Source organism: Gordonia sp. IEGM753 (genome assembly GCF_050321825.1).
Taxonomy (GTDB): Bacteria; Pseudomonadota; Gammaproteobacteria; order Pseudomonadales; family Pseudomonadaceae; genus Aquipseudomonas.
In genome coordinates, this window is the sequence record NZ_JBNQGB010000001.1 from 1,679,085 (window position 1) to 1,736,448 (window position 57,364).

General features: G+C 58.1%; 50 protein-coding genes (2 of these 50 only partly in view). 33 read left to right on the plus strand and 17 right to left on the minus strand.

The features are described 5' to 3' along the window. A protein-coding gene (locus ACQR3R_RS07685; RefSeq protein ID WP_428271396.1) for a DUF3772 domain-containing protein crosses the window boundary here: on the plus strand, positions 1-2,256 show its 3' portion. The gene continues 117 nt to the left of window position 1, outside the view; 2,256 of the gene's 2,373 nt are visible here — the last part of the coding sequence; the start codon falls outside the window, past its left edge; the stop codon is at positions 2,254-2,256. Positions 2,257-2,264: 8 nt separating this feature from the next. Here the strand turns inward: ACQR3R_RS07685 and ACQR3R_RS07690 are convergent, their stop codons facing one another. From ACQR3R_RS07690 to ACQR3R_RS07715, 6 genes are all read right to left on the minus strand, one after another. After that, positions 2,265-3,875, minus strand: a complete 1,611-nt coding sequence (locus tag ACQR3R_RS07690) for a gamma-glutamyltransferase (RefSeq protein WP_428271397.1) — start codon at positions 3,873-3,875, stop codon at positions 2,265-2,267. Positions 3,876-3,907: 32 nt separating this feature from the next. Beyond that, on the minus strand, positions 3,908-4,687 hold the full coding sequence (locus ACQR3R_RS07695) for an ATP-binding cassette domain-containing protein (protein ID WP_428271398.1): 780 nt from the start codon (positions 4,685-4,687) through the stop codon (positions 3,908-3,910). A gap of 2 nt (positions 4,688-4,689) precedes the next feature. After that, positions 4,690-5,457 (minus strand): ABC transporter permease subunit, encoded by a 768-nt coding sequence (locus tag ACQR3R_RS07700; RefSeq protein WP_428271399.1) that lies wholly within the window; start codon positions 5,455-5,457, stop codon positions 4,690-4,692. Positions 5,458-5,468: 11 nt separating this feature from the next. Then, positions 5,469-6,275, minus strand: coding sequence for a transporter substrate-binding domain-containing protein (locus tag ACQR3R_RS07705; protein ID WP_428271400.1), 807 nt, complete (start codon positions 6,273-6,275; stop codon positions 5,469-5,471). Positions 6,276-6,312: 37 nt separating this feature from the next. Beyond that, positions 6,313-6,981, minus strand: coding sequence for an FCD domain-containing protein (locus ACQR3R_RS07710; RefSeq protein ID WP_428271401.1), 669 nt, complete (start codon positions 6,979-6,981; stop codon positions 6,313-6,315). Positions 6,982-7,278: 297 nt separating this feature from the next. Then, entirely contained in the window at positions 7,279-8,175 is an 897-nt protein-coding gene (locus ACQR3R_RS07715) for a helix-turn-helix domain-containing protein (RefSeq protein WP_428271402.1), read from the minus strand. 162 nt (positions 8,176-8,337) lie between these two features. Between ACQR3R_RS07715 and ACQR3R_RS07720 the strand changes: the two genes are divergently transcribed. The 10 genes from ACQR3R_RS07720 to ACQR3R_RS07765 all read left to right on the plus strand — a co-directional run bounded on the left by ACQR3R_RS07720 (position 8,338) and on the right by ACQR3R_RS07765 (position 20,354). Continuing rightward, on the plus strand, positions 8,338-9,696 hold the full coding sequence (locus ACQR3R_RS07720; protein WP_428271403.1) for a glutamine synthetase family protein: 1,359 nt from the start codon (positions 8,338-8,340) through the stop codon (positions 9,694-9,696). 452 nt (positions 9,697-10,148) lie between these two features. Then, positions 10,149-11,237, plus strand: coding sequence for an extracellular solute-binding protein (locus ACQR3R_RS07725; protein ID WP_428271404.1), 1,089 nt, complete (start codon positions 10,149-10,151; stop codon positions 11,235-11,237). Further along, positions 11,234-12,526 carry an FAD-dependent oxidoreductase gene (locus tag ACQR3R_RS07730; RefSeq protein WP_428271405.1) on the plus strand — a complete coding sequence of 431 codons (1,293 nt, stop codon included), beginning with the start codon at positions 11,234-11,236 and terminating at the stop codon, positions 12,524-12,526. Before ACQR3R_RS07725 ends, ACQR3R_RS07730 begins: the two co-directional genes overlap by 4 nt. A 136-nt stretch (positions 12,527-12,662) precedes the next feature. Next, on the plus strand, positions 12,663-13,259 hold the full coding sequence (locus ACQR3R_RS07735; RefSeq protein WP_428271406.1) for a paraquat-inducible protein A: 597 nt from the start codon (positions 12,663-12,665) through the stop codon (positions 13,257-13,259). Beyond that, entirely contained in the window at positions 13,256-13,915 is a 660-nt protein-coding gene (locus ACQR3R_RS07740; RefSeq protein WP_428271407.1) for a paraquat-inducible protein A, read from the plus strand. The genes ACQR3R_RS07735 and ACQR3R_RS07740 overlap by 4 nt, the downstream gene beginning before the upstream one ends. Then, positions 13,896-15,551: an MlaD family protein gene (locus ACQR3R_RS07745; RefSeq protein ID WP_428271408.1), complete on the plus strand. Its 1,656-nt coding sequence runs from the start codon at positions 13,896-13,898 to the stop codon at positions 15,549-15,551. The genes ACQR3R_RS07740 and ACQR3R_RS07745 overlap by 20 nt, the downstream gene beginning before the upstream one ends. Positions 15,552-15,567: 16 nt before the next feature. Next, positions 15,568-16,122, plus strand: coding sequence for an ABC-type transport auxiliary lipoprotein family protein (locus ACQR3R_RS07750; protein WP_428271409.1), 555 nt, complete (start codon positions 15,568-15,570; stop codon positions 16,120-16,122). Positions 16,123-16,353: 231 nt separating this feature from the next. Further along, complete coding sequence (locus tag ACQR3R_RS07755; protein ID WP_428271410.1) at positions 16,354-16,992, plus strand: lipopolysaccharide core heptose(II)-phosphate phosphatase PmrG; 639 nt, start codon at positions 16,354-16,356, stop codon at positions 16,990-16,992. 77 nt (positions 16,993-17,069) lie between these two features. Beyond that, a complete protein-coding gene (gene arnT, locus ACQR3R_RS07760; protein WP_428271411.1) occupies positions 17,070-18,788 on the plus strand; it encodes a lipid IV(A) 4-amino-4-deoxy-L-arabinosyltransferase in 1,719 nt (572 codons plus the stop codon). A 39-nt stretch (positions 18,789-18,827) separates the two neighbouring features. Then, positions 18,828-20,354: a glycosyltransferase family 39 protein gene (locus ACQR3R_RS07765; protein WP_428271412.1), complete on the plus strand. Its 1,527-nt coding sequence runs from the start codon at positions 18,828-18,830 to the stop codon at positions 20,352-20,354. Positions 20,355-20,365: 11 nt separating this feature from the next. On the opposite strand, the gene ACQR3R_RS07770 is transcribed toward ACQR3R_RS07765, so the two are convergent. From ACQR3R_RS07770 to ACQR3R_RS07780, 3 genes are read right to left on the minus strand one after another with little or no spacing between them, the layout of a single operon-like run. Further along, positions 20,366-21,880, minus strand: a complete 1,515-nt coding sequence (locus ACQR3R_RS07770) for a glucosyltransferase domain-containing protein (protein WP_428271413.1) — start codon at positions 21,878-21,880, stop codon at positions 20,366-20,368. A 44-nt stretch (positions 21,881-21,924) separates the two neighbouring features. Beyond that, entirely contained in the window at positions 21,925-22,875 is a 951-nt protein-coding gene (locus tag ACQR3R_RS07775) for a glycosyltransferase (RefSeq protein WP_428271414.1), read from the minus strand. Next, positions 22,872-23,246, minus strand: a complete 375-nt coding sequence (locus tag ACQR3R_RS07780) for a GtrA family protein (protein WP_428271415.1) — start codon at positions 23,244-23,246, stop codon at positions 22,872-22,874. The genes ACQR3R_RS07775 and ACQR3R_RS07780 overlap by 4 nt, the downstream gene beginning before the upstream one ends. Before the next feature lie 345 nt (positions 23,247-23,591). On the opposite strand from ACQR3R_RS07780, the gene ACQR3R_RS07785 reads away from it, so the two are divergent. Genes ACQR3R_RS07785 through ACQR3R_RS07795 form a run of 3 tightly spaced genes read left to right on the plus strand, consistent with a single transcriptional unit; the run spans position 23,592 to position 27,286 of the window. Beyond that, positions 23,592-24,608 carry an extracellular solute-binding protein gene (locus tag ACQR3R_RS07785; RefSeq protein WP_428271416.1) on the plus strand — a complete coding sequence of 339 codons (1,017 nt, stop codon included), beginning with the start codon at positions 23,592-23,594 and terminating at the stop codon, positions 24,606-24,608. 3 nt (positions 24,609-24,611) lie between these two features. Continuing rightward, positions 24,612-26,210: an ABC transporter permease subunit gene (locus ACQR3R_RS07790; RefSeq protein WP_428271417.1), complete on the plus strand. Its 1,599-nt coding sequence runs from the start codon at positions 24,612-24,614 to the stop codon at positions 26,208-26,210. After that, a complete protein-coding gene (locus ACQR3R_RS07795; RefSeq protein WP_428271418.1) occupies positions 26,207-27,286 on the plus strand; it encodes an ATP-binding cassette domain-containing protein in 1,080 nt (359 codons plus the stop codon). The genes ACQR3R_RS07790 and ACQR3R_RS07795 overlap by 4 nt, the downstream gene beginning before the upstream one ends. Here ACQR3R_RS07795 and ACQR3R_RS07800 read toward each other — a convergent pair whose 3' ends face one another. Further along, positions 27,287-28,225, minus strand: coding sequence for a tyrosine-type recombinase/integrase (locus ACQR3R_RS07800; protein WP_428271419.1), 939 nt, complete (start codon positions 28,223-28,225; stop codon positions 27,287-27,289). 390 nt (positions 28,226-28,615) lie between these two features. On the opposite strand from ACQR3R_RS07800, the gene arnB reads away from it, so the two are divergent. The 12 genes from arnB (at position 28,616) to ACQR3R_RS07860 (ending at position 42,292) form a co-directional block, all read left to right on the plus strand. Next, positions 28,616-29,764 (plus strand): UDP-4-amino-4-deoxy-L-arabinose aminotransferase, encoded by a 1,149-nt coding sequence (gene arnB, locus ACQR3R_RS07805; RefSeq protein ID WP_428271420.1) that lies wholly within the window; start codon positions 28,616-28,618, stop codon positions 29,762-29,764. After that, the gene (gene arnC, locus ACQR3R_RS07810; RefSeq protein WP_428271421.1) at positions 29,761-30,780 is read left to right on the plus strand and encodes an undecaprenyl-phosphate 4-deoxy-4-formamido-L-arabinose transferase; all 1,020 of its coding nucleotides are present in this window, start codon (positions 29,761-29,763) and stop codon (positions 30,778-30,780) included. The genes arnB and arnC overlap by 4 nt, the downstream gene beginning before the upstream one ends. Beyond that, on the plus strand, positions 30,777-32,768 hold the full coding sequence (arnA, locus tag ACQR3R_RS07815) for a bifunctional UDP-4-amino-4-deoxy-L-arabinose formyltransferase/UDP-glucuronic acid oxidase ArnA (protein WP_428271422.1): 1,992 nt from the start codon (positions 30,777-30,779) through the stop codon (positions 32,766-32,768). Before arnC ends, arnA begins: the two co-directional genes overlap by 4 nt. After that, positions 32,768-33,652 carry a 4-deoxy-4-formamido-L-arabinose-phosphoundecaprenol deformylase gene (gene arnD / locus ACQR3R_RS07820; RefSeq protein ID WP_428271423.1) on the plus strand — a complete coding sequence of 295 codons (885 nt, stop codon included), beginning with the start codon at positions 32,768-32,770 and terminating at the stop codon, positions 33,650-33,652. The genes arnA and arnD overlap by 1 nt, the downstream gene beginning before the upstream one ends. Next, positions 33,649-35,298, plus strand: a complete 1,650-nt coding sequence (arnT, locus tag ACQR3R_RS07825; RefSeq protein WP_428271424.1) for a lipid IV(A) 4-amino-4-deoxy-L-arabinosyltransferase — start codon at positions 33,649-33,651, stop codon at positions 35,296-35,298. Before arnD ends, arnT (ACQR3R_RS07825) begins: the two co-directional genes overlap by 4 nt. Next, a complete protein-coding gene (gene arnE / locus ACQR3R_RS07830) occupies positions 35,295-35,639 on the plus strand; it encodes a 4-amino-4-deoxy-L-arabinose-phosphoundecaprenol flippase subunit ArnE (RefSeq protein WP_428271425.1) in 345 nt (114 codons plus the stop codon). The genes arnT (ACQR3R_RS07825) and arnE overlap by 4 nt, the downstream gene beginning before the upstream one ends. Continuing rightward, entirely contained in the window at positions 35,636-36,067 is a 432-nt protein-coding gene (gene arnF / locus ACQR3R_RS07835; protein WP_428271426.1) for a 4-amino-4-deoxy-L-arabinose-phosphoundecaprenol flippase subunit ArnF, read from the plus strand. The genes arnE and arnF overlap by 4 nt, the downstream gene beginning before the upstream one ends. Next, positions 36,064-37,449, plus strand: a complete 1,386-nt coding sequence (locus ACQR3R_RS07840; RefSeq protein ID WP_428271427.1) for a nucleotide sugar dehydrogenase — start codon at positions 36,064-36,066, stop codon at positions 37,447-37,449. The genes arnF and ACQR3R_RS07840 overlap by 4 nt, the downstream gene beginning before the upstream one ends. Further along, entirely contained in the window at positions 37,446-39,038 is a 1,593-nt protein-coding gene (locus ACQR3R_RS07845) for a glycosyltransferase family 39 protein (RefSeq protein WP_428271428.1), read from the plus strand. Before ACQR3R_RS07840 ends, ACQR3R_RS07845 begins: the two co-directional genes overlap by 4 nt. A 160-nt stretch (positions 39,039-39,198) precedes the next feature. Beyond that, complete coding sequence (locus ACQR3R_RS07850) at positions 39,199-39,897, plus strand: HPP family protein (protein ID WP_428271429.1); 699 nt, start codon at positions 39,199-39,201, stop codon at positions 39,895-39,897. A gap of 133 nt (positions 39,898-40,030) precedes the next feature. Beyond that, positions 40,031-41,137 carry a 3-hydroxyisobutyryl-CoA hydrolase gene (locus ACQR3R_RS07855; protein ID WP_428271430.1) on the plus strand — a complete coding sequence of 369 codons (1,107 nt, stop codon included), beginning with the start codon at positions 40,031-40,033 and terminating at the stop codon, positions 41,135-41,137. A gap of 3 nt (positions 41,138-41,140) precedes the next feature. Then, the gene (locus tag ACQR3R_RS07860) at positions 41,141-42,292 is read left to right on the plus strand and encodes an acyl-CoA dehydrogenase family protein (RefSeq protein WP_428271431.1); all 1,152 of its coding nucleotides are present in this window, start codon (positions 41,141-41,143) and stop codon (positions 42,290-42,292) included. Positions 42,293-42,387: 95 nt separating this feature from the next. Here the strand turns inward: ACQR3R_RS07860 and ACQR3R_RS07865 are convergent, their stop codons facing one another. From ACQR3R_RS07865 to ACQR3R_RS07885, 5 genes are all read right to left on the minus strand, one after another. Further along, on the minus strand, positions 42,388-43,164 hold the full coding sequence (locus tag ACQR3R_RS07865) for an enoyl-CoA hydratase (protein WP_428271432.1): 777 nt from the start codon (positions 43,162-43,164) through the stop codon (positions 42,388-42,390). 13 nt (positions 43,165-43,177) lie between these two features. Further along, the gene (locus ACQR3R_RS07870) at positions 43,178-44,305 is read right to left on the minus strand and encodes an acyl-CoA dehydrogenase (protein ID WP_428271433.1); all 1,128 of its coding nucleotides are present in this window, start codon (positions 44,303-44,305) and stop codon (positions 43,178-43,180) included. Between the two features lie 139 nt (positions 44,306-44,444). Further along, on the minus strand, positions 44,445-45,638 hold the full coding sequence (locus tag ACQR3R_RS07875) for an acetyl-CoA C-acyltransferase (RefSeq protein ID WP_428271434.1): 1,194 nt from the start codon (positions 45,636-45,638) through the stop codon (positions 44,445-44,447). A 12-nt stretch (positions 45,639-45,650) separates the two neighbouring features. Further along, the gene (locus ACQR3R_RS07880) at positions 45,651-46,412 is read right to left on the minus strand and encodes an SDR family NAD(P)-dependent oxidoreductase (protein ID WP_428271435.1); all 762 of its coding nucleotides are present in this window, start codon (positions 46,410-46,412) and stop codon (positions 45,651-45,653) included. 16 nt (positions 46,413-46,428) lie between these two features. Next, on the minus strand, positions 46,429-48,093 hold the full coding sequence (locus ACQR3R_RS07885) for an AMP-binding protein (protein ID WP_428271436.1): 1,665 nt from the start codon (positions 48,091-48,093) through the stop codon (positions 46,429-46,431). Positions 48,094-48,334: 241 nt separating this feature from the next. Between ACQR3R_RS07885 and ACQR3R_RS07890 the strand changes: the two genes are divergently transcribed. Continuing rightward, positions 48,335-48,463, plus strand: a complete 129-nt coding sequence (locus ACQR3R_RS07890) for a hypothetical protein (protein WP_428271437.1) — start codon at positions 48,335-48,337, stop codon at positions 48,461-48,463. A 356-nt stretch (positions 48,464-48,819) separates the two neighbouring features. On the opposite strand, the gene ACQR3R_RS07895 is transcribed toward ACQR3R_RS07890, so the two are convergent. Then, positions 48,820-49,836: an AraC family transcriptional regulator ligand-binding domain-containing protein gene (locus ACQR3R_RS07895; protein WP_428271438.1), complete on the minus strand. Its 1,017-nt coding sequence runs from the start codon at positions 49,834-49,836 to the stop codon at positions 48,820-48,822. 153 nt (positions 49,837-49,989) lie between these two features. Here ACQR3R_RS07895 and ACQR3R_RS07900 point away from each other — a divergent pair, with 153 nt between their 5' ends. The 6 genes from ACQR3R_RS07900 to efeO (ACQR3R_RS07925) all read left to right on the plus strand — a co-directional run bounded on the left by ACQR3R_RS07900 (position 49,990) and on the right by efeO (ACQR3R_RS07925) (position 56,590). Next, positions 49,990-51,246 carry a J domain-containing protein gene (locus ACQR3R_RS07900; RefSeq protein WP_428271439.1) on the plus strand — a complete coding sequence of 419 codons (1,257 nt, stop codon included), beginning with the start codon at positions 49,990-49,992 and terminating at the stop codon, positions 51,244-51,246. Beyond that, positions 51,243-52,247 carry a DUF3829 domain-containing protein gene (locus ACQR3R_RS07905; protein WP_428271440.1) on the plus strand — a complete coding sequence of 335 codons (1,005 nt, stop codon included), beginning with the start codon at positions 51,243-51,245 and terminating at the stop codon, positions 52,245-52,247. Before ACQR3R_RS07900 ends, ACQR3R_RS07905 begins: the two co-directional genes overlap by 4 nt. 124 nt (positions 52,248-52,371) lie before the next feature. Then, the gene (efeU, locus tag ACQR3R_RS07910; RefSeq protein ID WP_428271442.1) at positions 52,372-53,211 is read left to right on the plus strand and encodes an iron uptake transporter permease EfeU; all 840 of its coding nucleotides are present in this window, start codon (positions 52,372-52,374) and stop codon (positions 53,209-53,211) included. 8 nt (positions 53,212-53,219) lie between these two features. Then, positions 53,220-54,419 (plus strand): iron uptake system protein EfeO, encoded by a 1,200-nt coding sequence (gene efeO, locus ACQR3R_RS07915; protein ID WP_428271443.1) that lies wholly within the window; start codon positions 53,220-53,222, stop codon positions 54,417-54,419. Between the two features lie 19 nt (positions 54,420-54,438). Then, the gene (gene efeB / locus ACQR3R_RS07920) at positions 54,439-55,737 is read left to right on the plus strand and encodes an iron uptake transporter deferrochelatase/peroxidase subunit (protein WP_428271444.1); all 1,299 of its coding nucleotides are present in this window, start codon (positions 54,439-54,441) and stop codon (positions 55,735-55,737) included. A 28-nt stretch (positions 55,738-55,765) separates the two neighbouring features. Then, on the plus strand, positions 55,766-56,590 hold the full coding sequence (gene efeO, locus ACQR3R_RS07925) for an iron uptake system protein EfeO (protein ID WP_428271446.1): 825 nt from the start codon (positions 55,766-55,768) through the stop codon (positions 56,588-56,590). A gap of 274 nt (positions 56,591-56,864) precedes the next feature. Here the strand turns inward: efeO (ACQR3R_RS07925) and pssA are convergent, their stop codons facing one another. Beyond that, positions 56,865-57,364 carry the 3' portion of a CDP-diacylglycerol--serine O-phosphatidyltransferase gene (gene pssA / locus ACQR3R_RS07930; protein WP_428271447.1) on the minus strand. 844 nt of this gene lie beyond the right edge of the window, so 500 of the gene's 1,344 nt are visible here — the last part of the coding sequence; its start codon lies off the right edge, out of view; it ends in the stop codon at positions 56,865-56,867.

Consider the following 57,364-nt stretch of genomic DNA (forward strand, 5'->3'; position numbering starts at 1 on the left):
AAAAGCGATTTACAGGGTTTGCAACTGCGCCTCGACCGGATCAAGCAACAGGTCTCGCAAGCCAATAACCTGACCCTGATGGTCAACCTGCAAGACGTGGTGCAGAGCTTCATTGACGATGTGGCGGCCATGCAGTCGGCCCTGCTGCCGTTACAGAAACAATTACAAGCGCAGCTGGATGTGTTGGGGCCGCAATCGCAGAGCGATCTCACCGCGCAAACTTCCGACATCACGACGCACAGGGCTTTTGTCACCGAGCAAAAAACCAGCGTCGATACCAGCCTCGATACGCTGGCGGCGCTCAGGGAAAGCGCTGCCAGCCTGATCATTCAGATCGCCAGTATTCGACGCAGTCTTCTTGAAAGTGAAGTCACATTACGCAGTGGCAGTGTTTTGAGCCCGTGGTTCTGGTCGCCGTTGTTCAACGGTTTACCGGAGGACCGGGAAAAACTGGTCAGCTTCATCAACCAGGCAAAAGACGCATTGGTCAACGCCTGGCAGCCCGGCGAGCGCTTGGTTGCCGGAATGCTCATTGTGCTGGCCCTGGTTATCTGGACGCTGGGACGCAGAGTCACAGATCGTGCGCTGACCTGGCTGTGCATTCACCGTATGCCCGAGGGGCGATTACGTCGAAGCGCCCTCGCCCTCGCCTCCGTTGTCGCGACCTTGGTCACTACCGCGATTGCGATGCAGCTGCTTTTTTTCGCGCTGACGCGACAACTGCCCCTGACGCCGATGCTGCAAGATTTCGCCGATGAGTTCGAAAAACTGGTCTACACCTGCGTGATGATTACCGCATTAAGTCGCGCACTGCTGTCGATGCGGCAGCCATCGTGGCGGCTGCCGGCGATTTCCAATCCGGTGGCTCAGGCGTTGCAGCCTTTTCCCAGGATATTGGCGGGCACGCTTCTGGCGCTGGTGAGCCTCGCGCAAATTACCAATGTGATGGGCATGAGCACCCAAACCATCCTCTTTGGTCGCGGCGTGGTGGCGCTGGTAGTCACGCTGATTATCGGGGTGTTGTTTCGACGCATCAGCAAAGTCAGGCAAGCCATGGTGGCCGCAGGCGAAGCCCCGGAAGCAAGAACCACCCTCGTCGGCCTGATTTACTCGGCAGCTACGGTGGCGATTGTTGTCTCGCTGCTGGCGCTGTTGATTGGCTATATATCGCTCGCACGGTTCATTACTTACGAACTGGTGTGGGGCTTCATTATTCTGTGTGGTTTTTATCTGTTGATTCAGTTGTTGAAAGACAGTTGCGAGTACCTGTTTTCACCCAAGAGCCCTAGCGGCAAAGCCTTCAAGCAATTACTGGGGATCGGCGATGTACGCCTGGAGCAGGTGTCGATTGTGCTGTCCGGCTTCGGGCGCGCCGCCTTATTGCTGCTGGCGGTCATTTCATTGTTTGTCGGCGGCGTCGGCACCACGCTGGGTCAACTGATGACTCAAACGGTGGCCATTCTCGGCGGCGACGGCCTGCGCAAAATGAACATCGTGCCCGGCCACGTGCTTAACGCGGTGCTCGCACTGGTGATTGGCATCTACCTGATCCGATCGTTGCGCCGGTGGCTGGACAACGAGTTCCTGCCCAAGACCGACATGGACCCTGGCATGTGTGCATCGCTCAGCACACTGTTCAGCAACATTGGCTACGCGTTGGTGATTTTGCTCACGCTGTCATCGCTGGGCGTGCAGTGGACCAACCTGGCGTGGATCGTCAGCGCGTTGTCGGTGGGGATCGGTTTCGGTTTGCAGGAGATCGTGAAGAACTTTGTCTCGGGGTTGATCCTCCTGACCGAGCGGCCGGTGAAGGTCGGCGACCTGATCAGTATCAGCGGCGTCGAAGGTGACATTCGCCGGATCAATGTCCGGGCCACCGAAATCCAGCTCAGCGACCGCTCTATCGTCATCGTTCCCAATTCACAACTGATCTCGCAAAACCTGCGCAATGTGACGATGGGTGGCAGTGCTCAAGGGGTGGCGACACTCGAGTTGACGTTCCCTTTGGACATTGACCCCGAACAAGTCAAAAACCTGCTCTACGACACCTACTGCGAAAACCAGACAATCCTCGACAAACCGGGCCCGGTGGTGCGGTTCAGCAAACTGAGCCCGGAAGGCATCACGCTGGCAGTGACAGGCTATGTCAGCAGCCCGAGAATCGTCACCACCACCAAAAGCGATCTGTTATTTGAGATTCTCAAGCGTTTGGGTGCAGCGGGCATTGCCCTGGCCAAACCTGCACCCGTTGTGTGACCGGGCGCTTAGCACACCGCAATGTGCGAGTCGGTTCGCGGCTCGGTGCCACCGCATAGCACGCCGGTTTGCGGGTCGCGCAGGATGATCTGCCCGCGCCCGTAACTGGTCAGGTCGCACACCACGTTCACCTCATGCCCACGGCGCGCCAATGCAGCGGCCATGTCCCGCGAGGCACCCTGCTCGATCCCAACTTTCAGCCCGCCCAGCCATTGCCAGCGTGGCGCATCCAGCGCTGCTTGCGGGTTGAGGCCGAAATCCACCAGGTTCATCACCATCTGCACATGCCCTTGCGGTTGCATGTAGCCGCCCATCACGCCAAACGGTCCCATCGCCACGCCATCCTTGCTGAGAAACCCCGGAATGATGGTGTGAAAGGTTTTCTTGCCGGGTGCCAGGCAATTGGCATGTTCGGGGTCCAGGCTGAACTCTTCCCCACGGTTTTGCAGGGCGATACCGCTGTCGGGCAATACCACGCCCGAGCCAAAGCCGTGGTAGTTGCTCTGGATGAACGACACCATGTTGCCTTCGGCGTCCGCGGTGGCCAGGTACACCGTGCCACTGGCGTGAGGGTCACCCGGTTTCGGAGCCACGGCGCGTTCGCCGATCTGCTCCCGGCGATGCGCGGCATATCGGTCACTGAGCAAGTCCTCGACCGCAACGCGCATGTGTTCAGGATCGGTGATGTAGTGCAAGCCGTCGCTGTAGGCGAGTTTCATTGCCTCAAGCTGCCGGTGCCAGGTTTGCTGGCTGTCGCGATGATCGAAATCGAAGCCTTCCAGAATCTTCAAGGTCATCAATGCAACGAGGCCCTGGCCGCTGGGTGGAATCTCCCAGACGTCCACGCCACGGTAATTGACGCTGATCGGGTCTACCCATTGCGCGCGGTAATCGGCCAGATCGCTGGCGCGCAGGTAACCGCCGGTGGCTTGGGAATGCGCGTCCAGGCGCTGCGCCAACGCGCCGCGATACAGGCTTTCGCAGCCGGTTTCAGCCAGTTCGGTCAAGGTTCGTGCTTGTGCCGGGTTGCGGAACATCTCTCCGGCACGCGGCGCCCGGCCATCAATCAGAAAGGTGTCGAACCAGGTGTCGAGCACCGTGTCGCGGTCCGGGGTGAAGTCCTCCAGTGCGGTTTGCCATTGCAGCGCAACCACCGGAGACACCGGAAAACCGTCTCGCGCCAGTTCAATCGCAGGCTGCAACAACTCGGCGAACGGCAGTTTACCGAAGCGCTTGGAAAGCTCGGCCCATGCCGATGGGCAGCCCGGAATGGTGACCGGCGTCCAGCCATGCAGTGGCATTTTTTCATGGCCGGCAGCCTTCACCGCCTCGATGCGCAGCGCTTGCGGCGAATGACCATTGGCATTCAGGCCATGCAATTTGTTTTGGGTCCAGACCAGCGCAAACGCATCGCCACCGATGCCGCAACCGGTCGGCTCGACAACTGTCAGCGCCGCCGCCGTGGCAATGGCGGCATCAATGGCGTTGCCACCGCGACGCATGATTGCAATCCCGGCTTCAGCGGCCAATGGCTGGGAGGCGGCGACCATGCCGCGTTTGGCAAAAACACTCTGACGCTGCGAAGCGTATGGGTACTCATGGGCAGAAAATTTGAACATGGGCAGGACTCACACAATAGAATTTTTAAGGCTCACAGCACTCGGCTGAGGAAGGCGCGGGTACGGGCATGTGTCGGCTGGCTGAAGATCTGCTCAGGCGGGCCTTGTTCGATCAGCTCACCTTGATCGAGCACCACTACGCGGTCTGCCACTTCACGGGCGAAGCCCATTTCATGGGTCACCACGACCATGGTCATGCCCTCCTCCGCCAGCTCTTTCATGACTTGCAGCACTTCGCCGACCGTTTCCGGGTCGAGCGCACTGGTGGGTTCGTCGAACAGCATCGCTTGCGGTTTCATCGCCAATGCCCGGGCGATGGCCACACGTTGCTGCTGCCCACCGGACAACATCGACGGGTAGTGATCAGCCTTTTCGGCCAGGCCTACCCGCTTGAGCAACGCCCGTGCCTGTTCCAATGCCGCTGCGCGAGAAACACCGAGCACCTGTATCGGCGCTTCAATGATGTTTTCCAGCGCGGTCATGTGCGGGAACAGATTGAAGCGCTGAAACACCATGCCGATGTCCCGGCGCTGACGGGCGATGTTGCGTTCCGAATCCTTCACCAGGCTGCCATCGGCTTTGGTGCGGTAGCCCATCGGTTTGCCGCTGACGCGTATCTGCCCGGACTGAATGTCTTCCAGCAGATTGATGCAGCGGATGAAGGTGGTTTTGCCGGAGCCGGAGGCGCCGATGAGCACCACCACTTCGCCGCGTCGAACCTGCAGGGAAATGCCTTTCAGAATTTCCAGGTCACCGAACGACTTGTGAATATCCAGCGCCTCGATGACCAGTTCTTCACTCAGGTGAGTCATGTTCAACGCCCTCTCAACAGTTTCATCGTGTTGCGTCCAAACATCCGGCTAGCGGCCGGTGCCGGGCGATCAGACTGACCGAACCGGGCCTCCAGCCAACGCTGGAAGAAGCCCCAGAGCGTGGTCAGCACCAGGAAGTAGATCGCCACCACCAGGTACAACTCGAACACACGGAACGTCGCCGAGGTCACCATTTGCGTACTCAGCAGCAGTTCCTGCACGCCAATGACGCTGACCAGCGTGGTGTTTTTCAACATCACGTTGAACTCGTTACCCAGCGGCGGCACGATCACCCGGAACGCCTGCGGCAACACGATGCGGCGCATCAATTTGCCGAAGGTCATGCCCAGCGAACGTCCGGCCTCGTATTGGCCCTTGTCCACCGCGCCGATCCCGGCACGGATGATCTCGGCCATGTACGCGCCCTCGTTGAGCCCCAACGCGATGATGGCTGCCTGAATATTGCCCGGCACGATGAACCAGCCAAGGTCCAGGTCTTCAAAGCGAAAAATCCCACCGGCGGCCAGTGCGGTGTACAGAAAAACGATCTGCACCAGCAACGGCGTGCCACGCATCAGCCACACGTAAAAACGCACCGGATACTGCAACAGCGGGTTGGAGGACAGCTTCATCAACGCTGCGATCAAGCCCAGCACACACCCCAGCAACATGGCTGAAACACTGATCAGGCACGTCAGCCAGAGCCCGGTCAGGTAAACATCGGTTGGCTGTAACAAGTACTGCCAGAACACATCCCAATTGAAGTTCATCACGCACGTCCTCAGTCCAGTTTGTCGCTGTCGACATGCCATTTACCCAGCAGCGCGGCGTAACTGCCGTCGGCGCGCATGCCTTGCAGCACTTCGGTCAGGGCGGCAGTCAATTGCGGATCGCTTTTACGCACGCCGAAACCGGTGAGGATGCGATTGAACGCAGGCACGGCGGACTGGAACAGGTCCGGCGCGAGTTTTTGGTAGTGGCCGGCCGATTCGACCGTGGTGCCGAACGCATCGACCTGGTTGATACGCAATGCCTGGAAGGCATCGGCATCGACGTTGTAGATCACCAGTTTCATCGGCGCCTTGCCGGCCGCTTCAAGCTTTTCGTTTTCTTTGCCGAGCAGCACGCGAATGGTTGAACCGTTGCTGACGGCGACTTTCAGCCCGGACAAGTCTTCGAGCGTGCTCACCGATTTCGGGTTGCCCTTGGGCACCACGATCGACTGGCTGGAGTACATGAAGTTAACGATGTCGATGACTTCGCGGCGTTCGGGTTTATCAAACAGTTGATCGACGATCATGTCGCACTGCTGCGCCAGCAGTGCCGGAATCAGCCCGGCGAAAGGCGATATCCGCCATTCGACTTTCTTGTCGCCCAGGCGCTGGGCGATGGCTTCCCCCATATCGACCTGCAGCCCGACCGGTTTTTGCTTCAAGTCGAAAGACACCAGCGGTGGCGAATCCATGCCGGAGCAATAAACGATTTTTTCGCTCTTGCTCAACCGCTCCGGTAACTCGGGGGCAGCCAGCGCCCATTGCGAACATAGGCTCATGGTGACGACGGCAACTAACGCGCAAGACTTGTGCATGGCAAGGCTCCAGGTGTCGGGGGGATGTTGGTTTTTTTTATTGATGGGCTTCAAGAAACTGGATCAGTCGCGGGATGGTGCCTTCGATGTGCTCGCACACCACGGCGGCTGCTTTGTCCGGGTCACCGGAACGCAACGCAGCGACAATCGAGGCGTGCTCGTCGCGAGCGCTGCGTGGTTTGTCCGCGTGTTGCAACCACAGGCGCATGTGCGGCTCGATCACCGAATACAGCGCTGAGATCTGCCGCATCAATCGCGGGCGCTCGCTCAAGCTGCACAGGTATTCATGGAAGGCTCGATGACGGCTGACCCACTCGGCGCCGTCTTCGCGGTAGTCGTCCATCTCATCGAGCAGGCGCTCCAGATGACTGAAGTGACGCTCGGTGAGTTTGTCGACGGCGACCCGGATGGCGAGACCTTCCAGGGCGCTGCGCATTTCGAACACTTCGCGCATTTCATCAATGTTCAAACCGCGAACGATGGCGCCACGGTTAGGCCGAAGCGTCACCAGGCCGTCGGCGTCGAGTCGCCGGAAGGCTTCGCGAACCGGCATGCGGCTCATGCCGATTTCACCGGCGATGTCCTCGGCAATCAGCCTTTCACCGGTGCGGTAACGTCCTTTGCAAATCGCCTCCAGCAGGAAGTTGTACGCCTCCTCTTCCGCAGTGATCGGCTGGCGTTCGGAATAGACCGGAGCAAATTTCATCAGCTGCACCTTTTGTATTTTTGTATCCAATTATCCATAAAGCCAAAAAAGCATATTGCGTGCCAGATCGCACATGCCAGTTATAGGTAATTGATTTTATTGGTGTATCGAGGATTCAACCGCGGTCAGCGTGCAACGGGTTTACGGCGCCATCGAGTTGAAATGCCCCAGTATGGGGCGAGGAGTGACCAGAAAGTGCACGCAAGTAACACAATTTTACAGGCTTGAGAAACGGCACAAGGAGGGAGAGCCACATCGACGAAGAGGCCCAAAAGACGTGTCATCCGCCACCGGCCTTCAGCGTTTCAAGGTCTCACTCGGAAGCTCACCGAACAAGCCGCGGTAGCTGCTCGAAAACCGCCCCAAATGCCAGAACGACCACTGCATCGCGACCTCGGCGACAGTGGTCGACAGCGGCGAACTCTTCAACAGTTCCCGGTGCGCGCTGTTTAAACGGCGCAGACGCAACCAATGGGTCGGCGTCATCCCGGTGTAGGCCTTGAACGCATGTTGTAACTGACGCAACGACACGCCGGCGATCTGCGACAGTTCCATCAGGTTTAGCGTCTCTTCCGGCGAATCCGCCGCCCATTCGCCAATCCGCCGCATCACGGCACGCTCTTCAGCGCGGCGTTGCAAGCCGCCACGGTCGAGGCACACGCACGCGTTGTCGAGTATGTACAGGCAGTCTTCCAGCAACTGCTGGGTCAACGCCTCGCGGCTTGGCGGATCAATGGTCTGCGCCAGGCGCGTCAACGTGCTGCTGAGCCACCGGCAAAACAACCCGCTCTGACCCGAGTTGAGCGGTGCCATGAACAGCCCCTCAAGCTTGGCGATGTTCAAGCCGTGACGCTGGACGAACTCCGGGCCGAACACCACGGCTATTTCCTGGTAGTTCTCCGGGGTGATCCAGATATTGCGGCTTTCACCATTCAACACGTACAGCGCGTTGTCACTGCGATCAAAGCAAAACGCCAGCGAACCTTGGGGCGCGCTGAAATTCTGCTCGACCCGAGTGTTCATGTGTTCTTCGTAGATTTCCACGCCGTGCAGGTCCAGATAGCGCACAAGGCCTGCGAAATGCCCGGGCGACATTTGCTGGTACTGCTGCACCCAACCCGGTGTGGCGCGGATTTGATCTGCAACATCGGCGGTGTTGAACGCTTGAACCTGTAACGGACTGGACGCTGTCATGAAATGACCTTACGCACTCGTTTGGTGCGTTTTGGTGCTGCTGAAAGTGGATAGATGGATCTGCAAGGCTCGCCCAAGATAGTCGTCAACGCGTCTCAGGGGAAGTGTGTGGTGGATGAAACCACCCTCCCCGGCGTTAATAAAACCAATAACGAGGTCTTTATGAATGTCCCTTTCGATCAGCTGTTCACATGGCTGAAAGATCACAAGATTACCGAAGTCGAGTGTGTCGTCAGCGATCTGACCGGCATTGCACGCGGCAAAATTGCACCCACCAACAAGTTCCTGCATGAGCGAGGCATGCGCCTGCCGGAAAGTGTGTTGTTGCAAACGGTAACCGGGGACTTTGTCGATGACGACATCTACTACGACCTGCTCGACCCGGCCGACATCGACATGGTGTGCAAACCCGATGCCGACGCTGTTTACCTGGTGCCATGGGCCATCGAGCCGACCGCGATCGTTATCCACGATACCTTCGACAAATTCGGTAATCCGATCGAGCTGTCGCCACGCAACGTGCTGAAAAAAGTGCTGCAGCTGTACACCGACAAAGGCTGGCGACCGATTGTTGCGCCAGAAATGGAGTTCTACCTGACCCAGCGTTGTGAAGACCCGGACTTGCCGCTCAAGGCTCCGCTGGGTCGCTCGGGCCGTGCAGAAAGTGGTCGGCAGTCGTTTTCCATCGACGCGGCCAACGAATTCGACCCGTTGTTCGAAGACGTTTATGACTGGTGCGAGTTACAGGGCCTGGACCTCGACACGCTGATCCATGAAGACGGCCCGGCGCAGATGGAAATCAACTTCCGTCACGGCGACGCACTGGATTTGGCGGACCAGATCACCGTGTTCAAACGCACGCTGCGCGAAGCCGCGTTGAAGCACAACGTGGCCGCGACTTTCATGGCCAAACCGATTGGCGATGAGCCCGGCAGTGCCATGCACATCCATCAGAGTGTGGTGGACATCGCCACCGGTCAGCCGATTTTCGTCGATGGCGACGGAAAAATGAGTGAGCTGTTTTTGCATCACATTGGGGGTCTGCAAAAGTACATCCCTAAAGTGCTGCCGATGTTTGCGCCCAACGTTAACTCGTTCCGCCGCTTCCTGCCGGACACCTCGGCCCCGGTGAACGTTGAATGGGGCGAAGAAAACCGCACCGTTGGCTTGCGTGTGCCGACTTCCAGTCCTGAAGCCATGCGCGTCGAAAACCGTTTGCCCGGCGCTGACGCCAACCCTTACCTGGCCATTGCCGCCAGTTTGTTGTGCGGATACCTGGGGATGGTTGAGGGCGTGGCGCCAAGCGCCGCCGTGGAAGGTCGCGCCTACGAGCGTCGCAACCTGCGCCTGCCGATCACCATTGAAGACGCGCTGACACAGATGGAAGAGTGCGAAACCGTCGAGCGTTACCTGGGCGACAAGTTTGTGCGGGGTTACGTTGCGGTCAAACGCGCCGAACATGAAAACTTCAAACGCGTGATCAGTTCCTGGGAGCGTGAGTTCCTGTTGTTTAGCGTCTAGTTCTTCGTTGCCAGTACCACCGCCATCGCTAGCAGGCTAGCTCCCACAGGGGAATGCATAACCAATGTGGGAAGAAGGCTAGCCCCCACAGGGGATGCATACCCAATGTGGGAAGAAGGCAAGCTCCCACAGGAGATGCATACCCAATGTGGGAAGAAGGCTAGCCCCCACAGGGGATGCATAACCAATGTGGGAAGAAGGCTAGCTCCCACAGGGGATGCATACCCAATGTGGGAAGCAGGCTAGCTCCCACAGGGGATGCATACCCAATGTGGGAAGCAGGCTAGCTCCCACAGGGGATGCATACCCAATGTGGGAAGAAGGCTAGCTCCCACAGGGGGATGCATAACCAATGTGGGAGCTAGCCTGCTAGCGATAGGGCAAGCCCAAACACTAGAGAATCACCTGAACTCACTCTTACAAAAAACCCAATAACTCCAAGAGGTGTCGATATGCGTCTATTGAAATCCGTGGTTCCGGTTGCGCTGGCCGTGCTGTTCAGCGCGGTTGCGCAGGCCCAGCCAACAGTCAGCGTCTATAACTGGACCGATTACATCGGCGAAACCACCCTCGCCGACTTCCAGGCCAAAACCGGCATCAAGGTGATTTACGACGTATTCGATTCCAACGAAACACTGGAAGGCAAATTGCTCGCCGGTCGCACCGGGTACGACGTCGTGGTGCCTTCCAACCACTTCCTGGCTCGCCAGGTGAAGGCCGGCGCGTTCCTTAAACTGGATCGCTCGCAACTGCCCAATTTCAAGAACCTCGACCCGAAACTGCTGACCCTGCTGGAAAAAAACGATCCGGGTAACGCGCACTCCGTACCTTACCTGTGGGGCACCAATGGCATCGGCTACAACGTCGACAAGGTCAAGGAAGTACTGGGCGTCGACCACATCGACTCATGGGCGGTGTTGTTCGAGCCGGAAAACATCAAGAAACTCAGCAAATGCGGCGTGTCGATGATGGACTCGGCCGACGAAGTATTCCCCGCTGTGCTCAATTACATGGGCATGGACCCGCGCAGCGAGAACCCGGAAGACTTCAAGAAAGCCGAAGCCAAGCTGATGAGCATCCGTCCTTACATCACTTACTTCCACTCCTCCAAGTACGTGTCGGACCTGGCCAACGGCGACATCTGCGTCGCGTTCGGTTACTCAGGTGATGTCTTCCAGGCTGCAAACCGGGCCAAGGAAGCGAAGAACGGCGTGAACATTGCCTACGCGATTCCCAAGGAAGGCAGCAACCTGTGGTTTGACCTGCTGGCCATTCCTGCCGATGCCGCCAACCCGAAAGAAGCGCACGCCTTCATTAATTACCTGCTGGACCCGCAAGTGATCGCCAAGGTCAGCGCGTCGGTCGGCTACGCCAACCCGAACCCGGCCGCCAAGCAATACATGGACCCTGAACTGGTGAATAACCCAGAGGTTTATCCACCGCAGGCAGTGCTCGACAAGCTCTACATCTCGACCACGCCGCCGCAGTCGATCATGCGCCTGATGACCCGGTCCTGGAGCAAAGTGAAGTCCAACAAATGAACGCCGTCCATGCACACTCCTATTACGCGGCAACCGCCAAAAGCATGCCGCCCTTCCCAGCGCTGGCATCGGATGTGGTGGCGGATGTCTGCATAATCGGTGGCGGTTTTACCGGGGTTAACACCGCGATTGAACTGGCGCAGCGTGGGCTTTCAGTGGTGTTGCTGGAAGCTCGGCGGATTGGCTGGGGTGCCAGCGGGCGCAATGGCGGGCAGTTGATTCGTGGCATCGGGCATGACGTCAGCGGGTTTGCCCGCTACGTCGGCAACGAAGGGGTGCGCTACCTGGAGCGCGCCGGCATCGAGTCCGTGGAGCTGGTGGGTAACCGCATCCGCGAACACGCTATCGATTGCGACTTGCGCTGGGGGTTTTGTGAACTGGCAAACACTGCCGCGCAATTTGCTGCGCTCAAGGATGAGCAACAAGGCCTGAACGAGTCCGGGTATGCGCATGAAACCCGCCTGGTCGGGCCCGAGCAAATCCGCGAGCAGGTCGTGAACTCCGGTGTCTACGCCGGCGGCTTGATCGACATGGGCTCGGGCCACCTGCACCCGCTGAACCTGGTGCTGGGCGAAGCGCAGTTGGCGCAATCGCTGGGCGTGCAGATTTTTGAGCAAAGTCCGGTGCTGGAGTTGATCCACGGCAGCCAGGTACAGGTTCGCTGTGCCGGCGGCACGGTACGCGCAGGCAGTCTGGTGTTGGGCTGTAACGCGTACCTTGACGAACTCGAACCGAAACTCAGCGGCAAGGTACTCCCAGCGGGCAGCTACATCATCGCCACCGAGCCATTGTCGCCGGCGCTGGCGGCGCAACTAATCCCGCAGAATCTGGCGCTGTGCGATCAGAAAGTCGGCCTCGATTACTACCGGCTCTCGGCGGACCGGCGTTTGCTGTTTGGGGGCGCCTGCCATTATTCGGGGCGTGATCCGTCGGATATCGGCGCCTACATGCGTCCGCAGATGCTCAAGGTCTTCCCGCAACTGGCCAATGTGCGCATCGAGTACCAATGGGGCGGGATGATCGGCATATCAGCCAATCGTTTTCCGCAGGTTGGCCGCTTGAGTCAGCACCCCAACGTGTTTTACGCCCAAGGCTATTCGGGCCACGGCCTGAATGTCACTCACTGGTGCGCAAAGCTGTTGGGTGAGGTCATTCACGCGAGGCACAGCCAGGGTTTTGACGTGTTCAGCGCCGTGCCGCACATGACCTTCCCCGGTGGCCCAATGCTGCGTTCGCCGCTTTTGGCGCTCGGCATGTTCTGGTATCGTCTGCGCGAACTGCTCGGCTGATAAGTCTTTACCATCGTTCCCACGCGCGCCGTGGGGACGATCGGTCAGCATTTAAATCTTTCGATTTGCTCAATCGTGAGGCACTTCTATATTGAAGGGGTGCTCTGACTTCTATGCCTCTTATTGAGCGCGACCCATGGCTACCACCGCCCACCTGATCATCTGTGAACATTGCGATTGCGTGTACCAAAAAACCACGCTCGCCAAACATCAAAAAACCCTCTGTACGCGCTGCGGCGGCGTGCTTCAGCGCTATAACGGTCTTTCCGTGCAGCAGCGCCTGGCGCTGACGTTTACGGCACTCATATTGTGGATCTTTGCCAATTTTTATCCGGTCATGAGCATCAGCCTGAAAGGTCTCAAAAACAGCGCGACGCTCTGGGATTCAGTGCTGGCGCTGAGCCTGGGGCCGATCACGTTCATTGCCCTGGTGGCGGCCATCGCGATGATCATCGCGCCCATTATCCAGCTGTTGCTGTTGATCTGGGTGCTGACTCACGCGCTCGCAGGCAAACGGGCGCCAGCATTCAAATTCTGCATGCGCTGGCTCGAAACCCTCAGACCCTGGAGCATGCTTGAAGTGTGTTTGCTGGGCGCAATGGTCGCGGTCATCAAACTGGCCGGGCTGCTGGACGTGTTGCCCGGCATCGGCCTGTTTGCCCTGGCCATTCTCAGCCTGATGATGATCCGCATTGCCGGTCGTGACATTCGAGACCTGTGGGACACCTTATGAATACGCCTCCGGTCGCCAGCGAACTCAACCTGTGCCTGTGCCACACGTGCGGGCTGGCGTGTGACATGACTCATGAACCTGAAGAATGTGAGCGTTGTGGCGCGCCGTTGCACCAGCGCAAACCCAATGCGCTGACGCGAACCTGGGCGTTCATGTTCACCGCCCTGGCATTTTACATCCCGGCCAATTTACTGCCGGTCATGAACACCAAAATGGTCGGCAACGGTGCCGACAGTACGATCATGAGCGGCGTGCTGGAATTTTGGGAGGCTGGCGCGTGGGACATCGCGCTGATCATATTTATCGCCAGCATCGCGGTGCCGGGCATCAAGTTCGTCGCGCTGACGCTGCTGCTGGTCACGGTGCAGCGCGATAGCCTGTGGGCGCAAAAGGAACGGTCAAAACTGTACCGTTTCGTCGAGGTGATCGGCTACTGGTCGATGCTCGATGTCATCGTGGTCGCCCTGGTGGCGGCGCTGGTGAAGTTTCAAGCCCTGGCCGATATCGAACCGCGCCCGGGCATCCTGTTTTTTGGCTTGGTGGTCGTGTTCACCATGCTCGCGGCGATGAGTTTCGACCCAAGGCTGATTTGGGATAAAAAAGCGCAAAACCAACGAAACAACGAGGAGGTCATGGATGAAGTCGCAAGCCACTGACGGGCAAAACGCCCCCGGCGAGGCACCTGTAAAGACCCGTCGTTTCAGCATCTCGCTGGTATGGATCGTGCCCATCGTCGCGGTGTTGGTGGGTGTTTCACTGGTGGTTCACAGCATCATGCAGGAAGGCCCGACCATCGTTGTGACGTTCAAGACCGGTGATGGCCTGACCGCCAACAAAACCGAGGTCAAGTACCGCAACGTGGTAATCGGCCACGTGTCGGACGTTGAACTCACCGACGACCATAAAAGCGTCAACGCCACAATCAAACTGGCCAAACAAGCCGAAAACTTCACACGCGAAGATTCGCAGTTCTGGGTGGTCCGGCCAAGGATCGGGGCCGGCGGTGTTTCCGGCATCGACACCCTGCTTTCCGGCGACTACATCGGTGCTGATATCGGCCAGGCCGATGGTCGTGCCAAGAATTTCAAAGGCCTGGAAAACCCGCCGGCCATTACCTATGGCGAGCCTGGCAAGCGTTTTACCCTGCATACCCAGGACTTGGGATCACTGGACATCGGCTCGCCAATTTACTACCGCAAGATTCCCGTTGGCCAAGTGGTTGCCTACGCCCTGGACCCGGACGGCAAAGGGGTAAACGTCGAGTTGTTCGTGCATTCGCCTAACGATCAGTTTGTCACCGAAAATACCCGTTTCTGGAACGCCAGCGGCATTGACGTGAGTGTAGGCGCCAACGGTTTTGCCCTGAAAACCGAATCGTTGTCTTCGATGCTGGTCGGCGGCATCGCCTTTCGCGCACCGGATTACAGCCCCAACGACAAGCCTGCAGCCGAAGAATATGCCTACGAACTGTTTGACGACCAGCAAAGTGCCCTCGCGCCACCCAATGGCAAGGCGCAATACCTGACCTTGCGTTTCGATCAAGCGTTACGAGGGCTTAAGGTCGACGCACCTGTCGAATTCCTCGGCATGGAGATCGGTAAGGTCGTGGCGATCAATCTGGACTTCGACGAGAAAAAAAGAAGTTTTCCGGTCAACGTCGGCATCGTGATTTACCCGGAAAGATTGGGCAAAGCTCACACCAAACTGTTGAAAGCGTTTAATCCTGATCCTAATGATGAGTCCGCGGCCGTGCGCCTGATCGGCACCTTTATTGAAAACGGCCTGCGCGCTCAGGCGCGTAATGGCAACTTGTTGACCGGTCAGCTGTACATTGCCCTCGACTTCTACCCCAAAGCGGAAAAGGTCGCGTTTGACGCCAATGCGCGTCCCGTCAGTATTCCAACCGTTCCGGGCAGTCTTGAGCAACTGCAGGAAAAACTCGAAGCCATGGTCAACAAAATCAACAATCTTCCGATCGAGCGCATCGCCGGCAACCTCGACAGCAACCTCGTGGAACTGCGCAAAGGTCTGACCCAGTTCAACGCCAAGACCCTGCCAGGCGTGCAGAGCACATTGGCGGATGTCAGCAAGACGCTGCAGTCCGCCAGTTCGACACTGGCTGAAGATTCACCGCAACGTGAACAGTTGACCCAGACCCTGGACGAACTCGGGCGCATGTCGCGTTCCTTGCGTGAACTCTCGGACTACCTGGGACGGCATCCGGAATCGTTGATTCGCGGTCGCCCGAACAATGCCGCGCCGCTGGATCTGCAGGCGCCTCCGCGCAATTGACCACAGGAGCAACACCATGGCTTTTCCGCTAAAGATCACGATGCTGGCTGCAGTGTTATTGCTCGCTGCGTGCCGCAGTGATCCGATTCATTTCCATACGCTGACGCCGACGCAACTCGGTACTTCCCGCTCTGGCACCTCCGACATCCAGATCGAAGCGCTCAGCGTGCCGCCACAGGTCGACCGCCCGCAAATCGTTATTCGCCAAGGCAACAGTGGTCTGGCGATTCTTGAAACCGAGTGGTGGGCTGCAACCCTGGCAGACGAGTTGCGCAGTACCCTGGAAGACCAAATGGTCAACAACAATGCTTCCCGTAAAGTCTCGGTGAAGCTCGACGTTCAGCGCTTCGATTCGATTCCCGGGCAGTACGGGCTGATCGACGTCAAATGGCGCCTGCGCATCGGTGGCGAAGGCGATAGCACCCTACAAACCTGTCGCAGCACATTGCAGACGCCCTCAGGTGCATCGATTGACGATTTGGTGGCGGCGCAGCAGATCAATGTCAAACGCCTGGCCGCGCTGATCAGTCAGGCTGCCAGTGGTACGCAACGAGGCTGCCCGGCGTCCTGAATCAGTATTGGCATTAACTCGACGGGGGATTTTTCACCGTTGAGTTAATGGCGTTTTTCTCAGCAACGAAGTCATGACTTAAATAATACGTAGAAGATAAGGATTTGCAATTACGCACTAAATACGCCTCGCACTAGGCCTCGCAAAATTTTCACATTGGTTTCACTTCGCCACTACCCACCTGAACTTAGTTTGTCCGGCATTATCCCAACTTTAAGTTGCCCGACAATCATGAAACCCTGGTTATTAAAACTGGCACTGGTCATCGCAGTGTTGTCGGTGATTATTCTGGTCACCGGTTTTGCCATGTGGCGGCACGCGCCGGTCAACCTGTCCCGTTCCTCTCCACTTGCATCTGCCCAATTGTTGCGGCTTTGGCAGGCCGGTGAAGTCGCGGTGCTGGTCCGCCACACCGAGCGTTGCGATCAATCGGAGAACCCGTGCCTGGGGCCGCTAGATGGCATTACCCGGGTCGGCAATGACGCCGCTGCCGCCGTTGGCCAAGACTTTTTGAAGCTGGGCATGGAGCGCGCTGACGTTATCAGCAGCCCGATCACCCGCACTGCGCAAACGTCGTACGCCATGTTTGGCAAAGACGTAAAAGCACAAGAATGGCTGGCCAGCTGCGGCAAGACCCTGCGTAACGATGTCGTGGCGCACAAGCGTGACCTGCACAACCTGGTGTTGATTACCCACAGCGGTTGCATCAGCGATTTCGAAGCGCAAACCGGTTTCAGGCACACGGCCAAAAGCAAGTACGGCAGTTCTCTCTTCGTGCACATCGACACTCAGGGCAAACTTGAAGTACTAGGTATAGTGAATGCCAATGAATGGAATACTATTTTTAAACATCAAGCGATTCAACAATAGTTAAACGCGTTAGTGGCTCGAGCGCCGCGATCCGTTGAATGTTGTTATCGAACTCAAGCTTGCCCCATGGACGAAACATGACGTCATATAAACCTTTGTCTGCGCCTGACGGTGATCCAACTAGCCCGGCTAACGCCTATCTTCCTGGTCAACGCTGGTGGATTGCCGGTCTGGTATTGGCGTTTATCGCGTTCTACTTATTGCCGCTGGTGACCCATGGCCTGTGGATCCCCGACGAAACCCGTTACGCGCAAATCAGCCAGGAAATACGCCTTAGCGGCAATTGGATCTCCCCCCATTTCATGGGGATCCGGTACTTCGAGAAACCCATTGCCGGCTATTGGATGATTGCCATCGGGCAGGCCGTTTTTGGCGACAACCTGTTTGGCGTGCGTATTGCGTCGGCCCTGAGCACCGGGCTGAGTGTGTGGCTCACGTACCTGATTGCTCGGCGCCTGTGGAACGACCCGCGCAAAAGTGTTGCTTGCGCACTGCTCTACATGAGTTTCGGCTTGATCGCTGGCCAGGCCGGCTACACCAACCTTGATCCACAATTCACTTTTTGGATGAACCTGACCCTGGTTGCGCTGTGGTTTGCCGTCGATGGTCACTCACCTCGCGAAAAAACAGCAGCCTGGGCAACATTGGGCATCGCCTGCGGCATGGGTTTCATGACCAAAGGATTTCTGGCCTGGTTGCTCCCGGTGTTGATCGCCCTTCCCTACTTCGTGTGGCAGCGTCGCCTCAGCGAATTGTTGCGGTACGGATCACTGGCCGTGCTGATCGCCGTAGTGGTGTGTTTGCCGTGGGTGCTTGCCATTCACCATCAGGAACCGGACTTCTGGCGGTTTTTCTTCTGGAATGAACACATACGCCGTTTTGCCGCCGACGATGCCCAGCACGCACGCCCATGGTGGTTTTATTTTCCGCTGCTGGTGGCGTCCAGCCTGCCTTGGGCGGTTTTATTACCCGCCGCATTGATTACCGCGTGGAAGCAGAAGCGCCAACCGATAATCGCTTTCCTGCTGATGTGGCTGCTGTTGCCTTTTGCGTTTCTCAGCTTGAGCAGCGGCAAACTGCCAACGTATATCATGCCGTGCCTGATGCCTTTGGCGCTGTTGATGGGCCACGCATTGGTACAGCTTCTGGATCAGGGGCGCGGCCGTACAATTCGCCTCAACGGGGCAGTGAATGTTGCCTTGGCGAGCGCTGGTCTTATTGCATTGCTTTATTTCCAGGCCACCAAAGAACTCTACGAAAACACCGAGATGTTCAGCCTGTCATTGGTGTACATCGTGCTCGCCGGTTGGATTATCGCCAACGCGTTGCAAATATTGCGGCCGCTGGTGTTCTGGGCTACGCCAGCGTTTGGCATGGGTTTGCTGGTGGCGTTGGCACCTGCGGCCATGCCTACGCAAGTTGTGCAGAGCAAAATGCCCGACCAATTCATCGTCGAGCACCTTGATGCGTTAAGCCAGACCCGTTCATTGCTCAGTAACGACCTCGGAGCGGCAGCCGCATTGTCCTGGCGTCTGCAGCAGCCTCAGGTGGGTTTGTACAACACGATTGGCGAATTGAAATACGGGCTGGAAGATCCTGCGATGGCCTCCCGCATCGTCACCAAGGAAAGTGTTGCGCAATGGATGAGCGAGGCTCGTAAAAAAGGCTCTGTCGGCGTCGTGATGCGGGTCAACAGTGTTCAAGAAGTCCAGGAAGTAGCTTTGTTGCCGGTCGATGGCAAGCGCTACCAACGTGGCAACCTGGAAATTCTGATATTTCCACAAACACGTCCCTGATCGTCAACGCGCCCCTCATCTACGCCTACAGGAAGTCCCATGAAATTCAGGTTGAACGACAAAGGCGCGTTGGTGCTTTTGCTCGCCGTGTCTGCTTTGGTTTTGCTATTGGGGCTGAACGCGCGCGAATTGTGGGGCGCCGAGACCCGCTGGGCCAACATCGCTTTGCAGATGCTGCAAAGCGATGATTATTTTGATCCCTATCTCATGGGCCTGCCGTACTACGACAAACCCTTGCCCTCTTATTGGTTGATCACCGCAACGGCGTGGCTGACGGGCAGCCTGGGGCACTGGTCGCTGCGCCTGCCCTCGGTGATTGCCGCATGGCTGAGCGTCTGGTTGGTGTACCTGATCGGCGAACAGCTGTATCGAAAGGGCACCGGGCTGATTGCAGGCTGGATGCTTGCAACCACTTTCTATTTTGTATTTTGGGCGCGCGTCGCCACGGCAGACATTCTTACGGTATGGGGTGTATTGGCGGCAGTCTGGTGGTATTGGCGCGGCCCGCAAGACACCCGATTCAGTCGCTACCTGGTGTTTTTTCTACTGCTGTCGCTCACCTCGCTTTTTAAGGGTTTGATCGGATTCATTTTGCCAGGCCTGTTGCTGCTGCCGCATCTGCTTAAAGAGGAACGCTGGAAACAGCACCTCAATCTTCGACTCTGCGCAGCGCTGTGCCTGGCGTTGGTCGTGTACGCAGCCCCCTTCATGCTGTCTCACGTGTATGGCGCCCCGACTTTTGTACAAAGCGGCCTGGGACTGGTGCTGCGCGAAAACGTGGTGCGGTTTTTCCAGCCATTCGACAACATCGGTCCGATCTACACCTACCTGCTTTACCTCCCCGTCTACACCCTGCCCTGGACGCCCTGCTGGTTAGCGGGAATGTGGTTTGCGTTGCGCAACTGGCCTCGTATCGAACCCAATACGCGTTGGCTGATCTGGGGACTGGGCTTAATGATGCTGTTTTTTACGGCCAGCGGCAGTCGGCGTAGCTATTACGTCTTGCCTTTGGTGCCCTTCGCCCAGTTGCTGGGTGCCTGGTGGATCACCCAGCGCAGGGCGCAGCGCGTTGCGCAGGACACCGTTGGCAGTCGTCGGTTGAATCTTGGCTTCGGTCTGGCGGCTGCACTGTTGATCGCGGTGCTTGGGGTCGTTTATCCCTGGACCAACAGCGGCGGTGGCGTGATGCAGTTTGGTGAAACGGTGAAGACACAAGCCCGCAAACTAGCGCCATTAGACACATGGCAAGTGGTGTTGATCGACGCAGACAACAAACTGCCGATGTACCTGCAAACCGGCGGCGCCCCTTTCTATTATGTACAGCAGCATCAGGATTTCCCCCGCTCCGGCGACACGGCTGCACTGATCGCCTGGCTCGAAAAAACCAGCGGCAAACACTGGAATCCCAAGCGCACGCTGGTGATTGCGCACTTCCTCAACGGCAGTGAAGTGGCGCTGGATTACCTGGCGGCCGACCACCAAGTCATCACCACAACGCCCACCAACGGCGAAAGCATGTTCCATCCTCGAGATGACCAAAGCGTTGCCTACATACCACTGGATTGAGGTACGTGGGCTTATTGACTGTCTATAAAGTAGAGGTCATCGGCAGGCGGGGTTTTCATTACGATGTAAGCGTCCTTGCCGTTAACGTAAATACTGTAGAACTTGTTATCCACCGTTGGCGGAGTGCTTCCCTCGATTGTTTTGAACTGATCATTTGAGACATGACTGTGAAAAGCCACTTTGGTTACTCCGCCACTGCGCGGTAGCATTTCAGGCAGCGATAAAAAATCAATATTGAGTACGTATTTCAATGCTGGCATTAGCTTGAACGCACCATCAGCGCCTACCAACCAACCTTTTGTAGAATTTCGGACCATGCGGTACGTCTCTACGCCTACCAAACGCTTATTTGACATCACGTCATAAGCAATACTTTGATTGACGCTGGTCGACAGTTCCTTTTGCACGTTCATGACACGCCCATAGGCGTATGAAAAAGACAGCATGGCAATCACGGGAATAATCAACACACTGCCCAGCCTGGAATGAATGGCGGTCAACGCTTGATAGCTTAGATAAAAAACCAGCACCAATGCCGATGACATCCCCATCATGAGCCTTGCGTTGTCATCGTAATAATTCAATACCAATGAAAGACCGGGAATCGCCAGCATTGCCACTGCAATGGCGAGTAGGCAGGTGCATGCCAAGGCCATTCTATTCAAAAGGCTCACTTGCATTTTTACAATCCGGCAAACAACCAACCCTAAACCAGCGATGGCGATTATGAGTATTGACCAGCATAACCAGGCATTACCATCATTGTACAAAAGGGCTACCCGTTGCAGCGCCACGTGTAGATCCGAACACAGCTTTTGTGTCCAACCGGCATTCAACTCGCGCAGTGCCGTGCGTTCATTAGTGGTGAACTGATGAGCGGTCAGCCAGTAGATAAAGATGCCCAACAGCGATTGAAGCACTTTATCCCGTATCACAGCATAACAATGGCGTGGCTCTTTACCCGCATTGGCTGCACGTATCAGCTCAATACAAGACAAACCCACATAAATATTGATCACCATCTGATAAAGACTCAGGCCGATGGCAATGCACAGCGCCGATATAGCTATTCGCACCGTTAGCGACGGGTGTCGAAAGGTAATCGCGTAAATCACCGCGACCACTCCCAACGCCATTGCGGGCCCATCGTATTGGTAAGAAAGGTTCTGCAAGAAAAAGGGGCTGTACCAGAGTGGCAGCACAACAAGACAGGAGGCCACGGTGGGCTTCAAAAAGTAATGAAAGGTCAGGGATCTCAGGGCAAACGACATCGCCACTATGGATATCAGCAGCGGCAATGGAAATATATTGGGCGCCCCCTGAGTGAAAGACAGGCCTCGGTAGAGCCATTCAACCAATATACGACCATTTTCCTTCCATGCCATTCCTCCAGCCTGTGCTCGCCAATTATCATCAATATAAAAGCTGTCCGCTAATATCAGTGGAAACACGAAAACAAAAACAGCGGCTGTAAAAAAGACCAGTACTTCGTTCTGTGACAGTTCGACTTTCAGAAAATCCATCATTTGGAAACCTCTTGCCATGCCCCTTGAACGGGTAGCGCTTGCTGTCAATTACTGGGCGGGCTTCTCGTTTTTTCTTTCACTACTACATCCCTGATGACGTAACGCGGCCTGTGTTTGGCCTCCATGTAAATTCGCCCCACATACTCCCCCAATATTCCAATCCCGATCAGCTGAACGCCACCCAAAAACAATATCGCGGTCATTAACGATGGGTAGCCTGGCACGTTGTTATCGAACAGGATTTTATCCAGCACCATATAAGCTGCGTACAAAAAAGCTATCAGCGATATGCCGCCACCGACATAGCTCCACAGGCGCAGCGGCAATGTACTGAACGAGGTAATGCCCTCAAGTGCCAGGTTCCATAGTTTCCAGCCATTGAACTTACTCTTGCCGACAGTGCGAGGTACTCGGTCGTATTCGACGATGGCAACTTCGAATCCAGCCCAGGACAGTACACCTTTCATGAACAGTTGCTGTTCAGGCAACACCTTGATCACGTCCACCACCCGACGGTCCATCAACCGAAAGTCGCCGACGTTTTCTTCAATGTGGGTATAGGCGATGCGATTGAGCAACTGATAGAACAACGAGGCGCTGTAGCGCTTCAGGTAACTGTCGCTGGATCGATCGCGTCGCTTTGCCAGCACTACATCTGCACCCTGCTGCCATCGTTCAATCAATTGCGACACCACCTCGACAGGGTCTTGTAAATCAACATCCATCGGTACCACGGCGTCCCCGCTGGCGTACTCAAGCCCGGCGAACAGAGCTGCTTCCTTGCCGAAGTTGCGGGAAAAGTTGATTAACAGTACATCGCTGTCGACCAAGGCAATCGCTTGGGCATATTCGCTTGTGCGGTCAGTGCTGCCATCGTTGATAAAGACGATCTCGATGTCGTGGGCAAATAATGAAGGTTCTCCCCGAACAGCTTGATAGAACAGTCCTACAGCCTGTTCCTCATTGAACACCGGAACGATAAGTGAGAGCTTCATGATTCATGCACGCGAAATACCAGCCATTTGGAGAGCAGAAAGCCAATCACCAGACTGGCCAGTGAAAAACCCACCAATGTCACGATGCCCGGCAGTTGCCAACGATCGGCTAGCGCACCCACGGCCAGGCTCAAATTGCCCATGCACATCATGAACAACAGGTAGCGCCCTAGAGAGGCCGGCATACCAAAGTTGAAAATGGCGTTCGCATAAAAGGAAAAGGACCCCGCAGCACAAAACGCCAGGAAGTTACTGAGTGCCTGACTGAAGTCGAATGCGCCTCTGAAAACAAAAAATAACTGCCAATGGATCAGGGTGTTGGCAACACCAATGACCGAATAGCGGGAAAATCCCCTCCATGTACTGCTCATAAGACTCCCGTTGAAGACTTCAGCCTGGTCGTATCAAGCCTCCTCGGGCAACGATCCGTCTACTGTCAGAAATAACAGGGAGGGCGATTATTTTATAACCGGCCGCGACTTCGGTTTACGACAGCATTACCGTCATGCGTCAAACCCACTGCTCAGTCAGGCAATAAGCCGAGCCGCTGCTAACCTGAACGCAAATGACAGGTATTAACCGTTTTTTTGACGTTATTTTCTCATTTCGAGCTCTACATTCGCTGCCACTCAATTTATGCAAATGATTCGCATTGAATACTGGCGAATTCAGGTGCATGACGTCTAAAAAAAAGATCTATCAGGAGCTGCCGCACAATGACTCACTCTGTCCCTTCCTTCGTTAAAACAGCGTTGCTGGCCGCAGCACTGGTGAGCGCTGGCCAGGTGTTCGCCGCAACGGATACCGATGGCATCGTGGTGTACAACGCGCAGCACGAAAGCCTGACCAAATCCTGGATCGATGGCTTCACCCGGGAAACCGGGATCAAGGTCACCGTGCGCAACGGCGACGACACCGAGATGGGCAATCAAATCGTCCAGGAAGGTTCAGCGTCCCCCGCCGATGTGTTCCTGACCGAGAACTCACCGGCGATGGTGCTGGTCGACAACGCCGGGCTGTTCGCACCGGTGGCGCCGACCACGCTGGAACAGGTTGATGCTGCCTATCGACCGGCGCACGGCAAGTGGGTGGGGATCGCTGCACGCTCCACTGTGTTCGTCTACAACCCGGTCAAATTGACTGAAGCACAGTTGCCAACATCGCTGATGGACCTTGCACAATCGAGCTGGAAAGGTCGCTGGGCGGCCTCACCATCGGGTGCGGACTTTCAGGCCATTGTTGCAGCCGTGCTGGAACTCAAAGGTGAGGCCGCCACGCTTGACTGGCTGAAAGCGATGAAAACCAATGCTACGGTCTACCGGGGTAACAGTGCGGTGCTCAAAGCGGTGAACGCCGGGCAGATCGACGGCGGCGTGATTTATCACTACTACAGCTTCGGCGATCAGGCCAAGACCGGTGAAAACAGCAAGAACACCGCCCTGCACTACTTCAAGCACAAAGACCCGGGCGCGTTCGTCAGCCTCTCCGGCGGCGGTGTTCTGGCGTCCAGCAAACACAAGGACCAGGCCCAGGCTTTCCTGAAGTACGTGACCGGCAAGGACGGCCAGGCAGTTCTCAAAACCGGCAATTCGTTTGAATACGCCGTCGGCAAGAACGCTGAATCCAACTCTAAACTGGTACCACTGCAACAACTGGACGCGCCCAAAGTCGATGCTTCGAAACTCGACAGTAAAAAAGCCGCAGAACTGATGACACAGGCCGGATTGCTCTGATTGATGCCTGAATCCCTACCGGTGGCGGTCGCGACAGCGGCCCCCGCGCATTTGCAACGACGCGCACGCGGCCTGTTCAAGGGTCGCGGTGGCGTATGGGTGATCGGTTTATCGGCACTGGTTTCGCTGCTCGCGTTATTGCCGATTGCCTTTGTCATCGGCGTGTCATTGCAGTCTGGCTGGGCAACGGTTGTTGCCTTGGTACTGCGCCCGCGAGTCGGCGAATTGCTGATCAACACCGTGCTGCTGGTGGTTCTCACGATCCCACTGTGTGTGCTGCTGGGCGTGGCGCTGGCGTGGCTTACCGAGCGCAGTAACCTGCCAGGGCGACGTGTCTGGTCGTTGCTGGCGATTGCGCCGCTGGCGGTTCCGGCCTTTGTGCACAGTTATGCATGGGTCAGTCTGGCGCCGTCGATTCATGGGCTGTTTGCCGGGGTTCTGGTGTCGGTCATTGCCTACTTCCCATTCCTTTATCTGCCTGTCGCCGCGACCCTGCGGCGGCTGGATCCCGCTATCGAAGACGTTGGCCAATCGTTGGGGCTGAAGCCATGGGCGGTGTTTTTTCGGCTGGCGCTGCCGCAGTTGCGCCTGGCAATCTGTGGCGGTTCGTTATTGGTCGGGCTGCACTTGCTGGCCGAATATGGCCTGTACGCGATGATCCGTTTTGACACCTTCACCACGGCGATTTTCGATCAGTTCAAATCCACCTTCAATGGCCCGGCAGCCAACATGCTGGCCGGTGTACTCGCACTGTGTTGCCTGGCGATGCTGACCGCCGAGTCGGCCGCACGCGGTAGCGCACGGTATGCCCGTGTGGGTTCGGGCAGCGCTCGCGAACAACGGCTGGTGCAGTTGAAACCCCCGGCAGCAGCGCTGGCGTTAATCCTGCAAATGGTGACCTGCGCCCTGGCACTCGGCGTGCCATTGATCACCCTGGGCAAGTGGTTGATTGCCGGAGGTACGCAAGTCTGGCAACTGGATGAGTTGATGCCGGCGCTGCAACAGACGCTGATGTTGGGTGCCGGCGGTGCCGTGCTGACAACGTGTGCCGCGATACCGATTGCCTGGTTGTCGATCCGCGCTCCGGGGCGTCTGCAACGGCTGCTGGAAGGCTGCAACTACATCACCAGTTCGTTGCCCGGCATCGTTACCGCGCTCGCGTTGGTGACCTTCACCATTCATTTCGCCCGGCCGATTTACCAAACGACAATCACCGTATTGCTGGCTTACCTGCTGATGTTCTTGCCGCGGGCCATCGTCAGTTTGCGCGCCGGCATTGCACAGGCACCGGTCGAACTTGAAAACATCGCCCGCAGCCTGGGGCGTTCTCCCGCGCGGGCGTTGTGGCTGATCACCTTGCGTTTGGCCGCTCCCGGCGCTGCTGCTGGCGCGGCACTGGTGTTTCTGGCAATCACCAACGAGCTGACCGCTACCTTGCTGCTCGCGCCGAACGGCACGCGTACCCTGGCGACGGGTTTCTGGGCCCTGACCAGTGAAATCGACTACCCCGCAGCGGCGCCATACGCGCTGCTGATGATCGCACTGTCGCTGCCATTGACCGGGATCCTTTACTACCAATCCAAACGAACGGCTGGCCGATGAACGCACTTGAACTGCACGCTATCTGCAAATCCTACGGCGCCCAGCGAGCCCTGGAAAACATCAGCCTGTGCGTGCCCACCGGCAGCCGAACGGTGATTGTCGGGCCATCCGGCTCCGGCAAAACGACGTTGCTGAGGATGATCGCCGGTTTCGAGTTTCCGGACTCGGGCAGCCTGTCAATGAACGGCCAGACACTGGCCGATGCCACGCATGAAGTGCCGGCGCATCGACGGCTGATTGGGTATGTTCCGCAGGACGGCGCGCTGTTTCCGCACATGAGCGTGGCCGCCAACATCGGCTTCGGTCTGGCGACCAAAGGTGCTGAAAAGCAGCAACGCATCGCGCAATTGATGGACAGCGTTGCACTCGATGCCAGCATGGCCAACCGTTGGCCGCATGAGTTGTCCGGTGGCCAACAGCAACGTGTGGCGCTGGCTCGGGCGCTTGCGCAACAGCCTCGATTGATGTTGCTGGATGAGCCTTTTTCGGCGCTCGACACTGGCCTGCGCACGGCGATGCGCAAAATGGTCGCGCGCCTGCTGTCGGATGCCGGCGTCACCACCATTCTGGTCACCCATGATCAGAACGAAGCGTTGTCGTTTGCCGACCAATTGGCGGTGATGCGTCAGGGCCGGCTGGTGCAATCAGGCCATCCACTGGACCTCTACCGATACCCCGCCGACGAGCAAACCGCGCTGTTTTTGGGGGATGCCGTGGTCATGCCGGCAAAAATCGAAGGCGGTTGGGCGCATTGTGATTTAGGCCGGATACCGGTCAATAATCATCGCAACAACAGCAGCGCGCAGATCATGCTGCGGCCCGAGCAGTTGCAACTGGTCGGTATCGCGCCCAACCCGGCAGACACCGTGGGCTGCCGAGCAGTGGTCACCGAGCGGGACTTCACCGGTAACAGCTGTACGTTGACCGTGGAATTGCAGGCGTTGCCTGCCGGGATGCACCCGGGCCGAGCATTGATGGTGCGCACGTCGGGCATGTATGCGCCGCCCGCCGGCAGCGAAGTCAGTGTCTCAACCATCGGCCACGCGCATGTCCTCAGCGAGACCACGGCGGTGTAGTCAAAGGTCAAACCGATCCACCGCGCGCCGTCGTTCGTTGTCATCACGCACGTCGTAGTTGGCGGTCGTCTGGATATTGCTGTGGTGCGCGAGTTTTTGCGCGATGGACAAGTCGTGCTCTTCAATCACCCGAGTAATGAACGAGCGCCGAAAATCATGCGGCATGATTCTTACCCCAACCTGCGCGCCCCGCTGCCGGGCAATGTAATAGATCGCATGTTTGGTCAGTCGCTCGCGAGTGATATGGCTGCCGCGCCGAATACGGTTAAACAAAAACGCGTCATCGTCCTGCCCTTCCGACAGGTCCGAACGCCGATACGCCAGCCAGGCATTCAGTTTATCGAACGCCCAACCCGGCGCGTACTTGATCAACTGTTTGTTGCCCTTGCCGGTCACTCGCAGACTGCGCTCGCTGAAGTCGACCTGGCTAAGGTCCAGGTTGACTGACTCCGATTTGCGCATGCCGGAGCCATACAGGATGCCGATGATTGCCGCGTCGCGCAGGCCTTGTGGCCTGGGATCAGCCGCGCACACCTCCATCAGCTCCTTGATCAACGAACGCCGCAGGTTGCGCCCTTGCGACAGTCGCGTGCCGGCAATGCCCTTGACCGAGCGCATCTTCAACAAGTGTTCCTGACTGATCAGGCTCATGCGCCACGCCTCGTTCATCACGCCGCGCACCGCGTTGACGTACAACGACGACGTGTTCGGCGCGTAACCGTCCTCGCGCAACGTCGCCACCAGCGCAATCACGTTTTCGGGCTGCAGTTGATGCCAGGGAACCTCCTGCAGATTCATGTCTTCAAAACCCAGGCGATCGGCAGTTTCCTGTAAGACGTAGCGCATGGTCAGTTGACTGGACGGCGCCAGGCGGGCGAGATAAACGCTCAGCGGATCAGCTTTGGCAGGCAGTGAATCGCGGACGGGCAAGTCAATCAAACGGAACGGCCTTGAGTAAAAAAACAGTCTATTAAACCAACTAAGGATTAAAACATCGTCCCCATAGCAAGAAGGGTCTGTCGGACTTTTCGCACTAAGCGGGTCGATGAGTGGAGGAAGTCTGAACAGTGGCTGTATGATCGTAAGATAAACGATACGCCTACCCGGTTTTCATGTCCCTTTCACAAATTCGGGAATACCCTCTGCACAACCGTAGCCACACTGCCCGAGCACCCAAGCTTGCGGCCAGGAAAATAAAAGTCAACCTATGCAAATTGTCATGTGTTTCGAGTAACTGGTTGATGCAGCTTCCGTTTTAGCGTCTACGCTCTCTTAAGATCAGCAGTGTCAGCCCCAGAAGGCTATCCACTCTACAGCCCCGAGGTGCCCATGAGTCAGGCGTTTCTCCCCTTCTCCCGTCCCAGTATCGGCGATGAAGAAATAGCCGCAGTAGAGCAAGTATTGCGCTCCGGCTGGATTACTACCGGGCCAAAAAATCAGGAACTCGAAGAGCAATTCGCCAACTACGTTGGTTGCCGTCATGCCGTTGCACTGTCATCCGCCACGGGCGGAATGCATATCACTTTGCTTGCGCTGGGAATTGGCCCCGGTGACGAAGTCATCACGCCGTCGCAAACCTGGGTCTCAACCGCCAACATGATCTGCCTGCTCGGCGCCACTCCGGTGTTCGTCGATGTCGACCGCGACACGTTGATGAGCGACCTTGCAAGTATCGAAGCGGCAATCACGCCACGCACCAAGGCGATCATTCCGGTGCACTACGCCGGCGCCGCTTTCGACCTCGATCCGCTGTATGCGCTGGCCGACAAACACGGCATTCGCGTCATTGAAGACGCGGCCCACGCCGCGGGCACTTTTTACAAGGGCCGCCCTGTGGGATCGCAAGGCACCGCGATTTTCTCGTTCCATGCCATCAAGAACATGACGTGCGCCGAAGGTGCGATGTTTGTCACTGATGACGAAGCGCTCGCCAGTCGCGTGCGCATGCTCAAGTTTCATGGCCTCGGCGTCGACGCCTACGACCGCCTGACCCATGGCCGCAAGCCGCAGGCGCAAGTGATGGAGCCAGGGTTCAAGTACAACCTGGGCGACATCAATGCCGCGATTGCCCTGGTGCAACTGCAGCGTCTCGACGACATCAATGCCAAGCGCACCGAGCTGGCCAAGGCTTACCTGCAACGGCTGGAAGGCTCAAGCGCACAGCCACTGGCCATACCGGCGTACCCGCAGCAGCACGCCTGGCACTTGTTTATCCTGCGCATCGACGCCGAGCGTTGCGGCCTCGACCGCGAAACGTTCATGAAGCGCTTGCAGGAGCAGAACATCGGCACCGGCATCCACTTCATCGCCACTCATTTGCACACCTACTACCGTCAACGTTTTCCCAATATCTACCTGCCCAATACCGAATGGAACTCGGCTCGGTTGTGTTCCATCCCGTTGTTCCCCGACATGACCATCGATGACGTCGATCGTGTTGTGGGTGCCATTGAAAACATTTTGGACACAAGCCTGTGAAACCTTATCCGATCCATTGCGTGTCGATCGTTATTCCGGTCTACAACGAGCAAGACAGCCTGCCCGAATTGCTCAGGCGCACTGAAGCAGCGTGCCAGCAACTTAACCATGACTATGAAATCGTCCTGGTCGATGACGGCAGCCGCGATAATTCAGCGCAAATCCTCGAGGAAGCGGCCGGTCGCGAGGGCAGCCCGGTGGTGGCGGTGATTCTCAACCGCAACTACGGGCAGCACGCGGCAATCATGGCCGGGTTTGAGCAGTGCAAGGGCGACGTTGTCATTACCCTCGACGCCGACCTGCAAAACCCTCCCGAAGAAATCCCGCGACTGGTGGCTCAGGCTGAACTGGGCTACGACGTGGTCGCCACAGTGCGCAACAACCGCCAGGACTCTGCCCTGCGCCGTTGGCCGTCGAAACTGATCAACCTGGCCGTGCAGCGCTCGACCGGTGTTGCGATGAGCGACTACGGCTGCATGTTGCGTGCTTATCGCCGGACCATCGTCGACGCCATGCTCGCTTGCCGTGAACGCAGCACGTTCATCCCGATTCTGGCCAACAGTTTCGCGCGGCACACCACTGAAATCCTGGTGAACCACGCCGAACGCGAACATGGCGAATCGAAATACAGCCCCATGCGCCTGATCAACCTCATGTTCGATCTGGTCACCTGCATGACCACCACTCCACTGCGCTTGCTGAGCATCGTCGGTTTTGCCATGGCGGGCCTGGGCGTGGTGTTTGCGACCGCATTGATTGTCTTGCGCCTGGCCTTTGGTGCCCAATGGGCGGGTGACGGCACGTTCGTGCTGTTCGCCGTGCTGTTTGTGTTCACCGGTGGCCAATTTATCGGCATGGGCCTGTTGGGCGAATACCTGGGCCGCATGTACAGCGATGTCCGCGCCCGGCCACGGTTCTTTATCGAGAAGGTCCTGCGCGGCCAGCCCGCCTCTCCCCCTCCCGTTGTCATTGTTGACGGTCTCACTTCCACTTCTACAGATCAGGTTCTCTCATGAGTGCAAAAGCTGTTGTTTTCGCCTATCACGATATTGGCTGCGCCGGCATTGAAAGCCTGTTGGCCTCAGGCTTTGAAATCGCTGCCGTGTTCACCCACGCCGATGATCCCAAGGAAAACGCTTTTTATGGTTCGGTCGCGCAGTTGTGCGCGCGCAAAGGCATCGCCGTCCATGCACCGGAAGATGCGAACCATCCGTTGTGGATCGAGCGCATCAGCAAGCTCAACCCCGATTACCTGTTTTCGTTCTACTACCGCAACCTGCTGACCGAGCCGCTGCTGGCAACGGCCAGCAAAGGTGCATTCAACTTGCACGGCTCGCTGCTGCCACGTTATCGCGGACGTGCTCCCGCCAATTGGGTGTTGGTCAACGGTGAAACCGAAACCGGCGTCACCCTGCATCGCATGGTCAAGCGTGCCGATGCTGGCGCCATCATCGCCCAGCAACGGGTCGCCATCGAGCGCACCGAAACGGCGTTGAGCCTGCACGGCAAACTGCGTGAAGCGGCTCAGACGCTGTTGCGTGACACATTGCCGGCATTGCTGCAGGGCAAGATCACCGAAACGCCACAAGACGAATCCAAGGCCACCGTGTTTGGCCGCCGCACTCCGGCCGATGGCAAATTGCTGTGGAAAAAACCGGCCGAAGAACTGTTCAACCTGGTACGCGCCGTTACCCAACCGTACCCTGGCGCCTTCTGTGCCGTGGGCGAGCACAAACTGATTGTCTGGAGCGCCGAAGTTGCCAAAGGCAATGAAGGCCAGGCTCCGGGCCGCGTGATCAGCGTCGATCCGTTGCGCATTGCCTGTGGCGAGGACTCGCTGATCATCACCGCGGGCCAGCGTAACGACAACGGTCTGTACCTGAGTGGCCCGCAACTGGCTAACGAATTGGGCCTGGTGGACGGTTCGTTGCTGCGTGGCGCTGAGTCCGGTCGCACCCCGCGCCGTACCCGCGTATTGATCCTCGGCGTCAACGGTTTCATCGGTAACCACTTGTCCGAGCGCCTGCTGCGTGACGGCAAATACGACGTGTATGGCCTGGATATCGGTTCGGACGCCATCGAGCGCCTGCGCAGCCACCCTAACTTCCACTTCGTCGAGGGTGACATCAGCATCCACTCCGAGTGGATCGAGTACCACATCAAGAAGTGCGATGTGATTCTGCCGCTGGTGGCGATCGCCACGCCTATCGAATACACGCGCAATCCACTGCGGGTGTTTGAACTCGATTTTGAAGAGAACCTGAAACTGGTTCGCTACTGCGTCAAATACAACAAGCGCGTGATCTTCCCTTCGACGTCCGAAGTGTATGGCATGTGCCAGGACGAGCGTTTTGACGAAGACACCTCGAACCTGGTGCTCGGCCCGATCAACAAACAACGTTGGATCTACTCGGTATCCAAGCAATTGCTCGACCGCGTTATCTGGGCGTACGGCCAGAAAGGCCTGAACTTCACCCTGTTCCGCCCTTTCAACTGGATGGGCCCGCGCCTCGATCGCCTCGACTCGGCACGTATCGGCAGCTCACGGGCCATCACCCAGTTGATTCTGAACCTGGTGGAAGGCACGCCGATTCGCTTGTTCGACGGTGGCGAGCAAAAACGTTGCTTCACCGACATCGCCGATGGCGTGGAAGCACTGGCGCGCATCATCGACAACGACAACGACGTGTGTAACGGGCAGATCATCAACATCGGCAACCCGGACAACGAAGCCAGCATTCGTCAACTCGGCGAAGAGCTGCTGCGTCAGTTCGAAGCGCACCCGTTGCGTGGCAACTTCCCACCGTTCGCCGGTTTCCGCGACGTCGAAAGCAAGGCGTTCTACGGCACCGGTTACCAGGACGTGTCTCACCGCAAACCAAGCATTGCGAACGCCAAGCGTCTGCTGGACTGGGCACCTTCTGTCGAGATGAGCGAAACCATCGGCAACACGCTGGATTTCTTCCTGCGTGAAGCGATGCTCGAAATAGCGGACAAGCGCTGATGCAGGCAGGTCTTCGAATCGATGTCGACACCTACCGAGGCACCCGTGAGGGGGTGCCTCGGTTGCTGGAAATGCTTGATGAAGCACAGGTCAAGGCAACGTTTTTCTTCAGTGTCGGGCCAGACAACATGGGGCGCCATTTATGGCGCCTGATCCGGCCGCAGTTTCTCTGGAAAATGCTCCGCTCCAACGCCGCCGGCCTGTATGGCTGGGATATTTTGCTGGCCGGGACTGCATGGCCCGGCAAGCTCATTGGCCGCGACCTGGGGCATCTGATGCGCCAGGCAGCGGCGGCCGGGCATGAAGTGGGCCTGCACGCGTGGGATCACCACGGTTGGCAGGCCAATGCCGGTCGTTGGAACGATGCACAACTGATCGAGCAGATTCGCCGAGGGGTCGACACCCTCAGCGACATCCTTGGGCAGAAGGTCGACTGTTCCGCCGCTGCCGGTTGGCGTGCGGACGAACGTGTGATTGAAGCCAAGCAGGGTTTCGGGTTTCGCTACAACAGCGATTGCCGAGGGCAAAGCCTGTTCCGGCCAACGCTGGCTCAGGGCGGCCTCGGTGCACCGCAGATTCCGGTGGACCTGCCGACGTTCGATGAAGTCGTTGGCCCGACGGTTGCCGCCAAGGATTTCAACACGTTCATTCTCGACCGTTTCACGGCTGAAAAACTCAACGTCTATACGATCCATGCTGAAGTAGAAGGGATTCTCATGGCTAATGATTTCCGTCAATTGCTGGCTGATGCACGCCAGCGTGACATCCGGTTCCAACCGCTGGGCGATCTGTTGCCCGAGGTGCTCACCTCCTTGCCCGCCGGCCGTGTAGTGCGTGGTGCACTCGAAGGCCGCGAAGGATGGTTGGGAGTACAAAGCGCATGAGCAGACGCTGGGCATTTGTGTCTTTGCTGGGCCTTTTTTTACTGGCCTACCTGTTGCCGATGGGCACCCACGGCTTGTGGATTCCCGACGAAACCCGCTACGCGCAAATCAGTCAGGGAATGCTGCACAGCGGCAACTGGGTCGCGCCGCATTTCATGAGCCTGCGCTACTTCGAAAAACCCGCGGCCGGCTATTGGATGATCGCCATTGGCCAAGCCGTGTTTGGTGAAAACCTGTTCGGTGTGCGTATTGCTTCGGCCGTCAGCACTGGGCTGAGCATTTTCCTGTGCTACCTGATCGCCCAACGCTTGTGGAACCAGCCGCGCAAAAGCTTTGCCTGTGCGCTGATGTACATGAGTTTCACGGTAATCGCCGGCCAGGCCGGTTATGCCAACCTCGACCCGCAATTCACTTTTTGGGTCAATTTGAGCTTGGTAGCCCTGTGGTTTGCACTGGACAGCGTCACGCGAGGCAGACGCCTGATCAGTTGGGCGGTAATGGGGCTGGCGTGTGGCATGGGCTTCATGACCAAGGGTTTTCTGGCCTGGCTACTGCCGGTATTGATCGCCCTGCCGTGGATGATCTGGCAAAAACGCTGGAAAGAACTGCTGATCTACGGCCCGGTGGCCATTGTGGTCGCGATCGTCGTCAGCTTGCCTTGGGCGCTGGCTGTTAATTCGCAACAACCCGATTACTGGCGGTTCTTCTTCTGGCACGAACACATCCGCCGTTTCTCCGGCGATGATGCACAACACGATGCGCCATGGTGGTTCTACCTGCCGATTCTGGTCGGTTTCAGCCTGCCGTGGGTGGCGCTGCTGCCGACCGCGCTGAAGCAGGCCTGGCAGACAAAGTACCAAGCCGAAATCGGCTTCCTGCTGCTGTGGTTGCTGATGCCGCTGCTGTTTTTCAGTATCAGCAACGGCAAATTACCCAGTTACATTTTGCCGTGCCTGTTGCCGTTGGCCCTGCTGGCCGGACACGCGTTGGCGGATCGCCTGACGCTTGAAAAAGGCCGGGTGCTGGGCATCAACGGGTTGCTCAATCTGGTGCTGGGTGTGGTTACGCTGATTGCCCTGGTGTATTTCCAGCTGAAAAAACCGCTGTATGACCATGAACTGCACAACCTGGTGTTGGTGTTCATCGGCCTGATCGGCTGGATCATGGCCGGCCTGCTGCAGGCCTTCCGGCCGTTGCAATGCTGGGCGGCGCCTGCTTTCGGCAGCTTGTTGCTGGTGGCTTTGTTGCCGGCAGGTCTGCCGAATTCGGTGGTCTCCAACAAGATGCCGGATCAATTCATTCTCGAGCACGTTCAGGAACTCGAGCAAGCCGATACCTTGCTGAGCAACGATCTGGGTGCAGCGGCGGCACTGACCTGGCGCGTCAAACGTGCCGATGTATCGCTGTACAACACGATAGGCGAACTGAAATACGGGCTTGATTATCCTGATGGCGCCAAGAAGCGAGTCGATTTGAAAGACGTGCAAGCGTGGATGCATGACGCGCGTCAAACCGGCTCGGTCGGCGTGGTCATGCGGGTCAAGAGTGACGATGAATTACACGAACTAGACCTGTTGCCAAAGGACGGCAAGCGCTATGAGCAAGGCAACATCATGATTCTGATCTTCCCTAAGGCTGCCTCATGAGCCTGCTGCTGTTATTGGTCGCCTGCCTGCTGACCTGCTTGGGCCAGGTCGCCCAGAAGTACGCCGTCGAGAGCTGGCGCGGCAAGGAATCAGGCTGGGCCGACAAGCTACGCTCGCCGTGGTTGTGGCTGGCACTGGTCGCGTTGGGCCTGGGCTTGCTGGTCTGGCTGCTGGTGTTGCAGCGTCTGGAAGTCGGTATCGCCTACCCGATGCTCAGCCTCAATTTTGTGTTGATCACCCTTGTCGCCCGCTTCGTCTTTCACGAAAGCATCGACCGTCGTCACTGGATGGGCGTGGCGCTGGTCATCGGCGGTGTGGTTTTGCTGGGGCAACACACATGACCGACCTTGCACACGTGAACCGCCGGCGTGGCATCGGCTTTGCGCTCGGCAGCGTATTGCTGGTCAGCGCTGCGCAATTGGGCATGCGCTGGAGCATGAGCCGTCTGCCGCAACCGGAACAATGGCTGCCGGCGCTGAGCAATGGCAGCGTCGACCTGTCGGCCATCGCCGTGGTGCTGCTGGCGATTCTTGCCTACGCCTTGTCAATGCTGAGCTGGCTGGCAGCGCTGCGTGATTTGCCCTTGGGGCGAGCCTATTCACTGTTGAGCATCAGCTATGCGCTGGTTTACCTGTTGGCCGCCAGCCTGCCGCTGTTCAACGAAGATTTCAGCCTTTCGAAGACCCTCGGGGTGGCGCTGGTCATCCTCGGTGTCATCACTATCAATTCTCGACCCGCGCGCGCGCCGGAAATCAGGAGTGCTCCATGAAAATCAGTGTATTTGGTAGCGGTTACGTCGGTTTGGTGCAAGCAGCCGTGCTGGCTGAAGTCGGCCACGATGTGGTCTGCATGGACATCGATGCAAAGAAAGTCGAGCTGCTGCAACAAGGCCACGTGAGCATTTTCGAACCCGGGCTTGCGAGTCTGGTGCGTGAAAGCCTTGAAGCCAAACGGCTGCAATTCACCACCGATGAAAAACTCGCCGTGCAACACGGCCAGGTGTTGTTCATCGCAGTGGGCACGCCCTCGCGGGACGACGGCTCGGCAGACCTGCGTTATGTACTGTCGGTCGGCGACGCAGTGGCGCGTCACCGTGAACAACCGGTGATTCTGGTCGAGAAATCCACGGTGCCGGTCGGTACTGGCGACGCGTTGCGCGCCCACATCGACAAGAGCCTGGTGAAGGCTGGCCGGTTGTTGCAATTCGACATCGTCTCCAACCCCGAATTCTTGAAAGAAGGCTCGGCGGTTGCCGATTGCCGGCGTCCGGACCGGATCATCATCGGCTGCGAAAGCGACGAGGTGCGCGAAGTGATGCGCGACTTGTACGCGCCTTTCAACCGCAACCATGACCGCATCATGTTCATGGACCTGCGCAGCGCTGAACTGACCAAGTACGCCGCCAACTGCATGCTGGCGACCAAGATCAGTTTCATCAACCAGATCGCCGAACTGGCTGAACACCTGGGTGCCGACATCGAATCGGTGCGATTGGGCATCGGTGCCGATTCGCGCATCGGCTACCACTTCATTTATCCCGGCTGCGGTTACGGCGGCTCGTGTTTCCCTAAAGACATGCGCGCGCTGATCCACAGCGCCGAAGAGGCACACTGTTCCAGCGATTTGCTGCAAGCGGTGGAAGCTATCAACGAACGGCAGAAACACAAGTTGTTCCAGCGTATCAATGCGTTCTACAAGGGTGACTTGCGCGGCAAGACCTTCGCCGTATGGGGCCTGGCGTTCAAGCCGAACACCGACGACATGCGCGACGCGCCGAGCCGGGTATTGCTGGAGTCACTATTTGCCGCTGGGGCCAACGTGCGCGCCTTCGACCCGGAAGCCATGCAGGAAACCCAACACCTGTTCCCCAACGAGTCGAAGTTGATGCTGATGGGCACACCGGAATCCGTGTTGTCCGGCGCCGATGCGTTGATCATCTGCACCGAATGGCAGCAGTTCAAGGCCCCGGATTTCGACTTGATCCAGCAACGACTCAATGCGCCGGTGATTTTCGACGGCCGCAACCTGTACGACGCCGAACGCCTGGCACGCAATGGCTTCATGTACTTCCCGATGGGCCGTGGCGAATCGCGCAAACTGCCGATTCCACACCAGCAGTGGCCATCGACTACGGTTGTCGCAGGCGTATGATTCAGGCGCAAATTCGCCGGCAATCATTGCTTCTTGGAGTGCTGGCGCTGCTGCTGATGAGCGCCGGGGTTTATTCGCAGGCACCCATAGGCTTTGATTCGCGCTTCGTGCTGTTTGCCCAGGAAATGCTGCGCCATGGGCCGAGCGTTTTCCCCACCACGTATGGCCAGCCTTACGCTGACTACTCCGCGCTTTCAACGCTGTTTGTCTGGTTGCTGTCGCTACCCTTCGGCCAGGTAAACAGTTTAAGTGCCTGGTTACCCAGCGCCATTGCCGGCTCGGTGATCGTGACCTTGATGTACCGATTGCTGGCGCCCTACTCCCAACGCTGGGCATTACTGAGTATCGCTCTGCTGTTGTTGACCACAACCTTCGTCACTGAAGCCCGGGGCGTTTCCCAGGACTTGATGCTGTCGGCGGTCGCGTTCACCGTGTTCTACCTGGGTTATGCCGCCGACCACTTCGACGCACCGCGCCGCTGGGCCCTGATTTTCTTTTTATTGCTGCTGGGTTTCGGCATTCGCGGCCCCATCGGTTTGGTCGTGCCCACTGGCATGTTGTGCAGTTACTACCTGCTCAATCGCCAATGGTCGCGCCTGTTCGGTTTTGGCCTGGCGGCAGCCGTCGTGCTGGCGCTGTGTGTTGGCGTTTTGCTGTGGCTGGCGAAAATCAGCGGCGGCCCGGCGTTCATGCAAGACGTGGTGCGCATGCAGTTCATGGGGCGCATGGATGGCAGTGAAGGTGTCAGCGGGTCGTTGTACTACTTCACCAGTTCAATCGGTAACTACGCGTTGGCGTATCCGCTGGCATTGCTGGTGCTGGCCGCGGTGTGGTTGAGCAAGCCGCGTGAGGCCGGGCCGGCGTTTCGTCTGTTGCAATACTGCGCGGCGGCCGGGTTGATCGTCATGATTGGCTTGTCGATTCCCCAGGCGAAAAAAGCACGTTATGTGCTGCCGATGTTGCCCATGGTCGCGATCATTGCCGCCTACCCTTTCCAGGTCACACACGGCCGGGTATTTGTCTGGTTAAGAGGCTTGATGCAAGGCGTGTGGTTACTCATGCCTGGCCTGTTGATGGTCGTGTTGCTGGTGGCTCATCGACGTTTTCCGCAGGAGCTGGCTTCGGTCACCTCCATGCTGATCGTCCTCGGCGTGTTGCAACTGATTGCGCTGGCGACGCTGTTCAGATCACGTTGGCGCGCGCAAACGTTGGCATTTTGTGCGGTGTTGGCGTTGTGGTCGGTCTATATCCTGGTGTTCGAACCCGTTGAACGGCGGCTTTACGATACCCGGACTTTCAGCCGCGCAGCCTTCGAACAGGTACAACAAGATCCGGCGCCCGTGGTATTGCACGGCATGGGCAAAGACGCGAAGGCGATCAAGATCATGGTTAATATCGAACACGACCTGAAACCGGTGTTTACTGAATCGATTCAAGACCTGGAAAGCGTTTCGGCGCCCGCCTGGTTAATCATGGATCAGAGCGATTACAAGGCACTCCAAGGCACGCCGTTGGGTGCACTCCAACCGGTAATGAGCGGGCGTTTCGATAAAAACAATTTCGTATTGCTGCACCTACAGCAAAAATAATGCACTGAAACTGCATTAATATGAATTTGTCAGCATCCGCAACGAACGGCACACTGTGCGCGTTCCTCCCCCAATAGTTGGAACACCTTCAAGGGCTTTCTGGTTAACCCAGCCAAGCCTTTTTTTTCGCGCTGAATTTAGTCATCGGATTGTTTGCCTCATGCTCGCTCGCTGGTTACCCGCCGCTATCAATACCCGCCCTTCGGAATGGAGCCGCGCCGCCATCGGCATGGCACTTGGCACGCTGCTCAGCGTCTGGCTGTGCAGCCAGGTGTTTGGGCTCGAAGTGGCGCAGCACTTGATTGGGCCGCTGGGCGCGTCGGCGGTGTTGCTGTTCGCCGTTTCTTCGGGTGCGCTCGCCCAGCCCTGGGCGATTCTGGGCGGCTACCTGAGTGCAGCCGTGGTCGCATTGCTGGTGGCACACGTACTTGGGCGCACATTAACCAGCGCTTGCCTGGCTGCGGGCATCGCACTGGTATTGATGTGCTGGTTGCGCTGCCTGCACCCGCCGGCCGGGGCGCTGGCGTTAACCCTGGTGCTGGCGGATCCGGCAACCATTGCCCTCGACTGGAAAGCCCTCGGCCCGACCATGCTGGGCGCATCCACCTTGCTGCTCAGCGCCTTGGCTTACAACAACGTGACGCGCGTGCGCTACCCCAAGCGCGCGGCCGAACCGGTTGCCGTAATGCCCGCGGCCGATAGCCAGACGATCACCGCCGAGGATTTGAAACTGGCACTGGCAGACATGGAAGCGTTCTTCGACGTGACCCCCGAAGACCTCGAACAGTTGATTCACGCCAGCGAACTAAATGCCAAGCGGCGCAGCATCGGCGCCGTACTCTCCCAGCGCAGTCTATAGTTGCTGCGTCAGGCAAAAATGCAGGTTCAACCTGCACATATCCCGGTTGTACATCATAAATTTGCACTGGTACGATCCGGGATCGCTCGTGCGCGAGTATCCAATAAAGAACAATAAAAGCAGGGAGTTAGTCATGACTGCTCAGGTTTTTTCTCCGGGGACTTCGTCCATGGATGCGACGCCACATGAAGTGTTGGCCGAGGTTCGCAATCACATCGGTCACCTGACCCTCAATCGCCCGGCCGGCCTCAATGCAATCACCCTGGACATGGTGCGCACTCTGCAGCGCCAACTCGATGCCTGGGCTATCGATTCACGTGTTCATGCGGTCGTGCTGCGCGGTGCCGGCGAGAAAGCGTTCTGCGCCGGCGGCGATATCCGCTCGCTGTACGACAGTTTCAAAAGCGGCGACACGTTGCACCAGGATTTCTTCGTCGAGGAATACGCACTCGACCTGTCGATTCATCACTACCGCAAACCGATCCTGGCCTTGATGGACGGTTTTGTATTGGGCGGTGGTATGGGCCTGGTACAAGGCGCGGACCTGAGGCTGGTGACTGAGAGAAGTCGACTGGCGATGCCCGAGGTGGGCATCGGTTACTTCCCGGATGTGGGTGGCAGCTACTTTTTATCGCGCATTCCCGGTGAACTGGGCGTTTATCTGGGCGTCAGCGGCGTGCAGATTCGCGCAGCCGATGCCCTGTATTGCGGTTTGGCCGACTGGCACATGGACAGCAGCAAACTGCATGCGTTGGACGAGCAACTCGACACGCTGGTGTGGCACGACTCGCCGCTCAAGGATTTGCAGGGCGTGCTGGCAGGGCTCGGCGTTCAACATTTGCCCGATGCACCGTTGAGCACATTGCGCCCGGCCATCGATCATTTCTTCGCGCAGCCTGATGTGCCGAGTATTGTTGAACAACTGCGTGAAGTTACGGTTGCCGACAGCCACGAATGGGCCGTCGCGACTGCCGACTTGCTGGACACCCGTTCGCCGCTGGCCATGGGCGTTACCCTGGAAATGCTGCGACGCGGCCGGTACTTGAGCCTGGAACAGTGCTTCGCCCTTGAGCTGCACCTAGACCGTCAATGGTTCGAGCGCGGCGACCTGATCGAAGGTGTGCGCGCCTTGCTGATCGACAAAGACAAAAGCCCTCGCTGGAACCCGCCGAACCTGCAAGCGCTGAACGCTTCGCACGTTGCGGGTTTCTTCGAAGGCTTCGACCACAGCGGGAGCTGAGCCATGCACGATATCGAACTAAGTGAAGAGCAAGTCATGATCCGCGACATGGCCCGGGACTTTGCCCGTGGCGAAATCGCGCCCCACGCACAAGCCTGGGAAAAGGCTGGCTGGATCGACGATGCGCTGGTGGCGAAAATGGGTGAATTGGGCCTGCTGGGCATGGTCGTCCCTGAAGAATGGGGCGGCACCTACGTTGATTACGTCGCCTATGCGCTGGCGGTCGAAGAAATTTCCGCTGGCGATGGCGCCACCGGTGCACTGATGAGCATCCACAACTCAGTGGGCTGTGGCCCGGTGCTCAATTACGGCACCGAAGCACAAAAGCAAACCTGGTTGCCAGACCTGGCCAGCGGCAAAGCCATCGGCTGCTTCTGCCTGACCGAACCGCAGGCCGGCTCCGAAGCTCACAACCTGCGCACGCGCGCCGAGTTGCGCGACGGCCACTGGGTGATCAACGGTACCAAGCAATTTGTCAGCAATGGCAAACGCGCGAAACTGGCGATCGTGTTCGCGGTGACGGACCCGGACCTGGGCAAACGCGGCATCTCGGCCTTCCTGGTACCGACCGATACACCGGGGTTCAACGTTGACCGCACCGAACACAAAATGGGAATTCGTGCCTCCGACACCTGCGCCGTAACGCTCAGCAATTGCACGGTTCCAGAGGCAAACCTGCTGGGTGAACGGGGTAAAGGCCTGGCCATCGCACTGTCTAACCTTGAAGGCGGGCGCATCGGCATTGCTGCCCAGGCATTGGGTATCGCCCGTGCTGCGTTTGACGCGGCGCTGGCGTATTCGAGGGATCGGGTGCAGTTCGACAAACCGATCATCGAGCACCAAAGCATCGCTAACATGTTGGCCGACATGCACACCCGCCTGAACGCAGCGCGGTTGTTGATCCTGCACGCGGCACGGCTGCGCAGTGCCGGCAAACCGTGCCTGTCCGAGGCGTCGCAAGCCAAGTTGTTTGCGTCCGAGATCGCCGAAAAAGTCTGCTCCCAAGCGATGCAGATTCATGGCGGTTATGGCTATCTGGAGGATTACCCGGTAGAGCGCTACTACCGCGATGCGCGTATTACGCAGATTTACGAAGGGTCGAGCGAGATCCAGCGAATGGTCATCGCCCGCGAACTGAAAAATCATGGGGTGTGAAGCCTGAAAAGCCCACTCCCACAAAGGCTCTCATGCAAACGGAGGTCCAATGTGGGAACGGGCATGCCCGAGAAGGCGGCGGTAAAAACGCTGCCTCACTTTCCTTGGAATTCGGCCTCACGCTTGGCAATAAACGCTGCCATGCCTTCCTTCTGATCCTGGGTGGCGAAGGCGGCGTGGAACACCCGGCGCTCGAAGCGCACGCCTTCCGACAGGCTGACTTCGAAGGCGCGGTTGACACTTTCCTTGACCATCATCGCGATGGGCAATGACTTTCTGGCAATCAGCGCGGCGACTTTCAGCGCCTCGTTCAGCAGCTCATCGGCAGGCACAATGCGCGCCACAATGCCGCAACGTTCAGCTTCTACTGCATCGATCAAACGCCCGCTGAGGCACATTTCCATGGCCTTGGCTTTGCCCACGGCCCGCGTCAGGCGCTGGGTGCCGCCCATGCCAGGCAGCACGCCGAGGTTGATTTCCGGCTGGCCAAACTTTGCGTTGTCACCGGCCAGGATGAAGTCGCACATCAGCGCCAGTTCACAGCCACCCCCCAGCGCAAAACCGTTGACGGCGGCGATGATCGGCTTGCGGCGATTGGCCACGCGATCACTGTCGCTGAACAAATCGTCGATGTAGATCTGCGGATACGTCAGCTCGGCCATTTCCTTGATGTCGGCGCCGGCCGCAAAGGCTTTTTTCGAACCGGTGAGCACGATGCAGCCGATGTTCGAATCCGCTTCCAGGCCATCGAGGGCCTGGTTAAGTTCGCTGACGATTTGTGCGTTAAGCGCATTCAGCGCGTGTGGACGGTTGAGGGTAATCAAGCCGACGCGTCCGTGAATCTCCAACAAAATCGTTTCGTAGCTGCTCACAAATGACTCCTTCTCAAAGATTGCGCGAAATGACCATGCGCTGAATATCGCTGGTGCCTTCGTAGATCTGACACACCCGCACGTCACGGTAGATCCGCTCCAGCGGGAAGTCGTTCAGGTAACCGTATCCGCCTAACGTTTGCAACGCTTGCGAACAGACCTTTTCGGCCATTTCCGAGGCGAAAAGCTTCGCCATGGAGGCTTCCACCAAGGCCGGTTTACCGCTGTCCCTCAAGGCTGCGGCGTAGTGCACCATTTGCCGGGCGACGGCAATCTGGGTAGCCATGTCCGCCAGGCGGAAGGCGACAGCCTGATGCTCGATGATTGGCTTGCCGAAACTCTCGCGCTCGCGGGCATAGTCGCGGGCCGCTTCGAACGCAGCGCGAGCCATGCCCACCGATTGCGAGGCGATGCCTATGCGTCCGCCCTCAAGGTTGGCCAAGGCAATTCGATAGCCTTCGCCCTCCTCGCCCAAACGATTCGCCAGCGGCACCTTCACGTCCTCAAACAGAATCTGGCAGGTGTCAGAGGCATGCTGGCCGAGTTTTTCTTCAACGCGCGCCACGCTGTAGCCAGGTGAGTCGGTGGGCACGATCAGCGCAGTAATCCCACGCTTGCCGGCACTGGGGTCGGTGACCGCAAACACGATCACCACGCCGGCGTTTTGCCCGGAGGTGATGAATTGCTTGCAGCCGTTAAGGACGTAGTGATCGCCCTCCAGCCGGGCACGGGTTTTCAGGCCGCTGGCGTCAGAACCGGCCTGCGGTTCGGTGAGCGCAAACGCGCCGAGCATCGCGCCGCTAGCCAATGGTTTGAGGAAGCGCTCTTTTTGATCGTCGTTGCCGTAATTGAGAATCGGCACGCAACCGACCGAGTTGTGCACGCTCATGATGGTCGAGCATGCGCCGTCGCCGGCCGCAATTTCTTCCAGCGCCATGGCGTAGGCCAGGTAGCCAGTCTCACAACCGCCCCACTGCTCTGGCACCAACATGCCGAAGAAGCCCAGTTCGGCCATCTCGCCGATGGCTTCCTTGGGAAAACGGTGTTCGCGGTCCCACTCGGCGGCGAACGGTTTCAGCCGCTCTTGGGCGAATTGCCGCGCCGCGTCGCTGATCTGCTGCTGTTCGTCATTGGGAATCATGGCAAATCCTTAAAATCCGGGGTACGACACATAACTCCGTGGGAGCCGGCCTGCTGGCGATGGCATCGTGTCAGTCAATTTTGACTGTATGACACACCGTCATTGCCAGCAGGCTGGCTCCCACAGAGGTGAGGTTGGCCTAGTACAGGCATTCAACGGCGATGGCCGTGGCTTCGCCGCCGCCGATGCAGATCGCTGCAACGCCACGTTTCAGGCCTTTTTGGCGCAACGCCGAGAGCAGCGTCACCAGGATTCGTGCGCCGGATGCACCAATCGGGTGGCCCAAGGCGCACGCACCGCCGTGCACGTTGATCTTCTCGTGGGGGATTTCAAGCTTGGTCATGGTCACCAGGCTGACCACGGCGAACGCTTCGTTGACTTCAAACAACTCGACGTCATCGATGGACCAACCGGTTTTTTTCAGCAATTTCTTGATCGCGCCCACCGGCGCTACCGGGAACAGGCCTGGCGTGTCGGCAAACGCGGCGTGGCCATGGATCACCGCCAGTGGTTTAAGGCCTTGTTTTTGCGCCTCGCTGCGGCGCATCAAGACCAGCGCCGCCGCACCATCGGAAATCGAACTGGAGTTCGCGGCGGTCACGGTGCCGCCGTCACGAAATGCCGGTTTCAGCGAAGCAATCTTGTCCAGTTTGGCTTTGGGTGGTTGCTCGTCGTTGCTGACCAACACTTGTTCTTTGCCGACGGTAACGGTCAACGGCACGATCTCAGCCTTGAAGCTGCCATCGCGGATCGCCTGTTGCGCGCGCGTGGTGGAAGCAATCGCAAACGCGTCCTGGGCTTCGCGGCTAAAACCGTTGGTTTCGGCACAATCTTCGGCGAATGTGCCCATCAAACGGCCCTTGTCGTAGGCATCTTCGAGGCCATCGAGGAACATGTGGTCGAGCACCCGGCCATGGCCCATGCGGTAACCGCTGCGGGCGCGGTCAAGCAAGTACGGGGCATTGGACATGCTCTCCATGCCCCCAGCGACCACCACCTCGGCGCTGCCGGCAACCAGCATGTCATGGGCCAGAATCGCCGCTTCCATGCCCGAGCCGCACATCTTGTTCAGCGTGGTGCAGCGAGTCGACTTATTCAGCCCGGCACCGAGTGCGGCCTGGCGTGCGGGGGCCTGGCCGAGGCCTGCGGACAGTACGCAACCAAACAGTACTTCCTCGACGGCGTCAGGGTTGATGCCGGCGCGCTCGACGGCGGCGCGGATCGCAGCAGCACCGAGTTGCGGCGCGGTCAGGCTTTTCAATTCGCCCTGGAAACCACCCATCGGGGTGCGGACGGCACTGACGATAACGATTGGATCATTGGCAGTAGTCATGAAAAATCCTCCTTACTTGGCGGCCATACGCAAGGCACCGTCGAGACGGATCACCTCGCCATTGAGCATGCTGTTTTCAATAATATGCCTGACCAGCCGAGCATACTCGGCCGGTTTGCCCAAGCGTTGCGGGAACGGCACGCCGGCGGCCAGTGAGGCGCGAACTTCAGGGGTCATGCCGGCCATCATTGGCGTTTCGAAAATGCCGGGGGCGATGGTCATCACCCGAATGCCGAAGCGCGCCAATTCACGGGCAGCGGGCAAGGTAAGGCTGACGATTGCGCCTTTGGAGGCGGCATAAGCGGCCTGGCCGATCTGGCCATCGTAAGCCGCGGCAGAGGCCGTGTTGATGATCACCCCGCGCTCACCATCGGCCTCCGGTTCGCTGTCGGCAATTGCGGCCGACGCCAGGCGCAGCATATTGAAGCTACCGATCAGGTTGACGTTGATCACCTGGCTGAAACTGGCCAACGCATGCGGGCCGTTTTTACCAAGGATTTTCTCGCCACGCACGATGCCGGCACAATTGACCAGGCCATTCAGTCCGCCAAAAGCGCTGACCGTCGCCTGCACCGCCGCTTCGGCCGCCGCTTCGTTGCTGATATCGGCTACCACGCTGTGGGCGCCCAAACGCTCGGCCTGGGCCGCCAGTGCGTCTGCGTTCAGGTCGACCAGCATCACTTTGGCGCCGGCAGCCACCAGCATTTCAGCGGTCGCCGCACCGAGCCCGGAGGCGCCGCCGGTGACCAGAAAAACCTTGTTTTCGATCTGCATCATTGTTTCCTTGGGTTCAAGCTGAAACGTTCTTCGCGGCGGCCTCTTGAGCCTTGGCGATTTCCTGGTTGCGCAAGATAAAGCGCTGCAATTTGCCGCTTGGGGTTTTCGGCAACTCACTGACAAATTCAATTTCTCGCGGGTACGAATGCGCCGCCAGACGTTTGCGCACGTGTTGGCGCAACGCCTCGGCCAATTCGGGCGTCGCGCGGTATTGCGCGCTGAGCACAACGAAGGCTTTGACCAATTCTGTGCGTTCCGGGTCAGGTTTGCCGACCACTGCCGCCTCGACCACGGCAGGGTGTTCGATCAACGCGCTTTCGACGTCGAACGGCCCGACGCGATAGCCCGACGTGGTGATCACGTCATCACTGCGGCCAACGAAGCTGATGCTGCCGTCGGGGTTCCATTCCACGGTGTCGCCACTCAGGTAATAATTGCCGACGAAGGCTTTGGTCGGCGCACCTTCGTAGCCGCCAAACCAGCACATCGGCGATTGGGTACGGTCAATGGCCAGAATGCCGGGCTGGCCGACATCGAGTTCCTGGTGGTTATCGTCAAGCACCACGATGCGGTGGCCTGGCGAGGCAAAACCGGCCGCGCCCAGGTGAATCGGGTGCTGCAGCGCATGGTGATTACACAGCACCATGCCCAGTTCGGTCTGGCCGTAATGGTCATGAATGACCACCCCGAGGTTGTCCGCGAACCAGCGAATAACCTCCGGGTTGAGCGGCTCTCCGGCGCTGCTGACAATGCGCAGCTTGCCCTTGATCGAACGCGCAAACTCGTCACCCCCGGCGATCAACAGGCGATAGGCGGTCGGTGAACCGGTGAGGTTGGTGATGCCGTATTTATTGATGACCCGGCAGGTACTTTCGAGGGTGAACGGGCCATCGTAAAAGGTGATCGGGTGCCCCATCGACATCGGTCCGGTCACCCCGAAATAAATACCGTAGGCCCAGCCCGGATCGGCGACATTCCAGAACGCATCTTCTGGGCGCAGGTCCACGGCATCGCGGGTGTAGCTCTGAAAGGCAACTATGGCCTTGAGCGGCACCGACAACGCTTTCGACGGGCCAGTGGTGCCAGACGTGAACATCAGCAAAAAGGGGTCTTCACCGCTCAGCATCACCGGTTCGCAATGTGCCGGGTAATTGGCCAGTTCAGCCCAGAAGCTGTAATCGCCACGCACGATGCCCTGCCCTTTGGCCCCGCCAACAGTGACGATGGTCGGGCAATCGGCGACTTCATTGAGCTTGCTGCGATTGACCACATCGGTCACCACCACTTTGGCGTCGGAACAGCCGAGACGGTGTTCGATGGCTTTCGGGCCAAACGCGGTGAACAGCGGCTGATACACCGCGCCGATGCGCCAGGTGGCAAACACGGTGATCAATAATTCGATATTGCGTGGCAGGAGACCGGCGACCTTGTCGCCCTTCTTCACGCCTTGGGCGAGCAGAAAATTGGCGAAGCGCGCGGCGTTGTCTTGCAGGTCGCTAAAGGTGTAGGTCGCACTCGCACCGTCGCGGCCCTCCCAAAACAGCGCAATTCGACCTGGCAGCGCGTGCCGGTCACAACATTCGATGCAGGCATTCAACGCCGTCAAATCACCCGCAAGCGAGGTGTCGACGGTGTGCTGGTAATTGAACTGTGTCGCGGCAGACAAGTAATCGCGCATTGCCAGAATCCCTCTGTATTTTTATTAGGTTGGGGGAACCGTAAAAACCAGAGAAATACTCGCTCCGCTTGAAGAGCGGGGCAATGGTCAAAGTTATCAAGTTGCTTGACTGGTTTGGCCAAGAGCCTACCGATGTAACAGCCGCCCGTAGGAAACCGGCTTGCCGGTGATGGCGATTTCGCGGACGCCATCGCTGGCAAGCCAGGCTCCTACAGTTCGGCGGTGGATGCAGGAATGCGTGATGAACCCAAATCCCGTAGGAAACCGGCTTGCCGGTGATGGCGATTTCGCGGACGTCATCGCTGGCAAGCCAGACTCCTACAGTTCGGCGGTGGATGCCGGATTGATGTGGTTAACCCAAATCCCGTAGGAAACCGGCTTGCCGGTGATGGCGATTTCACGGACGCCATCGCTGGCAAGCCAGACTCCTACAGTTCGGCGGAGATGCCAGATTGTTGTGGTTAACCCGAATCCCGTAGGAAACCGGCTTGCCGGTGATGACGATTTCACGGACGCCATCGCTGGCAAGCCAGACTCCTACAGTTCGGCGGAGATCCCGGGATTGATGTGGTTAACCCAAATACTGTAGGAAACCGGCTTGCCGGTGATGGCGATTTCGCGGACGCCATCGCTGGCAAGCCAGACTCCTACAGTTCGGCGGAGATCCCGGGATTGATGTGGTTAACCCAAATCCCGTAGGAAACCGGCTTGCCGGTGATGGCGATTTCAGCCGGCCTCGTTAAGGATCAGGCTGCGGTAATGCCCGGGATTTGAACCCGACCATTTGCGGAACGCCTTGTAGAATGAACTCGCGTCGGCAAACCCCAATCGTGCAGCGATCTCCGCGAAACTGATCGCGGGCTCGGCCAGCCAGACAATCGCCAATTCCTTGCGCACGCTGTCTTTGAGGCCCTGATACGTTTGCCCCTCCTCGGCCAGTCGCCGGCGTAAGGTCGAGGCCGACATGCACAATTGCTGCGCCAACGGCTCGGTCTCCGGCCATTGCTCTGCGGGCAATTGCCGCAAATCGTGCTTGATCCGACTGGCAAGGCTCTCGGGATCGCGGTACTTCACCAGGATATTGGCGGGGGCATGCGCCAGAAAGCGTTTGAGTTCTTCCGGGCTGCGCTTGATCGGCAGGTCCAGGCAATCGGCCGAAAAAATCATGCGTGTGCGCGGACGGTCGAAACGCAGGTTCTCAGAGAACATCACCTGGTAGTCATCACAGAAATCCGGCGCCGGGCAGCGCAATTCGATGGCCAGAATCGGGATGCGTCGTCCCGCCAGCCAACACGCGACGCCGTGCACAATCATCCAGTAGGTGAAGTAAGTGAAGGCGCGTCGCGGGCCTTGGTGATCTTCCAGCAGGACGATTTCAGCCAGGCTTTGCTGGCGCACCAACTGTGCGGGCAAGTGTTGCAGCATCAACGACAAAAAACTCAAGCCCGACGTCAGGCCCGCCGCCAGGCTGGGTTGCACCATGGCGCAACGGCACAGAAACTCCAGGCTGCCGGATTTCAGCTGACGCGGGTCCATGCCGAAAAACTCGTCGTCGCCGCGCCGCGCCAGTAAACGCCAGAGACGTGCATAAGCGGTGGCCGGGACACGGGCATCGCTGGTCTGGAGCAGGGCCGGATCGATGCCGACCTTGTTCAGCACTTCGTCGGTGGCAAGGCCCGGGGCGCAGCTTTGCAGCAGGGCCTCACGCACCAGCTGCATGGAAATGGTGTCTTTTTCCGACATTGAGCGGCTCTCGGCTCCACAAATTGATCTGCCGGCCATCTTAGGCAGCGCAGGATAAAAAGCCAGTCCTGTACACTGCGCGGCTAAATTAGGGTCGTCGCCAGCCGCCAGGCTGAGCCAGGATGTCAGTTTGAACAGGGAGCTGTGCGCTTTATGACGGTTGCAACGAGCTGTTGGGATGTACTCGGGCTTGAGCCTGATGCCGATTCACGCAGCATCAAACGCCAGTACGCACAGCTGCTTAAACAGAATCGTCCAGACGACGATCCTGTGGCGTTCCAGCGTCTGCGCCAAGCCTACGAGCAGGCGTTGGATGCGAGTCGCCTGGCACCCGAGGCCGAGCCCGTCGCCACCGCACCAAGCCCTGCCACCGATGACCCCACCAGTGAGCGCCAGCGCGCCGCGCAATTAATTGAAGGTTTGACCCCCGCCGAGCTGGATGCCGCGCTGGCCAAGGCGATCAGCACCGAATGCGCGCAAGCCTTTGAAGACCAGTTGCTGGAGCGTTGCCTGGAGCCCACACCCCAGGCTCACGCCTTCACCGAATGGGCGCTGCAACAATTTGACTGGCTGACACCTTGGCAGCGGCCGGGCCTGGCGCCAGCATCTTTACGGTGTTTGTTGAAGACACTGTTCGCTGATGTTGAAAAAAACCTCGCCGCGCAACTGCGACCAGGCAACGATGCGCAATTCTGTCAGCAGGTGTATGTGTCGAGTCTGGCGCCGTGGATGCAGTCGCTCGAACGTCGTGAGCATTTCAGCCTGATGCTTGCCGCTTTGTTACTGGAGAGCGATTACTGGTCCTGTGAAGTGTTTAACGCGGTGTGCAAACTTCAAGGCTGGAAGGATGACGGCACGTTCGATCAGCTCAGTTGCCCGCAGCCTTACTGGAAGCCGTTGCAGGAACGCCACCTGACGCAGCTTTTTTTCGAAGACCAACAACGCCTGGCGCGGCAAACAGACCAGACACCGCGCAGCCGTGCGGCGCGGTTGCTGCTGACACCCATGACCCACGAGCAACGCAGCGAGTTCACCCGTTACTTCCTGAAAGACGACTGGACGGCGTGCGAGCACCTGAGCGAAACCCTGCGCCAGCAATACCCACGCTTGTACGGCGAAGTGCCGACGGCGGTTCCGGCTATCTGGCGAGCGCTGAAAAAGCGCTTCGGCCCTGGCCTGATCAGCTATGTACAACTGGAGAACCTGAAATCCCTGGGGCTGGTGCTGCTGATTATTCTGGGGATGCTAATCCCGGCGGCCTACTTCAACGGCCAGATGGTGGGCAAGAATCAAGGCCTGCAACCCTTCCCCGAGCGCTTGTGTGCGGGCCGCTCGAATCCACTTGAACACTGCCGACTGCCGGAAACCGATGCTCAGTGGTACCCGAAAACCCAGGCGGCCGCGCAATGAAAACCCGGACTCAACTGATCATTCTTGGCATCGCCGCGATGGGTTTAACGGTGTTTCTGGAACCGCTGGACGTTCTTGCGCCGCTGCAAACCCGGCTGCGCGGCCAATCGGTAGAACCGCTGGCACAAAGTCGCAGCCTGAGCACGTTGATCCAGTGCATCAACACGGTGGACGGACCTTGGCGGCGTAATTTTGAGGCGTATCAGACGCGCGAGACCACGTCGACAGCGACGCTGCTTGAGTTACAAAATCGTTACCCGGAGTTGTTCAATCCGCGCTACGGGAATCAGATACGCGACACCGATGGGCACAAGCTGCGCATGGCACCGTGTTTGCCGCAACTGCGGGCACGGCTGGCACTGCACAACGACTTGCCTGAACAGGAGCGAGCCGCTCTGTACTACGCCAACGCGTTAGACGCGATGAACAGGCAAACCTTCAGGCTCGTCTTTGAAAGCAACCTGTTCATCACCCTTAATATGAAGTCAGCCAATGTGCAGGAAGCATTCCTCCCCGCAGCAGAACGGCTGACCGACGCCTCGGACAAGCTTCGGCCGGTGATCGAGCAAAAGGACCGCGAGCTTCGCACCACTCAATTGGCGCAACTGCGGGAGCGTTTCGGCGAGGACGCCCACTGGCATGTGCTTAACGCCATGCTGGCGGTGCGAGATACATTCGGCTTGATCAGCGAGCAGGCCCAACGCCAGACCTTAAGCCCTGCCGCGCTCGAAACAGCCCAGGAACAGTTAAAGACCAAACTTCACAAAGCACACGAATACATGAACGTAACGCCTTCTAATCGTTCAACTTTAAAGGCTTTTAAAGTCTGGAGAAGCGTGGATCCGTCGATCAAAACCTGGCTGGATTCGCTGCAAATCCTCAACGACAACTGGAACCGCCACGCGCCGCCCAGTCAACTGAGTGAGGATTTTGCCAGCATGACCCGTGCTTACGATCGATTGATGGACCAGTACAACCGCTGGGCAAACACCGGTTTTTAGCCAAATACGAATGACATTGAGTGCCGTTCAGCTAATGTTCAGGTCAATGTCAATATTCGACGTTTGAGAATGAGTGTCATTATGTTACAAATTAGCATCCTATCTAATACTGAGTCGGTGCTGAATGCTCGTTCCTTTTTTGATCATGCTGCGCGAAGGCATTGAAGCGGCTTTGATCGTCGGCATTATCGCCAGTTACCTCAAGCAAACCGGCCGTGGCCAATGGATGCCCGCCGTGTGGATCGGGGTATTCCTGGCGGCGGCGCTCGCCTTGCTGGTGGGCGGTGGTCTGGAATTGGTCAGCGCTGAATTCCCGCAGAAACAACAGGAGCTGTTTGAAGGTGTGGTGGGCCTGGTGGCCGTCGGCATCCTCAGTTCCATGGTGTTCTGGATGCGCAAGGTGGCGCGTTCGATCAAACATTCGTTGCACGTGTCCCTCGATCACGCCCTGGCCGGTTCCAAGCATCAGGTGACGGCGCTGATCGCCATGGTGTTTTTCGCTGTGGCCCGCGAAGGCCTGGAAACGGTATTTTTCCTGCTCGCCGTGTTCCAGCAAAGCGAAGGCCCAGGGGCGCCAATCGGTGCCCTGCTCGGCCTGATCCTGGCGATCGTTGTCGGCTTCCTGATCTACACCGGCAGCATGCGCCTCAACCTCGGGGCGTTTTTCCGCTGGACCGGTTTGTTCATCCTGGTGGTGGCCGCCGGCATTCTCGCCAACTCGGTGCAGGCACTGCATGAAGCCGGGGTCTGGAATCACCTGCAAACCGTACTCTTCGATTTCAGCAGTACGCTGCCGATGGATGGCCCGCTGGGGTCGGTTCTGGCCGGGATGTTCGGCTATCAGGACGCGCCAACGGTCAGCACGTTGGGGGCTTATCTGATTTATCTGGTCGTGGCGCTGGCGATGTTTTTTCTCCCGGCCCCTGCTCCCGCCAAGCAAACATCTTCCGTTTCCAGCCAGTAAGGGCCTTCATGTCAACGCCTACTCCTCCAGTGGCTTCCCCTCCCCGCGCCTTGCGTTGGGCGGTGGCCGGTTCCGTCGTGGTGATGATCGCCGCGGGTGGCCTGTTTTACTACGCCTCGAAACTGGCCGCCGACAAGCGCCAGACCAACCATGACGAAGTCGTGGTCTCCATTCACCCGCACAGCTGCGAGCCGAATGCGTTGACCGTGCCGGCCGGCCGCGCGAGCTTTCGCATCGTCAACCGCTCGGACCGGGCGGTGGAATGGGAAATTCTCGACGGTGTGCTGGTCATTGAAGAACGCGAGAACATTGCACCGGGCTTGAGCCAGGTGATCAACGCCAATCTGTTGCCCGGCGACTACACGATTACGTGCGGCCTGCTGAGCAACCCGCGAGGCACCTTGCACGTCACCGCGACGGCTGCCTCTGATGCCGCCGCCAAAGCCAAACCTTCAATGGTGGCGTTTGTCGGGCCGCTGTCGGAGTTTCGTGTGTACCTGAGCAGCCAGGGCAGCGCCTTGATCAAAGCGGTCACCGCGCTTGAACACGCGATCGAGGCCGGCGACCTGGCTCAGGCCCAAGCGCTGTATGCCCCGGCCCGCGCCGCTTACCAGCGTATTGCCCCGGCCGCACAGCGACTGGCCGAGCTGGACAACGCGATCAATGCGCGTGCCGATTACTTCGAAAAACGTGAGCTGGACCCTGGTTTCACAGGCTTCCACCGAATCGAATACGCACTGTTCCAGCAACGCAACCTCGACGGCCTGACACCCATTGCCCAGCGCTTGATCGCCGACGTCACCACGCTCAAACAGCAATTGCTGGCCCAGTCGCTGCCACCAGAACAACTGGTGAGCATCGTGGTGCGCAACCTCAACAGCCTTGCCGATGTGCGCGCCAGCAGCGGTGAAGAAGAACGTTACAGCCACACCGACCTCAATGGTTTCGCGGCCAACTTGGAGGCTGCGCGCAAGGTCGTCGACTTGTTGCGACCGTTGCTGACCAAGTCTGCCGCTGAGCTATTGCCGAAGATCGACAGCGCCATCACGGCCCTTGATGCCGATCTCAACGGCTTCAAGGTCAATAACGGTTACGCGACCTATGACACGGTCAGTGCCGAACAGCGCAAACAGATTGCTGACAAGGCCAAGGCTCTGGCCGACGTACTCGATGGAATCGATCCAGCCCTCGGCCTCTCCGGCCTGTAAGCAGAAGACGACTATTTAGATGAACGATTCCGAAAACTTTTCAGCACAACGTCGTCGCGTATTAATGGGCATGGGCGCCGCCGGTGTTGCCTTGGCAGGCTCCGCATTGAGCTGCCCGGCAATGGCGGCCAGCCCCGCGCAAGTCACCGAAGCGCCGAGCAGTGAAAAAACCGAAGACCGGCACGACTTCTACGGCAAGCACCAGGCCGGCATCGTCACGCCGCGCCCGGCGTCCGGCATGCTGGTGTCATTTGATGTATTGGCCAGCGACCGTGAAGACCTCGAGCGCTTGTTCCGCACCCTCAACGAGCGCATTGCGTTCCTGATGAAGGGCGGCGCGGTGCCCCAGGTCGATCCGAAACTGCCACCCGTTGATTCCGGCATCCTTGGCCCGGTGGTTACACCGGATAACCTGACCATCACGGTGTCGGTCGGGGAATCGCTGTTCGACGAGCGTTTCGGCCTGACCGACGCCAAGCCCAAGCGTTTGATTCGCATGATTGGCTTCCCCAACGACGCGCTGGAAGCCGACTGCTGCCACGGCGACTTGAGCTTGCAATTTTGCGCCAACACCACCGACACCAACATTCACGCCTTGCGCGACATCGTGAAGAACCTGCCTGACTTGCTGTTGGTACGCTGGAAGCAAGAAGGCAGCGTGCCGCCGCAGGCACCGGCCAAACCCGGTGTGCCGCCACAGAGCGCGCGCAACTTCCTGGGCTTTCGCGACGGTTCGGCCAATCCGGATTCCAACGACGCCAACACCATGGACGCCCTCGTCTGGGTGCAACCCGACAGCGAAGAACCTGCCTGGGCTACCGGGGGCAGCTACCAGGCTGTGCGCATCATCCGCAATTTCGTCGAGCGCTGGGACCGCACGCCGCTGCAGGAACAGGAAAGCATTCTCGGCCGGGTCAAAACCACCGGCGCACCGATGGGTGGCGCTCATGAAACCGAAGTGCCGGACTACGCCAAAGACCCCGAAGGCAAGGTCACAAAACTTGACGCGCACATTCGCTTGGCCAACCCGCGTACCGCAGCGAGCCAAGCGAACCTGATCTTGCGCAGACCGTTCAACTACTCCAACGGCGTTAACAAAAACGGTCAGCTGGACATGGGCCTGCTGTTCATTTGCTACCAGGCCGACCTGGAGAAAGGCTTCATTACCGTACAAACCCGACTCAACGGCGAACCACTCGAGGAATACCTCAAACCGGTCGGCGGCGGGTACTTCTTCACCCTTGCGGGTGTAACGGGCGACAAGGATTACATCGGTCGCTCGCTGCTGGACGCTACACAGCCAACAACAAAAGCCTAACCACAACACACCCTCACGGAACCGTCCCATGAAAAAGTCGCCACTCGCGTTATTGCTGACTCTTGGTTTGCTCAACACCCCGTTTTCGGCTTTTGCGGCAACGGCGCCGCTGGACCTGGTGGGCCCGGTCTCGGACTACAAGATTTATGTGACTGAGCAACTGGATGAGCTGGCCAGCCATACCCAACAGTTCACCGACGCCGTGAAAAAGGGTGACCTGGCCACCGCGAAAAAGCTCTACGCACCGACCCGCGTTTACTACGAGTCGATCGAGCCGATTGCCGAGTTGTTCAGTGACCTGGACGCGTCCATCGATTCGCGCGTAGACGACCATGAGAAAGGCGTGAAAGCCGAAGACTTCACCGGTTTCCACCGTATCGAATATTCGCTGTTCTCGGAAAAGAGCACCAAGGACCTGGGCGCCTTGGCGGACAAGCTGAACGGCGACGTCAAGGACCTGCAAACCCGCGTTGCCGGCCTGACCTTCCCGCCCGAAAAAGTGGTCGGCGGTGCTGCTGCATTGCTCGAAGAAGTCGCCGCCACCAAGATCTCCGGCGAAGAAGACCGTTATAGCCACACTGACCTGTATGACTTCCAGGGCAACATCGACGGCGCGAAGAAAATCGTCGACCTGTTCCGTCCGCAGATCGAGAAACAAGATGCCGCGTTCATCGCCAAAGTCGACAAGAACTTTGCGACTGTGAACAAGGTTCTGGCCAAGTACAAAACCAAGGATGGCGGTTTTGAAACGTATGACAAAGTAAAAGACAGCGACCGTAAAGCGCTGGTAGGTCCGGTGAATACCTTGGCTGAAGACTTGTCGACACTGCGTGGCAAACTCGGTTTGAACTGAGTGTTTTGATCGATCCGTTCGTGAGCAAACTCATGTCCACACGATTCGATTGTTCGGCTTGCGGACCCAAGCTTGTGTAGGCGCGGGAATGCAAGTCGGCGCTCTCGATGAGTGGGGGCGCTGAGTTGGCGCAGACCGGACTTGGGCGCAATTGCAGTTCCTTAACGCATAAAAATGCGGCAAGCCCATGGGCTCGCCTGAAAGGAAACTATACAAAAGCGCTCAGCCGAACCTGGCGGGATGAGCCGATGCCAAGGTGCAGGACTCGCCCGAGTTACAAAATCCGGTAAAGCAGACGTTCGATCCGCACACGGCTCACGCGCTTGAGAAACCTGGCCACCGCCTCGGGATAATCCAGCAGCGTTTCCAGGTCCTGATAGCGCTCGATACGTGAGGTGTTCTCGAAAATCTCTGCCAGTTCCGCGCGGCGTGGCTGCAGCAACTCACCTTTGGGATCGTCAATCAGCAGCGCGTTTTCCAGATCCAGCCGGAAGGCTCGCGGGTTGAGGTTGTTGCCGGTCAGCAGTGTGTAGCGGTTATCGACCCACATCCCTTTAAGGTGATACGTGTTGTCACCTTCACGCCACAAATGCAGGTTCAACTGACCGCTGTCGATGCTGTGCTGGTGGCGCTTGGCAAAGCGTCGCAGGCTGATCTCGTACAGGTACGGCAGCGCGGCGATGACCTTGAAGGGCTCACTGGGCGGAATGTAGAAGTCGTTGGCGGTTTTATCGCCGACCACGATGTCGATCTTCACGCCGCGCCCCAACGCAC

What these genes read in the sequence shown, in the direction of transcription:
- arnD (WP_428271423.1), top strand. Translation starts at nt 32,768, where the DNA reads ATGCAGGCAGGTCTTCGAATCGATGTCGACACCTACCGAGGCACCCGT.
- efeU (WP_428271442.1), top strand. Translation starts at nt 52,372, where the DNA reads ATGCTCGTTCCTTTTTTGATCATGCTGCGCGAAGGCATTGAAGCGGCT.
- ACQR3R_RS07695 (WP_428271398.1), bottom strand. Translation starts at nt 4,687, where the DNA reads ATGACTCACCTGAGTGAAGAACTGGTCATCGAGGCGCTGGATATTCAC.
- ACQR3R_RS07720 (WP_428271403.1), top strand. Translation starts at nt 8,338, where the DNA reads ATGAATGTCCCTTTCGATCAGCTGTTCACATGGCTGAAAGATCACAAG.
- ACQR3R_RS07795 (WP_428271418.1), top strand. Translation starts at nt 26,207, where the DNA reads ATGAACGCACTTGAACTGCACGCTATCTGCAAATCCTACGGCGCCCAG.
- arnF (WP_428271426.1), top strand. Translation starts at nt 35,636, where the DNA reads ATGACCGACCTTGCACACGTGAACCGCCGGCGTGGCATCGGCTTTGCG.
- ACQR3R_RS07780 (WP_428271415.1), bottom strand. Translation starts at nt 23,246, where the DNA reads ATGAGCAGTACATGGAGGGGATTTTCCCGCTATTCGGTCATTGGTGTT.
- ACQR3R_RS07715 (WP_428271402.1), bottom strand. Translation starts at nt 8,175, where the DNA reads ATGACAGCGTCCAGTCCGTTACAGGTTCAAGCGTTCAACACCGCCGAT.
- arnB (WP_428271420.1), top strand. Translation starts at nt 28,616, where the DNA reads ATGAGTCAGGCGTTTCTCCCCTTCTCCCGTCCCAGTATCGGCGATGAA.
- ACQR3R_RS07785 (WP_428271416.1), top strand. Translation starts at nt 23,592, where the DNA reads ATGACTCACTCTGTCCCTTCCTTCGTTAAAACAGCGTTGCTGGCCGCA.
- ACQR3R_RS07745 (WP_428271408.1), top strand. Translation starts at nt 13,896, where the DNA reads ATGAAGTCGCAAGCCACTGACGGGCAAAACGCCCCCGGCGAGGCACCT.
- arnA (WP_428271422.1), top strand. Translation starts at nt 30,777, where the DNA reads ATGAGTGCAAAAGCTGTTGTTTTCGCCTATCACGATATTGGCTGCGCC.
- ACQR3R_RS07890 (WP_428271437.1), top strand. Translation starts at nt 48,335, where the DNA reads ATGAACCCAAATCCCGTAGGAAACCGGCTTGCCGGTGATGGCGATTTC.
- efeB (WP_428271444.1), top strand. Translation starts at nt 54,439, where the DNA reads ATGAACGATTCCGAAAACTTTTCAGCACAACGTCGTCGCGTATTAATG.
- ACQR3R_RS07870 (WP_428271433.1), bottom strand. Translation starts at nt 44,305, where the DNA reads ATGATTCCCAATGACGAACAGCAGCAGATCAGCGACGCGGCGCGGCAA.
- ACQR3R_RS07710 (WP_428271401.1), bottom strand. Translation starts at nt 6,981, where the DNA reads ATGAAATTTGCTCCGGTCTATTCCGAACGCCAGCCGATCACTGCGGAA.
- ACQR3R_RS07900 (WP_428271439.1), top strand. Translation starts at nt 49,990, where the DNA reads ATGACGGTTGCAACGAGCTGTTGGGATGTACTCGGGCTTGAGCCTGAT.
- ACQR3R_RS07725 (WP_428271404.1), top strand. Translation starts at nt 10,149, where the DNA reads ATGCGTCTATTGAAATCCGTGGTTCCGGTTGCGCTGGCCGTGCTGTTC.
- ACQR3R_RS07705 (WP_428271400.1), bottom strand. Translation starts at nt 6,275, where the DNA reads ATGCACAAGTCTTGCGCGTTAGTTGCCGTCGTCACCATGAGCCTATGT.
- ACQR3R_RS07840 (WP_428271427.1), top strand. Translation starts at nt 36,064, where the DNA reads ATGAAAATCAGTGTATTTGGTAGCGGTTACGTCGGTTTGGTGCAAGCA.
- ACQR3R_RS07730 (WP_428271405.1), top strand. Translation starts at nt 11,234, where the DNA reads ATGAACGCCGTCCATGCACACTCCTATTACGCGGCAACCGCCAAAAGC.
- ACQR3R_RS07850 (WP_428271429.1), top strand. Translation starts at nt 39,199, where the DNA reads ATGCTCGCTCGCTGGTTACCCGCCGCTATCAATACCCGCCCTTCGGAA.
- ACQR3R_RS07885 (WP_428271436.1), bottom strand. Translation starts at nt 48,093, where the DNA reads ATGCGCGATTACTTGTCTGCCGCGACACAGTTCAATTACCAGCACACC.
- ACQR3R_RS07750 (WP_428271409.1), top strand. Translation starts at nt 15,568, where the DNA reads ATGGCTTTTCCGCTAAAGATCACGATGCTGGCTGCAGTGTTATTGCTC.
- arnT (WP_428271411.1), top strand. Translation starts at nt 17,070, where the DNA reads ATGACGTCATATAAACCTTTGTCTGCGCCTGACGGTGATCCAACTAGC.
- efeO (WP_428271446.1), top strand. Translation starts at nt 55,766, where the DNA reads ATGAAAAAGTCGCCACTCGCGTTATTGCTGACTCTTGGTTTGCTCAAC.
- ACQR3R_RS07700 (WP_428271399.1), bottom strand. Translation starts at nt 5,457, where the DNA reads ATGAACTTCAATTGGGATGTGTTCTGGCAGTACTTGTTACAGCCAACC.
- ACQR3R_RS07790 (WP_428271417.1), top strand. Translation starts at nt 24,612, where the DNA reads ATGCCTGAATCCCTACCGGTGGCGGTCGCGACAGCGGCCCCCGCGCAT.
- ACQR3R_RS07770 (WP_428271413.1), bottom strand. Translation starts at nt 21,880, where the DNA reads ATGATGGATTTTCTGAAAGTCGAACTGTCACAGAACGAAGTACTGGTC.
- efeO (WP_428271443.1), top strand. Translation starts at nt 53,220, where the DNA reads ATGTCAACGCCTACTCCTCCAGTGGCTTCCCCTCCCCGCGCCTTGCGT.
- ACQR3R_RS07855 (WP_428271430.1), top strand. Translation starts at nt 40,031, where the DNA reads ATGACTGCTCAGGTTTTTTCTCCGGGGACTTCGTCCATGGATGCGACG.
- ACQR3R_RS07765 (WP_428271412.1), top strand. Translation starts at nt 18,828, where the DNA reads ATGAAATTCAGGTTGAACGACAAAGGCGCGTTGGTGCTTTTGCTCGCC.
- ACQR3R_RS07735 (WP_428271406.1), top strand. Translation starts at nt 12,663, where the DNA reads ATGGCTACCACCGCCCACCTGATCATCTGTGAACATTGCGATTGCGTG.
- ACQR3R_RS07905 (WP_428271440.1), top strand. Translation starts at nt 51,243, where the DNA reads ATGAAAACCCGGACTCAACTGATCATTCTTGGCATCGCCGCGATGGGT.
- ACQR3R_RS07860 (WP_428271431.1), top strand. Translation starts at nt 41,141, where the DNA reads ATGCACGATATCGAACTAAGTGAAGAGCAAGTCATGATCCGCGACATG.
- ACQR3R_RS07845 (WP_428271428.1), top strand. Translation starts at nt 37,446, where the DNA reads ATGATTCAGGCGCAAATTCGCCGGCAATCATTGCTTCTTGGAGTGCTG.
- ACQR3R_RS07755 (WP_428271410.1), top strand. Translation starts at nt 16,354, where the DNA reads ATGAAACCCTGGTTATTAAAACTGGCACTGGTCATCGCAGTGTTGTCG.
- arnT (WP_428271424.1), top strand. Translation starts at nt 33,649, where the DNA reads ATGAGCAGACGCTGGGCATTTGTGTCTTTGCTGGGCCTTTTTTTACTG.
- ACQR3R_RS07740 (WP_428271407.1), top strand. Translation starts at nt 13,256, where the DNA reads ATGAATACGCCTCCGGTCGCCAGCGAACTCAACCTGTGCCTGTGCCAC.
- ACQR3R_RS07875 (WP_428271434.1), bottom strand. Translation starts at nt 45,638, where the DNA reads ATGACTACTGCCAATGATCCAATCGTTATCGTCAGTGCCGTCCGCACC.
- ACQR3R_RS07880 (WP_428271435.1), bottom strand. Translation starts at nt 46,412, where the DNA reads ATGCAGATCGAAAACAAGGTTTTTCTGGTCACCGGCGGCGCCTCCGGG.
- ACQR3R_RS07775 (WP_428271414.1), bottom strand. Translation starts at nt 22,875, where the DNA reads ATGAAGCTCTCACTTATCGTTCCGGTGTTCAATGAGGAACAGGCTGTA.
- arnE (WP_428271425.1), top strand. Translation starts at nt 35,295, where the DNA reads ATGAGCCTGCTGCTGTTATTGGTCGCCTGCCTGCTGACCTGCTTGGGC.
- ACQR3R_RS07690 (WP_428271397.1), bottom strand. Translation starts at nt 3,875, where the DNA reads ATGTTCAAATTTTCTGCCCATGAGTACCCATACGCTTCGCAGCGTCAG.
- ACQR3R_RS07895 (WP_428271438.1), bottom strand. Translation starts at nt 49,836, where the DNA reads ATGTCGGAAAAAGACACCATTTCCATGCAGCTGGTGCGTGAGGCCCTG.